General features: G+C 38.3%; 43 protein-coding genes and 1 riboswitch (1 of these 44 only partly in view). Of the genes, 20 read left to right on the top strand and 23 right to left on the bottom strand.

The window, feature by feature from the left end:
* A partial coding sequence (locus CWD91_RS22900) for a hypothetical protein (protein ID WP_205164654.1) occupies positions 1-280 on the top strand: 280 nt, incomplete at its 5' end.
* A 344-nt stretch (positions 281-624) separates the two neighbouring features.
* On the opposite strand, the gene CWD91_RS17115 is transcribed toward CWD91_RS22900, so the two are convergent.
* A complete protein-coding gene (locus tag CWD91_RS17115; protein WP_103442181.1) occupies positions 625-1,311 on the bottom strand; it encodes a DUF4294 domain-containing protein in 687 nt (228 codons plus the stop codon).
* 108 nt (positions 1,312-1,419) lie between these two features.
* Between CWD91_RS17115 and CWD91_RS17110 the strand changes: the two genes are divergently transcribed.
* Together CWD91_RS17110 and CWD91_RS17105 are read left to right on the top strand one after the other, a co-directional pair.
* Positions 1,420-2,508: a M42 family metallopeptidase gene (locus CWD91_RS17110; RefSeq protein ID WP_103442180.1), complete on the top strand. Its 1,089-nt coding sequence runs from the start codon at positions 1,420-1,422 to the stop codon at positions 2,506-2,508.
* Between the two features lie 78 nt (positions 2,509-2,586).
* Positions 2,587-3,135, top strand: a complete 549-nt coding sequence (locus tag CWD91_RS17105) for an NUDIX hydrolase (protein ID WP_103442179.1) — start codon at positions 2,587-2,589, stop codon at positions 3,133-3,135.
* Here the strand turns inward: CWD91_RS17105 and hisS are convergent.
* The 6 genes from hisS to rpsF form a co-directional block, all read right to left on the bottom strand.
* A complete protein-coding gene (hisS, locus tag CWD91_RS17100; protein ID WP_103442178.1) occupies positions 3,130-4,797 on the bottom strand; it encodes a histidine--tRNA ligase in 1,668 nt (555 codons plus the stop codon). The genes CWD91_RS17105 and hisS overlap by 6 nt on opposite strands.
* 65 nt (positions 4,798-4,862) lie before the next feature.
* A complete protein-coding gene (locus CWD91_RS17095; RefSeq protein ID WP_103442177.1) occupies positions 4,863-5,333 on the bottom strand; it encodes a DUF6495 family protein in 471 nt (156 codons plus the stop codon).
* Positions 5,334-5,463: 130 nt separating this feature from the next.
* The gene (locus tag CWD91_RS17090; protein ID WP_103442176.1) at positions 5,464-8,625 is read right to left on the bottom strand and encodes a TonB-dependent receptor; all 3,162 of its coding nucleotides are present in this window, start codon (positions 8,623-8,625) and stop codon (positions 5,464-5,466) included.
* Positions 8,626-8,726: 101 nt separating this feature from the next.
* Positions 8,727-9,182, bottom strand: a complete 456-nt coding sequence (rplI, locus tag CWD91_RS17085) for a 50S ribosomal protein L9 (protein ID WP_103442175.1) — start codon at positions 9,180-9,182, stop codon at positions 8,727-8,729.
* 13 nt (positions 9,183-9,195) lie between these two features.
* On the bottom strand, positions 9,196-9,495 hold the full coding sequence (gene rpsR, locus CWD91_RS17080) for a 30S ribosomal protein S18 (protein ID WP_192877690.1): 300 nt from the start codon (positions 9,493-9,495) through the stop codon (positions 9,196-9,198).
* A 2-nt stretch (positions 9,496-9,497) separates the two neighbouring features.
* Complete coding sequence (gene rpsF / locus CWD91_RS17075) at positions 9,498-9,836, bottom strand: 30S ribosomal protein S6 (RefSeq protein ID WP_103442173.1); 339 nt, start codon at positions 9,834-9,836, stop codon at positions 9,498-9,500.
* A 235-nt stretch (positions 9,837-10,071) separates the two neighbouring features.
* Here rpsF and CWD91_RS17070 point away from each other — a divergent pair, with 235 nt between their 5' ends.
* Entirely contained in the window at positions 10,072-10,764 is a 693-nt protein-coding gene (locus tag CWD91_RS17070; protein ID WP_031444569.1) for a LytR/AlgR family response regulator transcription factor, read from the top strand.
* Between the two features lie 3 nt (positions 10,765-10,767).
* Here the strand turns inward: CWD91_RS17070 and priA are convergent, their stop codons facing one another.
* From priA to nadC, 4 genes are read right to left on the bottom strand one after another with little or no spacing between them, the layout of a single operon-like run.
* Positions 10,768-13,224, bottom strand: coding sequence for a replication restart helicase PriA (gene priA, locus CWD91_RS17065; RefSeq protein ID WP_103442172.1), 2,457 nt, complete (start codon positions 13,222-13,224; stop codon positions 10,768-10,770).
* Between the two features lie 13 nt (positions 13,225-13,237).
* On the bottom strand, positions 13,238-13,687 hold the full coding sequence (locus CWD91_RS17060; protein WP_317045621.1) for a DUF2147 domain-containing protein: 450 nt from the start codon (positions 13,685-13,687) through the stop codon (positions 13,238-13,240).
* Entirely contained in the window at positions 13,662-14,648 is a 987-nt protein-coding gene (locus CWD91_RS17055) for a YihY/virulence factor BrkB family protein (protein WP_103442171.1), read from the bottom strand. The genes CWD91_RS17060 and CWD91_RS17055 overlap by 26 nt, the downstream gene beginning before the upstream one ends.
* Complete coding sequence (gene nadC, locus CWD91_RS17050; RefSeq protein WP_103442170.1) at positions 14,649-15,506, bottom strand: carboxylating nicotinate-nucleotide diphosphorylase; 858 nt, start codon at positions 15,504-15,506, stop codon at positions 14,649-14,651.
* Positions 15,507-15,718: 212 nt separating this feature from the next.
* Here nadC and rlmH point away from each other — a divergent pair, with 212 nt between their 5' ends.
* Positions 15,719-16,192: a 23S rRNA (pseudouridine(1915)-N(3))-methyltransferase RlmH gene (rlmH, locus tag CWD91_RS17045; RefSeq protein WP_103442169.1), complete on the top strand. Its 474-nt coding sequence runs from the start codon at positions 15,719-15,721 to the stop codon at positions 16,190-16,192.
* 102 nt (positions 16,193-16,294) lie between these two features.
* Here the strand turns inward: rlmH and serA are convergent, their stop codons facing one another.
* The 4 genes from serA to CWD91_RS17025 all read right to left on the bottom strand — a co-directional run bounded on the left by serA (position 16,295) and on the right by CWD91_RS17025 (position 20,300).
* Positions 16,295-18,187: a phosphoglycerate dehydrogenase gene (gene serA / locus CWD91_RS17040; RefSeq protein WP_103442168.1), complete on the bottom strand. Its 1,893-nt coding sequence runs from the start codon at positions 18,185-18,187 to the stop codon at positions 16,295-16,297.
* 267 nt (positions 18,188-18,454) lie between these two features.
* Entirely contained in the window at positions 18,455-19,153 is a 699-nt protein-coding gene (locus CWD91_RS17035) for a DUF3307 domain-containing protein (RefSeq protein WP_103442167.1), read from the bottom strand.
* On the bottom strand, positions 19,150-19,761 hold the full coding sequence (locus CWD91_RS17030) for a SatD family protein (RefSeq protein WP_103442166.1): 612 nt from the start codon (positions 19,759-19,761) through the stop codon (positions 19,150-19,152). Before CWD91_RS17030 ends, CWD91_RS17035 begins: the two co-directional genes overlap by 4 nt.
* An 86-nt stretch (positions 19,762-19,847) precedes the next feature.
* A complete protein-coding gene (locus CWD91_RS17025) occupies positions 19,848-20,300 on the bottom strand; it encodes a methyltransferase family protein (RefSeq protein ID WP_103442165.1) in 453 nt (150 codons plus the stop codon).
* A gap of 109 nt (positions 20,301-20,409) precedes the next feature.
* Here CWD91_RS17025 and CWD91_RS17020 point away from each other — a divergent pair, with 109 nt between their 5' ends.
* The 6 genes from CWD91_RS17020 to CWD91_RS16995 all read left to right on the top strand — a co-directional run bounded on the left by CWD91_RS17020 (position 20,410) and on the right by CWD91_RS16995 (position 27,249).
* Positions 20,410-21,000: a non-canonical purine NTP diphosphatase gene (locus tag CWD91_RS17020; RefSeq protein WP_103442164.1), complete on the top strand. Its 591-nt coding sequence runs from the start codon at positions 20,410-20,412 to the stop codon at positions 20,998-21,000.
* Positions 20,987-21,631 carry a DUF4337 domain-containing protein gene (locus tag CWD91_RS17015; protein ID WP_103442198.1) on the top strand — a complete coding sequence of 215 codons (645 nt, stop codon included), beginning with the start codon at positions 20,987-20,989 and terminating at the stop codon, positions 21,629-21,631. Before CWD91_RS17020 ends, CWD91_RS17015 begins: the two co-directional genes overlap by 14 nt.
* A 169-nt stretch (positions 21,632-21,800) precedes the next feature.
* Complete coding sequence (locus CWD91_RS17010; RefSeq protein ID WP_103442163.1) at positions 21,801-23,609, top strand: DEAD/DEAH box helicase; 1,809 nt, start codon at positions 21,801-21,803, stop codon at positions 23,607-23,609.
* Between the two features lie 77 nt (positions 23,610-23,686).
* Positions 23,687-24,466 carry a carboxypeptidase-like regulatory domain-containing protein gene (locus CWD91_RS17005; RefSeq protein WP_103442162.1) on the top strand — a complete coding sequence of 260 codons (780 nt, stop codon included), beginning with the start codon at positions 23,687-23,689 and terminating at the stop codon, positions 24,464-24,466.
* Positions 24,467-24,605: 139 nt separating this feature from the next.
* Entirely contained in the window at positions 24,606-26,300 is a 1,695-nt protein-coding gene (locus tag CWD91_RS17000) for an alpha-amylase family glycosyl hydrolase (RefSeq protein ID WP_103442161.1), read from the top strand.
* 133 nt (positions 26,301-26,433) lie between these two features.
* Positions 26,434-27,249, top strand: a complete 816-nt coding sequence (locus CWD91_RS16995) for a metallophosphoesterase (RefSeq protein WP_103442160.1) — start codon at positions 26,434-26,436, stop codon at positions 27,247-27,249.
* Positions 27,250-27,293: 44 nt separating this feature from the next.
* On the opposite strand, the gene CWD91_RS16990 is transcribed toward CWD91_RS16995, so the two are convergent.
* Both CWD91_RS16990 and CWD91_RS16985 read right to left on the bottom strand, forming a co-directional pair.
* Positions 27,294-27,824, bottom strand: a complete 531-nt coding sequence (locus CWD91_RS16990) for an SRPBCC family protein (RefSeq protein WP_103442159.1) — start codon at positions 27,822-27,824, stop codon at positions 27,294-27,296.
* A 41-nt stretch (positions 27,825-27,865) separates the two neighbouring features.
* Positions 27,866-28,522 (bottom strand): TrmH family RNA methyltransferase, encoded by a 657-nt coding sequence (locus tag CWD91_RS16985; RefSeq protein ID WP_103442158.1) that lies wholly within the window; start codon positions 28,520-28,522, stop codon positions 27,866-27,868.
* Between the two features lie 60 nt (positions 28,523-28,582).
* Between CWD91_RS16985 and CWD91_RS16980 the strand changes: the two genes are divergently transcribed.
* The 3 genes from CWD91_RS16980 (at position 28,583) to purB (ending at position 31,483) form a co-directional block, all read left to right on the top strand.
* On the top strand, positions 28,583-29,275 hold the full coding sequence (locus CWD91_RS16980) for an SIR2 family NAD-dependent protein deacylase (RefSeq protein ID WP_103442197.1): 693 nt from the start codon (positions 28,583-28,585) through the stop codon (positions 29,273-29,275).
* 264 nt (positions 29,276-29,539) lie between these two features.
* Positions 29,540-30,052: an adenylosuccinate lyase gene (locus tag CWD91_RS16975; RefSeq protein ID WP_262923157.1), complete on the top strand. Its 513-nt coding sequence runs from the start codon at positions 29,540-29,542 to the stop codon at positions 30,050-30,052.
* Between the two features lie 87 nt (positions 30,053-30,139).
* Positions 30,140-31,483 (top strand): adenylosuccinate lyase, encoded by a 1,344-nt coding sequence (gene purB / locus CWD91_RS16970; protein WP_103442156.1) that lies wholly within the window; start codon positions 30,140-30,142, stop codon positions 31,481-31,483.
* Positions 31,484-31,634: 151 nt separating this feature from the next.
* On the opposite strand, the gene CWD91_RS16965 is transcribed toward purB, so the two are convergent.
* The 4 genes from CWD91_RS16965 to CWD91_RS16950 all read right to left on the bottom strand — a co-directional run bounded on the left by CWD91_RS16965 (position 31,635) and on the right by CWD91_RS16950 (position 33,731).
* Complete coding sequence (locus CWD91_RS16965) at positions 31,635-32,180, bottom strand: DUF4252 domain-containing protein (RefSeq protein WP_103442155.1); 546 nt, start codon at positions 32,178-32,180, stop codon at positions 31,635-31,637.
* A 73-nt stretch (positions 32,181-32,253) separates the two neighbouring features.
* On the bottom strand, positions 32,254-32,802 hold the full coding sequence (locus CWD91_RS16960) for a DUF4252 domain-containing protein (protein WP_103442196.1): 549 nt from the start codon (positions 32,800-32,802) through the stop codon (positions 32,254-32,256).
* Positions 32,803-32,812: 10 nt separating this feature from the next.
* Positions 32,813-33,235 carry a hypothetical protein gene (locus CWD91_RS16955; protein WP_103442154.1) on the bottom strand — a complete coding sequence of 141 codons (423 nt, stop codon included), beginning with the start codon at positions 33,233-33,235 and terminating at the stop codon, positions 32,813-32,815.
* The gene (locus CWD91_RS16950) at positions 33,222-33,731 is read right to left on the bottom strand and encodes an RNA polymerase sigma factor (protein ID WP_103442153.1); all 510 of its coding nucleotides are present in this window, start codon (positions 33,729-33,731) and stop codon (positions 33,222-33,224) included. Before CWD91_RS16950 ends, CWD91_RS16955 begins: the two co-directional genes overlap by 14 nt.
* A gap of 241 nt (positions 33,732-33,972) precedes the next feature.
* Here CWD91_RS16950 and CWD91_RS16945 point away from each other — a divergent pair, with 241 nt between their 5' ends.
* Positions 33,973-35,457, top strand: coding sequence for a S41 family peptidase (locus tag CWD91_RS16945; RefSeq protein WP_103442195.1), 1,485 nt, complete (start codon positions 33,973-33,975; stop codon positions 35,455-35,457).
* A 96-nt stretch (positions 35,458-35,553) separates the two neighbouring features.
* Entirely contained in the window at positions 35,554-37,026 is a 1,473-nt protein-coding gene (locus tag CWD91_RS16940; protein ID WP_103442152.1) for a S41 family peptidase, read from the top strand.
* 130 nt (positions 37,027-37,156) lie between these two features.
* Here the strand turns inward: CWD91_RS16940 and CWD91_RS16935 are convergent, their stop codons facing one another.
* Both CWD91_RS16935 and CWD91_RS16930 read right to left on the bottom strand, forming a co-directional pair.
* A complete protein-coding gene (locus CWD91_RS16935) occupies positions 37,157-38,212 on the bottom strand; it encodes a YncE family protein (RefSeq protein ID WP_103442151.1) in 1,056 nt (351 codons plus the stop codon).
* 14 nt (positions 38,213-38,226) lie between these two features.
* Complete coding sequence (locus CWD91_RS16930; RefSeq protein ID WP_103442150.1) at positions 38,227-40,071, bottom strand: TonB-dependent receptor; 1,845 nt, start codon at positions 40,069-40,071, stop codon at positions 38,227-38,229.
* Between the two features lie 33 nt (positions 40,072-40,104).
* A riboswitch (cobalamin riboswitch) is annotated at positions 40,105-40,321 on the bottom strand.
* 258 nt (positions 40,322-40,579) lie between these two features.
* On the opposite strand from CWD91_RS16930, the gene CWD91_RS16925 reads away from it, so the two are divergent.
* The 4 genes from CWD91_RS16925 to rmuC all read left to right on the top strand — a co-directional run.
* Positions 40,580-41,725, top strand: a complete 1,146-nt coding sequence (locus tag CWD91_RS16925; RefSeq protein WP_103442149.1) for an ABC transporter substrate-binding protein — start codon at positions 40,580-40,582, stop codon at positions 41,723-41,725.
* On the top strand, positions 41,726-42,757 hold the full coding sequence (locus CWD91_RS16920) for a FecCD family ABC transporter permease (RefSeq protein ID WP_103442148.1): 1,032 nt from the start codon (positions 41,726-41,728) through the stop codon (positions 42,755-42,757).
* A gap of 99 nt (positions 42,758-42,856) precedes the next feature.
* Positions 42,857-43,651, top strand: coding sequence for an ABC transporter ATP-binding protein (locus tag CWD91_RS16915; protein WP_103442147.1), 795 nt, complete (start codon positions 42,857-42,859; stop codon positions 43,649-43,651).
* Positions 43,652-43,715: 64 nt separating this feature from the next.
* Positions 43,716-44,512, top strand: partial view of a DNA recombination protein RmuC gene (rmuC, locus tag CWD91_RS16910; protein ID WP_103442146.1) — the 5' portion only. 556 nt of this gene lie beyond the right edge of the window; the window shows 797 of its 1,353 coding nt (coding positions 1-797); it begins with the start codon at positions 43,716-43,718; its stop codon lies beyond the right edge, outside the window.

Raw genomic sequence — 44,512 nt, 5'->3', positions numbered from 1 at the left:
GATATCTTCCCGGCCCGTTCTTTCGATTTCTTTTTCTGCACCATATCCCTGTTCCCAAAAATATGGCGCGCTGTCTTTACAATATATCAATGAACTTAATTCTCTCTGTTCGTTCGCCCTGTCTCCCAAAGCGGCTGCAAATGTACAGCCTTTTTTTAATCCGCCAAGCTTTTTTCGAAAAAAATCATCTTTCTTTCTTCAGGGCGGCCAGGGAAACAAAAAACATATGAACGTGGCGCTCCAAACACCATTCCCGCGGACTCCGACTTTGCTTCGTTAGCGGGGTGCAAATCTACCACCCTTTTTTAAATCCACAAGGATTTTTCAAAACTTTTTTCGCCTTTTTCGAACCGCCGCGCACAACCCGCTGTCAACAAGCATTTTGCGCACCGAAACCCGGCACAAAAAGGGAAAACAATTTAACGCTTTTTTCCCGGACCGCAAAACGGCCGACCGTTAAAAATGCCCCGGGGGCGCATTAGGCCTGCCCGAGGGCAGGCAGGGGCGGAGAGGCTTCCCCCAACCAGCGAAAGGGACAAAGCAGAGCACCCGGACCGACATAGGGAGGGAACGCGCAATACATTACATTAAAATTGTTCTTGAAATATAGGGAACTCTTAACCCCTACTCCTTAGACCTATTCTGGTCTTTCCAAATATTGGTGAGTGTAGCATAATCGTATTCCAAAACGGAAGGCTGCCGTTCCAAACTGAAATCCGCAAAGGCCCGTTGCAGAATATCCTCTATAAGGTAATCCTCATGCACCATGTCCGGATGAAACTCTTCCTTAATACTAATGCTGAACATTTTGGCAGTGGTATTGTACCAAAAGGCACGCCAGCCACTTCGCAACTCTTTTACCAGATCAAAAGCCGTAATCCCCGTCTGCCTATAAATCAACTTTACCAAAATTTGCCCTTCGGTACGTGTCAGTTTTTTTAATTCCTCTGAAAATTCGTCCTCAATAAATTTTTGAACCTTGCGGGTAAACCTTCTTTTATGTGAATTCCTCTTAATATGCTCCAAACTGTCATTAAGTTCCACCAACCGCTCAGCAGCCAATTTGGCATAAGGATACACCTTCATGGTCTTCCTTCTTAATATATAATACCTTAACTTATCGTTATAAGAGGAGAATTTGAGCCTACCAAATACATAAACCTCATTTAAGGCTATTGAGCTTTGGAGAACGGAGTCGCCCTCCATTATAATATATTGCTGGGCCAAGGAATCCAATGTTTCTTCCGGCACCTGTGCCATACCTACAAATCCCAATATCCCATAAAGTATTACCAATAATCTTTTTCTCATTGAACCCTAAAATACAAAAGCCTTGCCAAAATTAATGATAAAGAAAGCAGCTTGCTATTAAATAAAAGTGAATATTGTTAAGTTTGTATTCAAAACACATATACGTAAATGAGCGCAAAAAAGATTCTTACCAAAAAATCCATAGATTTTTTAGAAAAATATTTAAACAATGCCTCCCCCACAGGTTACGAATGGGAAGGGCAAAAATTATGGATGGAGTATCTGAAACCATATGTGGATACCTTTATTACCGACACCTACGGTACTGCAGTGGGAGTTATAAATCCCGATGCCAAATACAAGGTGGTCATTGAGGGGCATTCCGATGAAATATCGTGGTATGTGAACTACATTACCGATGAAGGATTAATATATGTAATCCGCAATGGTGGTAGCGACCATCAAATTGCGCCTTCCAAATGGGTCAACATACACACCAAAAAAGGGGTCGTAAAGGGAATATTTGGATGGCCAGCCATACATACTAGGGACAGTTCCAAGGAAGAATCCCCTAAATTGGACAACATTTTTATTGATGTAGGTGCTAAAGACAAAGCGGAAGTAGAAAAACTTGGCGTACACGTTGGATGTGTTATTACCTATCCAGATACCTTTCAAATCCTCAACAAGAATAAATTTGTCTGTAGGGCCATAGACAACCGCGTTGGAGGTTTTATGATTGCCGAAGTAGCTAGACTACTTAAGGAAAACAAAAAGTCACTTCCTTTTGGACTTTATATTACCAATGCCGTACAAGAAGAAATTGGATTAAGAGGTGCCGAAATGATTACTCAGACCATAAAACCGAACATTGCCATAGTGACCGACGTTTGTCACGATACCACCACGCCCATGATCGAGAAAAAGAAACAAGGACATACCCTAATTGGTGCTGGCCCTGTTATTTCTTACGCCCCTGCGGTACAAAACAAACTTCGGGAGCGGATTATTGAAACTGCTGAAGCCAATAAGATTCCTTTTCAGCGTATGGCGGCCTCAAGATATACTGGTACGGATACCGATGCCTTTGCCTACAGCAATGGTGGGGTTGCTTCCGTTTTAATATCGCTACCCCTTAGATATATGCATACCACAGTAGAAACGGTTCATAGGGATGATGTTGAAAATGTTATTCGATTGATTTACGAATCTTTATTGAACATAAAAGAAGGGGAAACTTTTAGCTATTTTGAATAGTCCTTTGACAAATCCTCCCCAAACGGGAGGATTTTTTATTTTAAATCTATTAGCCCTAATTAAAAATATAGCTTTGTTATGGACGAATTGATAGACATATTGGATGCTAATGGAAATTATACTGGTAAATCCATCATGAAATCCGAAGCACATAAAAAGGGGCTTTACCACCCCAGTATACATGTTTGGCTATTTACCAAAAATGGGGAAGTCCTAATTCAGCAACGGGCCAAAAAAAAGGATACCCATCCAGCACTTTGGGATGTTTCGGTAGCCGGACATATAGGTGCCGGTGAGGATGTAGTGGTCTCCGCCATTAGGGAAGTAAGGGAGGAGATCGGACTTGATATTTCAGAAAAAGAACTGCAAAAAATAGGCGTGTTTAAATACAGCTACCAACATCATAAGGATTTATTGGACTGCGAATTCCACCATACTTTTTTAAGCGAACTCAAATTACCAATAGCAATGCTTAAAATGCAGGACACAGAGGTGGACGATCTTACCCTAATTTCAATCCCTGAATTCCGTAAAGAATTAGAAAGCAATGTGATTTCCAAGAAGTACGTGCCTTACGAAATGGAATACTATGAAACTGTATTAAATGCGATAAAAAAACGACTATAAATTATTCAAAAAATCCTCCGGTTTATCCAAACTATAGGTTTCCTGTCCGCCTTTGACCATGTCCTTTACCACAAAGGAATTGCTGGCCAATTCCTGTTCCCCGATCAAGACAACAAAAGGAACATTCCTATTATTGGCATATTTCATCTGTTTCTGCATCTTGGCATTGGAAGGATATAGATCACATTTCACACCTGCTTTCCTAAGACGATTAACAAGTTTTAAGGAGGTCAACGCTTCCCTGTCCCCAAAATTAACACAGAGCACCTGTAAGGATTGATCAATGGCTTCCGGAAAAAGCCCCAGCTCCTCCAATACCAGATAAATGCGATCCAGGCCAAAGGATATGCCTACCCCACTAACATCTTTTAGACCGAAGATTCCGGTAAGGTCATCATAACGACCACCTCCACCTATAGACCCCATGCTTACCCCTTCAGGAGCTGCAACCTCAAATATAGCCCCTGTGTAGTAATTAAGCCCCCTGGCCAAAGTAACATCTATTTTTAGATTTGCAGATTGCAGTCCAAGTTCTTCCATAGTGGTGATGATGAAGCTAAGCTCTCCCACCCCTTTGGCCCCCTCCTCGGAATCCTTTAACAAATCACTTAAAACCGATAGCTGCTCCAGGTTACTTCCTCTTAATGCGAATAAAGGAGCGGCTTTTTCAATGGCAGCATCAGAAATGCCCTTTTCCCTCATTTCTTTGGATATTCCTTCAATCCCTATCTTATCCAATTTATCCAAGGCCACTGTGAAGTCGATCAACTTATCACGTTCTCCGATTACCTCGGCAATTCCTGCCAATATCTTTCTGTTATTAAGTTTGATTGTTACTCCTTCCAATTTCAAGTCTGTGAATACGGCATCGTACAATTGCACCAGTTCCACTTCCTGTAAAAGGGAATCCGAACCCACTACATCTGCATCACACTGGAAAAATTCACGAAAACGACCTTTTTGAGGTCTATCGGCACGCCATACGGGCTGGATTTGATATCTTTTAAAAGGAAAATCCAATTCGTTTTGATGCATTACCACATAACGGGCAAAGGGCACGGTGAGGTCATAGCGCAGCGCCTTCTCGGAAATCGAAAATGAAATTTTTGAAGTTTGATGTTTCAAGAAATTTCCAAAAGCTTCCTTTAATATTGGCAATAAACCAAACGTCTCTATATCTTCATTATCCCCAAAATTAGAATGAACATATAGGTTTAATAATCTCTCAATATAATAACTGTAATCCCCTGGTGAGAAGGAGGCCAATCTATCTTTATATTCCGGTATCAAAAAATCCTTGGTTTCCTGTGTGAAATTTCGATTACTATAATCGTCTAATTCCTTAAATGATTCTGCTCTTAATTTAATTTCCGAATAAATATCCTTTAATATTATTTCAACTTGAACATATTCTTTGAAAAAACCAGGATCCACTTTATTCAAAAAATCCCCGGAATTAAGAATTTTAAATATCAATCGATCGCCTTCATCCCCATATTTCCCCATTAAGGTTTCGGAGTTTTCAAAGGACGGCGTCTCAATAGGCTGAAACCCGTAGGTCTGAAAATGCTTTTTTACCACATCGAAAATATAATTTCTCTTATTGACTTCGGATGGGGAAAAATCCCTGGTTCCTTTGGGTATGGATGGTTTCTGTGCCATTGTTTTTTAAATCTGATGTAAATATAGTGGATTGTGAAACTTTGCTTATTAGGGAATAAGTTTAATTAACCTATTAAATCCTCGAACCATTGGTAAAGTTCTCCTTTGGTAATAACGGCGCCCTGTTTAATTAAATTAAACTTATCCAGGTTTTTATCTTCCGTATACGCCTTGGAGGCGGTTAGGTATTCCACAAAATCGGATTGGTAATTTTTTCTGAACCAGGAAAAGCCCTCTTTGGTACTTAGATCTATATCAGGGTTCATCACCTTTACCGAGATAAGCTTCATTTCCTTTTCTTCTGTACTGAAAAAATGCATCTGCTGGGCAGAGATATTTTCCAAGTACTTTACTTTGGCCAAAACACCTTCCCAAATTAAATCGCTAAAAATATCAAGTTCCTCCTCCGCTACTTCCGGTTTTTCTTTCTTCAGTGTATCCCATTCGTCACCTGTGATGGATTGGGTAGCCAAAAAATTAATGAATTCCTGATGCAACTCCTCCAACTGCTCTCTTGTTAGTCTAGTATATTTCATTTTTAATAATTGAATGGCCCTTTAAACATTCACTGATCATACAATGAATTTTAACAAAGCTCTAAAGAACTGCAAAAATAAAAAGGCTGTGGGATTTGCACAGCCTTTTAAATATTAAATTATAATTATTTTAGAATATATAGCGTAAGCCAAATTGTGCTTGCCATCTGGACAATAATCCACTATCATATCCATAGGTTTTGGTAACGCTGGAATCAAAAGTATAAGTGGGGGTGTTGGTGTTGGGATCAACATTCACCCCAATTGGGCTAATATTATTGGCCTGTTGAACCAAACCCCAATCCGAGCTTATTAAGTTTCCAACATTCAATACATCTATACTAAACTGGATGGTGTTAGTTTTATCACCTGCCACCTGAAAATTATAATCCTGCAATAATTTCATATCCCAACGCCCCCTCCAAGGTGCCGTAGCTCCATAACGTTCCATATATTCACCCCTGTGGTCCCTTAGATAATCATCTTGACGAATGTAAGCCTCAAAAGCTTCTGCCTGTCCAGCTCCCGAAAACTGCATCTGCCCCAATTCTGCAGCGGTAGGAATATATAATAGATCGTTATTCTGGAAAGAACTATCATTATTAATATTGCCAGCATAAGTATAATTATACCTTCCCCCTTGGGCATATTCAAAAAAAGTAGATATGGTGGTAGCCCATGTGTCCCCGCCATATTTAAACTGCTTGGACAATACACCAATAAAGCGATGTGCATCACCATATTTTGAATAGGCAAGAACGTCGTTATTGGCATTTCCCAAGTTTGGATTAAAATCGAAGGCATCACCGGTAATCTCGGCCTCGATGGAATTCACATCTTTTGCATTCAAATAACTATATGCTATACTAGTGTACAATCCGTTGGAAAAGGTTTTTTGCCCCTTTAAGGCAACACTCCAAATTCTCCCTTTATCCGAATTTGTAAATACATATGCATTATTGCCCTTGTCCGATGCTGCATATACAGGTCTATTGTCCCCGGGGGCATTCAAAGTTCCTGTAGGATTTCGCATTCCCCAGTTCTGCACATGTGCTGCATTGATATCTTTGGTATAAGAAACGTCGACTGTTCCAATAATTCCATTTTCTAATCTTTTATCCAATCCTAAATTGGTTCTCCACACTTGGGGGAATTTAAAATCCGGATCAACCAATTGTAAAAAACCGTCATCGGCCCCGCTTACCTGATTTCCTATCCAAACAAATGGCAACCTCCCGGTAAATATTCCGGTACCCCCCCGAACCTGAGTTGCACTTTCACCGTCCACTTCCCAATTAAACCCCAGTCTGGGAGAAATCAACCAATCATTGGTAGGCATTTTTGTAGAATTAAGAAACACCTCTTCCCCTTTATTGGGATTATAATAGGAAATGGAATTATCTCTAGTGGCCCCGTTATCCGTATCAATAAATTTCTGAATCAGGTTCCCAGTATTAAAATAAAGTGGCTTATCGAACCGAATCCCGTAAGTTAATTTGAAATTATTGGTAGTATTCCATTCGTCCTGAACATAAAATGCCAACTGACCTACATTGAGTTCGGACAATTTCCAACCCCCGTCGTTTCCTATACCTGAAGCTGTTCGTGAATTAAAAACATTTTGGGCATATGCTAAATTAGTAGCCAGTACTCCATTAGCATTGTTGGCATCTGCCAAAAAAGTTGCCACATCCGGATAAGCACCAAATGTTCCGTAATACGAAGATGCCCCAAAATTATCGTATGCCGTTAAATTAAAAGAGTTTTGAAATTCGAACTTTTCAAATGAAAAACCTACTGTATAAGTGTGGTCGCCTTTAAAAAAACTAAGATTATTGGTTAATTGAAATACCTTTTGATCCAATAAGTTATTAATGGAGAAAGGTTCATGACCAGCAATAATGTAGTTACCATTGTTGCCGTCCTGAATGGTAATGATTGGAGCAGGAACAGACAGTGGTACCCTGAAATCATCAAAATGGGAATACCCAATCTGTAATTTATTAATGGCCTCGTCGGAAAGCGTTGAATTGAGCTCCAGTTGAATAGACTTTAGCTTATTATTAATTTCGTATCCTGCATTTTCAAACTGTAAAGTTGAAAAGTTAGGTCCTCTTGGCGAAAATGCTGTTGGATGTGCTGGTTTTTCCTTGGAAGCATTTAAAAAATTATAAATTATAGCCAGTCTATTGTTATCATTAATATTCCAATCCAACTTAAAGATACCCTTGGTAGATTTGGCTCCGAAAGTAAACCCCTGATAAGCGCCAGTATTATATCCCAAGACGGACAATGCAGATTGAACAGATATTAGATCGCTCTCCAAAACACGTGATTCATTTACAGCACCAGAATTTGTATTAGGTATCCAGCCATTTGTACCCAGATCATCCCTTTCCTCCTTTTCGAAGTTAACGAAAAAGAAAAGTTTATTTTTGACTATAGGACCTCCCAGGCTAAATCCATATTGATTTTGTTTTAAAGTCGGTTTTACAACATCCTCACCTTTCACCTTACTCCCGGTTAAATCCTGGTTTCTGTAAAAGCCATAAGCAGTTCCATGGAATTCATTGGTTCCACTTTTGGTAACCGCATTTACTGAAGCCCCGGTAAACCCCGATTGAGTTACATCGTAAGGAGCAGTGGAAACCTGAATTTGATCTATGGCATCCAAAGATATGGGTTGGGCATCAGTTTGTCCACCAGGTGTTGGCGCATCCAAACCAAAAGGGTTATTAAATATAGCTCCGTCCAAGGAAAAATTATTGTACTGATCATTTCGGCCCCCAAACGAATTTCCACTGGCCGTAGGTTCCAGTCTAGTAAAATCTGAAGCCGATCTGGAAATTGTAGGAAGCCTAGTCAATTCCCTGCGGCCAACACTGGTCTCAGATCCCGTCCTATCGCTCCCAAAAGTACCGGTCCCCCGATCGGAAACCACGATTACTTCGTCCAAAGCCTGGTCGTCAGACATTAATTTAACCTCTATATTCTGGGTTTTCCCCAAGGTCAGAAAAATGTCGTTATCTGTTTGGGTTTTAAAACCAATAAAGGATATGGTAACTTCATAGGGCCCGCCAACCCTAAGGTTAAGCAAATTAAACCTACCGTCCTCATTGGTAATGGCTCCATACTTGGTACCTGTTGGGGTATGTATTGCCACAATGTTGGCCCCCAGCAATGGAACATCTTCATCATCAAGAACAACCCCCCTAATATTGGAGGTGGTTACCTGTGCAGAGAGCATAAGGCCACAGCAAACAAAAGATATGACTAGAAGAATCTTTTTCATGATATTTTCTGTTTTGAGTTAGTAATCAAGTTATTACCTATAAAAATAGCACAAAAAAAGGCCACATTTCTGTGGCCTTTTAAATAATTATGTAAAAGCTATTAACTTTTTGCCTCTGCAACTACTTCAAATGGAAAATCGACTACCACATCTCTGTGCAATCTTATTTGAGCATTGTAAGGACCAGTCCTTTTAACTGCACCGCCTTGTATAGAAATATATTTTCTATCCAAAGAATGTCCAGCTTTTTCCAAAGCATCGGCCAAATCTATATTGGTAATAGATCCAAACAATTTATCTCCTGCACCAGCTTTAGCGGCAATCTTGATTTCCAATTGCTTAATTGCTTCTGCAGTCTTATTGGCAGCATCAACAATTTTCTTCTCTTTGTGAGCTCTTTGTTTTAAATTTTCGGCCAATACTTTCTTGGCAGATGGTGTAGCTAACGAGGCCAATCCTCTAGGTATAAGGTAATTTCTACCAAAACCATTCTTTACTTTCACCAAATCATCTTTAAAACCTAAGTTCTGTACGTCTTCCTTTAATATAAGTTCCATCGTCCGTTTCTTTTTATTTTAATAAATCGCCAACATATGGCATTAAAGCTAAATGACGCGCTCTTTTTACAGCAACGGCCACTTTACGCTGATATTTCAAGGAAGTTCCAGTAAGTCTTCTTGGAAGCAATTTACCTTGCTCATTTACTAACTTTATTAAAAAATCAGGATCTTTGTAATCTATATATTTAATACCTGATTTTTTGAAACGACAATATTTCTTTTGAGTATTGGTCTCTATATTAAGAGGAGTAAGATATCTGATCTCTCCATCTTTTTTACCTTTTGCTTGTTGTTCTATTGATGCCATAATCCTTACGCTTTAGCTTTTAACTTTGTTCTTCTTCTCTCTGCCCATGATACGGCATGCTTGTCTAATTTCACAGTCAGACAACGCATAATTCGCTCGTCCCTTCTGAATTCCAATTCATAAGGGGCAACGACGTCGCCTTCAGCTGTAAACTCGAACAAATGGTAAAAACCACTTTTCTTGTGTTGGATAGGGTAGGCCAATTTCTTTAGCCCCCAGTTTTCTTTGGCTACCATTTTGGCACCTTTGTTAATTAAGAAATCCTCAAATTTCTTAACTGTTTCCTCTATCTGAACATCAGATAGAACGGGATTTAAAATGAAAACAGTTTCGTAATTGTTCATATGTTTAAAATTTTTTAAGTGTGCAAAAGTAATTATTTTTTATTCATATCACAAGAAAATGGGAAAATCTTCGTTATACCTAGAACAAACATAATATTGAACTTAACCAAAAACAATTAAAACTATGGTCATTGCCATTTACACAACAATTACTGCAATGTTTACAACTTTTGTTGTACATCAGCATGATTTTTAAGTACTTTGTCGATGATTTAACCCCACAAATCAACCATTTATGAAATTAAGAAGCATTATCGTGGACGACTCGTCCATGCAGCGGATGGCAGTTGCCAAACTGGTGAACAACCATCCGAATCTGGCTTTGGTAGCTGAGTACAGTAATGCCATTGAAGCCAAGAACGGCATCAAAAACAATGAAATCGATTTAATTTTCCTAGATGTAGAGATGCCAATTATCACAGGATTCGACCTATTGGAGTCCCTAGATAACAGCCCTCAGGTGATTTTGATTACTGGTAAACCTGATTATGCCCTAAAGGCATTTGATTACGATGTAACGGATTACCTTCACAAGCCTATTACCTTATCGCGTTTTGACGCCTCTGTTAAGAGAGCCGTTGCAAAATACGAACAAATCAATAAGGTAACGGAAGATGAAGAACATATCTTTGTTAAGAGTAACCTAAAGAAAAGAAAGGTTATATTAAACGAGATAAAATGGATTGAAGCCTTGGGCGACTATATAAAATTAGTTACGGATGAGGCCAATATCGTAATTTTATCAACAATGAAATCTTTTGAAAAACAGTTGCCGGAAGACAAGTTTTTAAGAATTCACAAATCCTATATTGTTAACTTGGAGAAAGTGGAGAAGTTTAACAGCAAAAATGTAGAAGTTAGCGGAAAACAAATACCTCTAAGTAGAAATAAGAAGACGGAATTGGCAGAGGCCCTAAATAATTTTTAGGTATTAAATGTGATCTACGTTGTAGATTACCCGAACACCTCTGTAATATGAGATAGCATTAAAGGATTTTTCAATTCTTTTAATGCTATTTTTTGTTTTGACCAAAGAGAATTTACCTCCGATCTTGATGATAATGTTTTTGATATACTGATTGCGAATTCTTGCCACTGGAGGATATTCGGGGCCCAATACATTTTCGCCGAAAATATTTCTTAACGACTTGGCAAACCACTCCGCTGCATCATTGAGTTTATTGTAGTCCTTGTGCTTAAAAGTAATTTTAATGATTCTGTTTATAGGGGGATACTTGTACTGTTCCCTTTCATAAACCTGTTCCATAAACATGCCATCGTAATCACTAGTGGTCACTTGCTGCAAAATCCTGTGATTTGGATTATAACTCTGGATTATCACCTTGCCTCTTTTCTTGGTCCTCCCTGCCCTACCGGCCACTTGTGTCAGTAATTGAAAACTTCTTTCGTGGGCCCTAAAATCGGGAAAGTTCAACAATGAATCCGCATTCATGATTCCTACTAGATTTACATTCCTAAAATCCAAGCCCTTGGTCAGCATTTGCGTTCCGACCAAAATGTCAATTTCCTGCTGCTCAAAAGATGTGATGATCTTCTCATAACCATGTTTCCCCCGAGTGGTGTCCAAATCCATTCTTCCAACATTGGCTTTCGGGAACAAGTCGTTTAGTTCCTGTTCCACTTGTTCGGTTCCGAATCCTTTGGTATCCAAAGTAGCATTCCCACAGGCTTGGCAGCTTGTCTGCAGGGCAATGTGATAGCTACAATAGTGACAGCGCAATTGTTTTTTAAATTGATGGTAGGTTAAGCTTACGTCACAATTTGGACATTGCGGAGCATGACCACATGTGGTACACTCCATTATGGGGGCAAATCCCCTTCGGTTTTGGAATAGAATAACCTGCTCCCCGTTTTCCAAGGTTTCCGCAATTTCTTCCAGTAGCCGCTCAGAAAAATGTCCTTTCATCCTTTTTTTTCGGGACTGTTCCTTAATATCTACCAATTCCATTTCCGGCATAAGCACATTGCCATATCTTCGATCTATACGGGCGTAGCCAAATTTGGTGGTCTTTACATTATAAAAACTTTCTACACTGGGAGTGGCCGAACCCAATAAAATATCGCTACCATGCAAATTACCCAAAACTATGGCGGCGTCCCGTGCATGATATCTGGGTGCTGGGTCATACTGTTTAAAAGAACTTTCATGTTCCTCATCCACGATCACCAATCCCAACTCTTTAAAAGGTAAAAACAAAGCTGATCTTGCCCCTATTACAATCTGTGCTTTTGGTTTATTTTCAAGTACATTATTCCAAACCTCTACCCTCTCCTGCACATTATATTTAGAATGATAAACGGCCACTTTTTCACCAAAATAGGCCTGCAATCTAGAGATCAACTGGGTAGTAAGTGCTATTTCAGGTAGTAGGTAGAGCGCTTGCTTACCTTTACTTAAATACTCCTCTATTAACTTAACGTATACCTCAGTTTTCCCCGAAGAGGTTACTCCATGTAAAAGCACCACCTTGTTATCTTTGAAGTATGCCTTTATATTCCCTAAAGCCGCAAGCTGATGATCATTTAAGGATTTCAAAGTATTGTTCCCATCTTCCCCCTCATAAACCACCCTATCCGTTTGAACAAAATGCTCCTCTAAAATACCCTTATCTATCAAAGTTTTAATGATCGCACTGGAACTATTGCTCGCCTTTTCCAAATCGCCCACTTTTACAGGCTTCTTTGTCGTGGCCTGTAATTGGAACAGTGAGAGAACAACTTGACTTTGTTTAGGTGCCCTGGTTAAGCTATTCAACAATACTTCCAAATTTTCTTCGGACCTGTGGTTTATCCCCAATTGAACATATCGGACCAATTTGGGCTTATACTGCTCAAACATTTCTTCCTTGAGAAGGATAATATTCTTTTTGAGCAATCTGTTTAATACTGGGATGATATTCTTTTTGTCCAGAATATCACTTATTTCCTGGACTCTTAGTATGGATTGATGCTGCAATGCCTCAAATACCAGAAATTCGTCATCCAACAAGTCGTTTTCCTCTATTATTGCCCCATCGTTCTTAAGTATTAAAGTTTCACTTTCCAGCAACAATGCACTTGGTACTGCAGAGCGGAAAACTTCCCCAATGGAGCACATATAATATTGGGCCAACCATTGCCAAAATTTAAGTTGAATACTAGTAACCAAAGGGTATTCGTCCAGGACTTGATCTATCCCCTTAGCTTCGTACACGGTGGGAGCGGTGTTGTGAATTTCGAACACCAAGGCAGTATATATTTTTGACTTCCCAAAAGGAACGGCCACCCTCATTCCCGGTTTTAAAATTTTCACCTCTTCCTCGGTAACCTTATAGGTGAAGAGTTTTTCTATTGGAATGGGTAAAATAACATTGATAAAATCCTGCATATTCCCTTAACTTCTATCCTTCCACCCTTATCCAGGTCTGGGTACGATAAATGAATGCCAGATACCCTCTTACCTTTAATTCGTCCGGATTATCCGGGTTTAACCACAACTTGCACCTAAAGGTCATTGCCTGTTCCGGATCGAACAGTGTTTTTCCTTTCCATTCCCCATTGCCTATGTGTTCCACATCTTCAATAATTTTCATACCTACAATTGGCTGATCTTTTCTATCACCTTCACATTTCACACATACCTCATTTTCTCTGCCTTCCTCCAAAATCTCCACCACATGGCCGTACATAAGTCCGTCTTGCTCATAAATACTGATAATAGCTTTGGGAAAACCGGTTCTATCGTCGATCGTCTTCCATTTTCCAAATATGCTCTGTGCCGAACAGCACATTGAAAAAAGTACAAAAACACCACACATTGCCCACCTATTCACTTCCATCATGTTTTTCATATTTTTTCCTTAACGAGTTTAATGAGGCATTTAATTCGAACCCCAGTAGCAAGATATTGGAATTTAACCAGATAAAGACCAATAATATCAACAAACCACCCAAAGCCCCATACAATTCATTATATCTGGCAAATTTCTCAACATAAACCCCGAATAGGTAAGACGTCAATATAAAAAGTAAGGTAGTCATTAAAGCCCCAGAGGAAAAAAACTTGGCTTGCCTTCCCTCTTTTGTTCCAAAATAATATAAAATCGCGGTAATAAAATAGGCCAGCAGCCCTAAAAACAGAAACTTACCCCATTGCACCAAAACAAATTCGCTTTGATCCACCTCCAATTCCATTCCCCTATGGGTTATATCGTGTAAGCCTATAAGCACATAGGCCTCGAAATAAACAAATATGACAGCCCCAAACAAAAGCAGGATAGACAACATTAACCCTACCAATAAGGCATAACCATACTGCTTAAAAATATTGCGGTTGAGACTTACGTGATAAGAATTTTCAAATCCCCCAAAAATGGCATTCACCCCATTGGCCATTAAAAAAATTGAAGTAATAAAAGCGATAGCCGATGACAATACGTCCCCTCTTTCCTGTTGACTTATCTGCACGTAAATTTCACTAAAATATTCGCCAGTTGCCGAAGGTAGAAATGATTCCAAAAAAATTAAGAATTCTGTATCGAAATCTGAATTTCCCACAGAAACATAGGGAATAATGAACGGAATCAGAGTAACTAAGAAAATAAGCAATGGAAATAGGGCCAAAAACAAACTAAAGGCTATGGAACTGGCTCGTGTAGACAAAGCTCCCTTCACAATCCCCATTATATACATCTCAATCAGGTCATAAAAGGAAAGCCCCTCAAACGCTGGCAACTTAACCTTTTTCATTAAACCCACTATCCAATTTACTAAGGGAATCTTCTCTAGTTTACTTTCAATTTCCAAGGACATCTATACTGCTTTAAGACTAAGGTCCATATTGTAGATAGAATGGGTCAAGGCACCCGATGAGATAAAATCTACCCCACACTCAGCATATTTTCTAATAGTTTCCTCATTTATTCCGCCTGAAGATTCCGTTAGACATTGATCACCTATCATTTTTACCGCTTTCCTGGTATCCTCAAAGCTAAAATTATCCAATAGAATTCTATAAATTCCGTCGGACTTCAAAATAATTTCTACCTCGCTTAGGTTCCTAGCTTCCACAATTATCTCTAAATCCAGATTCTTGTCCTTAAGATATTTCCGTGTTTTTTCAATGGCTTTGGTTATACCCCCGGCAAAATCAATATGATTATCCTTTAACATAACCATATCATACAGGGCAAATCTATGATTTTCACCTCCGCCAATTTTAACGGCCCATTTTTCAAGTGCCCTTATACCCGGTGTGGTCTTTCGCGTATCCAATATTTTGGTGTCCGTTCCCTGCAAAAGTTTTACAAAATAGTTGGTCTTGGTGGCAATAGCACTCATTCTTTGCATAGCATTTAAAACCAATCTTTCCGCTTTAAGAATACTTTGTGAACTTCCAGATACATAAAAAGCAATATCTCCAAATTTCACCGATGCCCCATCATTAATAAGCACCTCCACCTCTAAATTCTTATCAACATATTGAAAGACCAGTTTAGCAAAATCTACCCCCGCAATAATCCCCTTGTCCTTGACCAATAGCTTTGCTTTACCCGTTGCTGAGGCAGGAATGCACGCTAGCGAGCTATGGTCCCCGTCACCCACATCTTCCCTAACGGCATTTTTTATAATAAGACCAAGCTCTGTTTTAAATTGTTCCTCTGAAATCATGCAATTCTTTTTCCTTGCTAATTTACTAAAATGTTTGTCCAATTCCTCCCTTGTTTTTTCATTGAAAGACGAAATGTTTTAAATGTAATAGACCAAATAGACTATTTACATTGTATACTATTCCCAATTAAAAAAAGAGATCTTCCAAGAATTGTAGTTCTAAACCCTGAAGCTTCTTTTTGGAATTAGAAAATTGCATATTACATTTGCTTATGACCATAAAACTTCTAGTACTGGGAAAAACGGATAGTGCTCAATTAAGTCAATTAATTGAAGAATATCAAAATAGGCTAAAACACTATATAAAGTTTGAACTGGAAATAATCCCAGATATCAAGAATACCAAAAATCTGTCAGAAAAGCAACAAAAGGAAAAAGAGGGGGACGCCATTTTAAATAAGCTGAACCCAACCGATCTGCTGGTGCTTCTAGATGAAAACGGAAAACAAAGGACCTCATTGGAATTCTCTGAATACCTCCAAAAAAACATGAATTCCGGCATAAGGCAACTCGTATTTGTTGTTGGTGGTCCTTATGGTTTTAGTGAAGCCGTATATCAAAAATCCCGCAGTAAAATAAGTTTATCAAAAATGACATTTTCACATCAAATGGTGCGGTTGTTTATAGTGGAGCAATTGTACAGAGCCTTCACCATATTAAGAAATGAACCCTACCACCACCAATAGTTCAGGGCAATTGAACAAGAAAATTTTAAATAAATAAGTACAAAAAAAACTGCCTAAAAGTGAATTTCAGGCAGTTCTTCATGTATGATTACTAATTATAATCTAATATAGGACCCTAAATTTAATAGTATTATCTATTTTTTTAAGGGCCTTTAATACATCCTTGTTATACTCTTTGTCCAAATCCGAAATTACATATCCTACTTCATTATCTGTGGAAAGATACTGTCCAGATATGTTCATATCGTAACGTGCCAAAACTTCGTTGATTTTCGCCATAACCCCAGGAACATTCTTGTGAATATGTAAAAAACGATGCGCATTGACCTGTTTAGGCAGTCTAATATTTGGAAAATTGACAGCATCGACAGTATTCCCAGAATTTATATAATCCATTATTTTGTTAGGAACAAAATCAGCAATATCGCGCTGTGCTTCCTCGGTACTGCCACCAATATGGGGAGTTAGAATAACGTTCTCCAAACCTTTAAGTTCGGTTAGAAACTCACCATTACTTCGTGGCTCCTCTGGAAAAACATCTATTGCCGCACCAGCAATTTTACCACTTTTAAGCGCGTTGGCCAAGGCCTCAATATCTACCACAAATCCTCTTGAAAGATTTACAAATAATGCGCCATCCTTCATTTGGTTAATTTCCCTTTCCCCTATAAAATTCTTATTGGCCTTGTTATCATCAATATGTAAGGTGACTACATCCGATACATTTAACAAATCCTCCAAAGTACTGCACTTAGTGGCGTTACCCAAAGCCAATTGATCGCCCACGTCATAGTAATAAACGCGCATTCCCAAGGCTTCGGCCAATACCGACAATTGCTTTCCAATATTACCGTAGCCCACAATTCCAAGGTTTTTACCCCTAACCTCTTTTGAATTGGCTGCAGTTTTATTCCATTGGCCACCATGAATTTCAGTACTTCGTGGAAATATGCTCCTCATCAACATGATGATCTCACCAATAGCCAATTCAACAACAGACCTTGTATTGCTATATGGGGCGTTAAATACAACGACTCCTTTTCTCTTACAGGCATCCAAGTCTATTTGGGTAGTACCTATACAGAAAGCACCGACTACCATTAACTTGTCCGCAGCAGCCAAAACATTTTTGGTAACCTGGGTCTTGGAGCGTATTCCCAAGACATGCACTCCTTTTATTTTTTCGATCAGCTCTTCTTCCGTTAAACTATGTTTTAACAGTTCTACGGAAAACCCTTCCTCAGAAAGGGTATCGAAGGCATTTTGATGGACATTTTCCAACAATAAAATCTTAATTCTATTCTTTGGGTAGGAAATTTTTCTTGGCAACTTGTTCACAAATAAAAATTCATCTAAATTAGGTGTAATATAGTCTGCGTTTCTCGCAGCCTTTTCTCTATGCACATTCTCGGTATATGCGAAAAATTTATCCGCAATACCTGCTTCGCGCATTACATAATCACTATAACCGTCTCCAATTACCTGTACTTCCCCTTGTAGATCCAAGTTTTTTAAACAGGCAATTTTACCGTTGTGCAAGGCTAAAACATTATCCTCGTCAAATCCAATTATCTTCCCGTTTTCGTCAAATCTAAAAGTATTTGCATAAACTCGATCGGCAGGAATATTGTATTCAGCAACTATGGGGTCTATAAACTCTTTAAAACCGCAGGAAATAACATAAATATCATCTGAATAATTATGAAAAAATTCCTTATTGGATTCTATTGACTTGGATATCTTCTGGCGTAGTAGCTGGACCAAATTGTCCAAATCGTCTTTATGGGCGTTTAATAACTTAATTCTTTTTTCCAAAGATTGGGTAAAGGAAATATCCCCATCTATACCCAAATTAGTTATTTTCTGAATTTCCCGAATAATTTCATCCTTATCCGACCTTCCATTTAGCGTAATTTCCGCTAAAACATCCAGCGCCTCTACCCTAGTTAGGGTACTATCAAAATCAAACACATATTTTCTGCCTGCCGCAACCATTGAATCTGAATTTTAAGGGGCAAAAGTATGAATAATTTTTGTCCAACTTCCTATACTTGTTAAGAAAAGTAATCGACCCTTGGATTTTCACCTTAATATGTGAGAAATTGATTTTTTTACATCCTTAAAATTGAGGAATTAATAAAATCTGCCTTCCCTACATCTCACAGGATATTTTTCAAATGGACAATTATTAGTGGTGGGCATAAATTTATATTACGGCTATTGGCAGATATGATAGTCCTTGTTTAGGCATTCAGCCTTATCCTAGGTGCTTAAAAAAATTAAACCCGCTAAAATTGCAAGTCCAAAACTCAATAAGGTACCGATCAATATATATTCGGTGAGCTTTCTTGAGTTACTTTCCTTAAGATCATTAAACCTAAAAACCGATTTGGCTGTTATCAATAAACCTATGGCCTCCCATCTTCCCAAAATAATAAAGACCAATACAAACAATCGTTCAATTATGCCAATGTACTTTCCTGCATTGGGAAGGGATTTATGATCCAACTCTATTCTGTCCGACATACCTTCCAGTAATTTTGCCATGATGATGGAAGCTGGATAACTTACAAATACCACTGCTGTAACCAATGGCCAATTTATTTCTTTTATAAGACCTATGGTATTACCTAATAGATCAGAATTAAACGCACAGCAATAAAGTACAACAAGATGTAATGTCTGGTCTATAAAAAATGGAATGGATTTATTTTTAAAGTAAGGATTGGCATATATTTTTGATAGGTCTATAATATAATGTGACATTGCTATTATTACTGCCCACCACCATAGTTTTATGTCCCACAAGAGCAGCATGGTAACAACTAAATGAATCAAAATATGCAGGTATAGGTATATGGAGGCAATTTTGTTGGCCTCTTTATGCACTACCCATTTGGTGGGTTGAAATAGAAAATCGCCCAGAAGATGGGCCAACAAGAGTTTAGTGAACAATATCATTCGTTAATATGTTTTAGATTTTCTTGGTAATATGCCAAAATATCCAACACCAAATCCATCCTAGCCCGCTTTAAGCGCTGGCTTACCGCCGATTGCCTTATCTTTAATTGATCCGCAACCTCTTGTTGGGAAACGTTCGGTTTTTCCAGTGACAAACTTACCATCTGTGCAGAAACGGTAGACCAATCGTCCATAAAATTCAAGGCTAGCTTCAACATTAGGTTCAAGGTATTATCCCTATCTTCATTACCGGTTACTATGGCCAAATTAAGCTTTTGCTCTTTTAAGGTTTCAAAAATTCTTCCGGAACGTTGATAGGCCTTTCCGTTGGATTGGCTCACACTACTACCTACAAAGGTTTCAGACCCCAGGCCTATGCCCATTCTTACATCCAGCTTATTGATGGTTTTAATAAGAGCCTTAATCCGTATCGCCATTTGCAAGGCTCTTTCTGGAGTTGTCCTTATTTGAAATTCATCGCCTCTATAAATTTCCCAATCCGTCGGTGTTTCCCCTTGTAGCCCAAGATATGGTTTTAGAATACCCATCCATTCCGAGGCCTCATAGCGGTCAGAATTAATAATATCCCCTGTAATTATTGCAATCATATATAAGTTAAAACGCTAATATATAAAAATATAAGTTAAAACGCTAATATTATTAATTATAAGTTAAATAGCTTATGTTGTAATCATTAAAACCAACGGCGAACCATTACACAATACTTTTGAAACTCTTTACCAAATTTCTTTGTCAATACCTCCTCCTCGGGAATAATCTGAAAGGTATTCATATAAAATACAAAACCGGCCGCCAAAAGAGTATTAAAGGCATTGCCCAAATACAAACCCCAGGCCAAAAGAAGAAGCAATAAAGCCAAATACATTGGATTTCTGGAATACTGATAAAGGCCACCAGTAACCAATTTGGATACCTTTGACGGCGCAAGGGGGTCTATACTGGTTTTAGACCTAAAAAACTGAAGCAATGAAACAATCCCAATTAAAAGTGCAAGAAAACAAAGCAAATACATTAAGTAATTTCGACCAAAAAAATCAAAATAACCCACTGGTAAATAATTGGCCAATAGATACATAAACAATCCGAACAGGAAAGTGACTACAATGGGTGGTATTTTTAACTTCATAAAATATAAAAAGATAAGGCAATAAAATTACTACTTTTAGACATTCTAAATTAATTTGCCCCAAAAGATAATCAGCCCAAAAATGAAACAACAATAAAAATCATATTGAATGCAATTGGTATTTGCAACACATAATAGCAACAAACTAAAAGAGGTTCAAGTCCTATTTCCCAAGGAGATAGAGCTGCTGTCTTTGGAAGACATTGGCTGTTTGGATGAAATTCCGGAAACCGCAACCAATTTGGAAGGCAATGCAATCATCAAGGCCAATTTTGTCACTGAAAATTATGGCTACCCGTGTTTTGCAGACGACACCGGACTTTTAGTGGATGCTTTGGATGGGGAGCCAGGGGTATATTCAGCACGGTATGCAGGTGAACAAAAAAACGCCGATGACAACATGGACAAGTTAATGCTCCTATTGCAAGACCAACCCAACCGATCGGCGCATTTCAAAACTGTAATCGCCCTAAATCTAAACAATGAAACGTTACTTTTCAAAGGAATTGTGAATGGTGAAATAACCACTACAAAAAAAGGTGAAAAAGGTTTCGGATACGACCCTATTTTTAAACCCAAAGGATATGACCAAACTTTTGCAGAATTACCTTTGTCCGTAAAAAACGAAATAAGTCACCGGGCAAAAGCAATACAACAATTACTTGCATTTTTCAAAAACTACAATGATGGCAAAAAATAATTCCGTGGAAAGATCCAAATCTATCCCTAAAATACTACAACGTACGGAAACCGTTGGAGGAATACTTATTGCTGTTTTTGCAGCATTCATGGCCATAGCGGAACTTGTAAACAACAATTTGGAGGAAGAGATGATGATTTCCCACAACAAATTAGTAAACTATTCCAATTGGTACCAGTCCAAAAGTATTAAACAAAGCCTAAAGGAAAGCGAGCTGGATTATTTGAATGTACTCATGGAAACCGGAATAATACCCGATGATCGAATAAAAAATGTTCAAGCAAAAATAGTGCAGACCAAATCCTTGGTATTAAAATACGAGGCAGAAAAAACAGAGATACTAGTAGGCTCATCCAATGTTCCAAGAGAACATTGGTCACAAGACCTTGACGGGGAAATGGGGAAGATCATAGGAATAAATGAATGGGAAAAGCTGACCCAGGATTATGATTCTGCCACCCAGAAATTTGACCTGGGAAAATTATTTTTTCAAATCTGTATTGTATTGGGCGCCGTTTGTATCATAATCCATGACAACAAAAAATTACAAAAAAACTTCATTGCCCTAATGTTGGTATTTGGTGCCATTGGAATTGTAATCTCCATATACGGATTTACCTTGGCCCCATAAAACCTTAAAAAACCACTTCTAAAATAAAATATTTTAATTGAAAAATAAACAGTACCTTTGCCGCTTCAATTAACGCCGCTGGTATAGCATGTGTTGCGCTGAGTCTAAATAGGTTATAAAAATAATCGCTCTATGCAACATACATATTTGCGATTATTTAAAACATATTATGACAAAATTTGAAGCATTAGGGCTAAAACAGTCCCTATTAAATGCTATTTCTGATTTAGGATTTGAATCGCCTTCAGAAGTACAAGAAAAAGCTATTCCTATCTTATTGGAAAGCGAAACCGATTTAGTGGCATTGGCCCAAACAGGAACAGGTAAAACTGCCGCCTTTGGATTCCCACTAATTCAAAAAATCGATAGTGCAAGTAGGACTACCCAAGGGTTGATCCTATCCCCTACTAGGGAACTTTGCTTGCAAATCACCAATGAGCTTACATTGTATTCCAAATATGAAAAAGGGGTCAATGTTGTTGCAATCTATGGTGGCGCAAGTATTACCGATCAGGCCAGACAAATTAAAAGGGGTGCCCAAATAGTTGTGGCTACTCCAGGTAGAATGAAGGACATGATTGGTCGTGGCTTGGTGGATATTTCCAAAATTGACTATTGTATTCTTGATGAGGCCGATGAAATGTTGAATATGGGCTTTATGGAGGATATCAAAGATATTCTTTCCAATACCCCAAAAGAAAAGTCAACTTGGTTGTTTTCTGCTACTATGCCAAGAGAAGTCTCGGTGATTGCCAAGAAGTTCATGCACAGTCCGCAAGAAATTACAGTAGGAACAAAAAATTCAGGTGCAAGTACGGTACAGCACGAATACTACGTTGTTGGTGGTCGAGATCGTTATCCAGCTCTAAAAAGATTGGCAGATACCAATCCTGACATATTCTCCGTTATTTTCTGTAGAACCAAAAGGGACACTCAAAAAGTGGCCGAAAAGTTGATAGAGGATGGTTACAACGCAGGTGCTCTTCACGGGGATTTAAGTCAAAACCAAAGAGACTTGGTAATGAATTCCTTCCGTAAGAAGCAAATACAAATGTTGGTTGCAACTGACGTAGCAGCTCGTGGTATTGATGTTGATGATATAACGCATGTAATCAATTACCAATTACCTGATGAAATAGAAACCTATACCCACCGTAGTGGACGTACAGGAAGAGCTGGTAAATCTGGGATTTCCATGGTAATCATCACCAAAAGTGAACTTAGGAAAATCAAGGCTATCGAAAACAAGGTTCAACAATCTTTTATTTCCAAAAAAATTCCTACTGGAATGGAAATCTGTGAGATACAGCTTTACCATTTGGCCAATAAAATTAAGGATACAAAAATTAACGAAGAGGTAGATAACTACTTACCAGCCATTAATGATGTACTTCAAGGTATAGACCGAGAAGAACTTATCAAAAAAATAATCTCGGTAGAATTTACCCGCTTCTTTAATTATTACAACAAAACCAAAGATTTAAATACCTCTGATTCCGGAGAACGTGGCGATCGTGGGGAAAGAGGACGATCAAGAGACGGTGATAGCCGAATCCCAGCGGATGGCAATGTTAGATATTTCATCAATGTTGGCGAAAAGGATGGCTATGATTGGATGACTTTAAAGGATTTCTTAAGGGACACGGTTAATTTAGATAAGGATGATATCTTTAAAGTTGACGTAAAGGACAGTTTTTCGTTCTTTAACACAGATGCATCCGCTACCGAAGCGATTTTAAAAACGTTTACCGAATTTAAGGTAGACGGAAGGTTTGTCAACGTAGAAGTATCCAAAAGCCCAGGCGGAGGCGGCGGAGGCGGCCGAGGAAGACGAGACAGAAGCCGAAGTGGTGGTGGAAGTTATTCCAGAGACAATGATAGAAACAAAGGAAGAAGAAGGGATAGAAGTGACTCCAAAGGAGGCTCCTCCAGTAGTTCAGGAAACAGAAGAAGTAAACGAAAAAGTGATTCCTATTAGTTAATTCTATATTAAAAAAATACGCTTCGGCGTATTTTTTTAGTTAGTTTACCAATTATAATCATCGAAATTATTTAATGAAAAATTATTTATTGGCCCTATCCCTCTTACTTATCTCCTATGGATATTCGCAAGTGGACAAAAATGAAGAAGAGGTAAAGCAGTTAAAGGCGGTAATTCTAAATGCCCAAACCGACCAGCCTATGGAAAGTGTTCATGTGGTAAACCTGAATCAGGTATTGGGAACAATTTCCAATGAAAAGGGAGAATTCGAAATTCCTGCGAAAGTCAACGATACACTTTACTTTTCTTTTTTAGGTTTTAAATCCCAAAAAGTTAGGGTTACCAATGATATGTTCAAATTTAAGGGAACCAAAATATCCCTTACAGAATTGGCCTATGCACTGGAAGAGGTAATTGTTAGGCCGTACTCCCTAACCGGTTATTTAGAAATAGATGTAAAGAACTTACCCCTAAACAATGCTTTCCAATATAGCATTTCCGGATTATCCGTTGGGTATGAAGGCGGTAATAAGAATCCAAGTGCCGTCACCAAAGTTTTGGGGGCCATACTTAATCCCGCCGATTTGTTGCGAAATTTGTTTGGAAAGAAGCCCAATCAAATGCGCAAGCTAAGGCAGATGAAGGAAGACGATAAAATCAGGGATCTTTTGGCCTCGAAATTTGACCGGGAAACCTTAATGGAGTTGCTTCAATTGGAAAAGTTAGATATTGAGGATATTCTCAATAATTGTAATTATTCCAGATCCTTCATAACTACGGCCAATGACCTTCAAATACTGGATGCTATTAGCAGTTGCTACGAAGAATACAAAGTCTTGAACAGAAAAAAATAGCTTTTCTGAGTTTTTTTATATTATCAATGGCTTCTTGATCAACCTAAAACATTTTCAATTCTTTGCAACCCTATGTTTGACTTAAAATAAATTTTATATTCCCATCATCATTTTATAGCTTTAAACAAAAATGGCGTTAATGAAAAAGGGGCTTCTACTTGTCGTATTTCTTTCGATCATTTTATCCTGTAAAAAGAGTAAAAATAAAGTTGTAAAGGAAAGCGAAACGACTATTGAACTTTCCCAAAAACCGCAGTTGAAATCGCACTTTGACTGGGATGCAGCCAATATATATTTTCTACTCACCGATCGTTTCAATAACGGTGACACCTTGAATGATATAACATTAAATAGAACAAAGGAAACTGCCGTACTTAGGGGTTTTATGGGAGGCGATATACAAGGAATTACCAAAAAAATAAATGAAGGATATTTTACCGATCTGGGCATTAATGCCATTTGGTTTACTCCGGTAGTGGAGCAAATCCATGATAATGTTGACGAAGGAACTGGAAGTACATACGGATATCATGGATATTGGGCAAAGGATTGGACAGCCCTAGACCCTAATTTTGGAACTAAAAAAGACTTGGAAAACCTGGTCAGAACGGCACATGAAAAGGGTATAAGAATATTGATGGATATCGTTCTTAACCACACCGGACCAGTTACGCAAACGGACCCGATATGGCCAAAAGAATGGGTGCGAAATGGACCAGTTTGTGAATATACCAATTACGAAACAACAACCCATTGCACATTGGTTAAGAACCTTCCTGATATTATTACGGAATCGGACAATGCCATTGAACTTCCCGATGCCCTTTTGGCAAAATGGAAGGAAGAGGGGCGATTAAGTAACGAACTGGATGAACTACAACTTTTTTTTAATCGCACAAATTACCCTAGGGCTCCCCGCTTTTATATTATTAAATGGCTCACAGACTATGTAAATGACCTTGGAATAGATGGCTTTAGGGTAGATACAGCCAAGCACGTGGACGAAAAATCCTGGAAAGAACTATACAGTGAAGCCACCTATGCCTTTAATACATGGAAAAAAAAGCATCCTGAGGAGGTGATGGACGACAATCCTTTTTATATGGTCGGGGAGGTATATGGTTATGGCTTATCTGGCGGTCGCGAATACGATTTTGGAGACAAAACAGTGGATTATTTCGATTATGGATTCCACAGTTTGATCAATTTCGAATTAAAAGATGATGCTAAAAAGAATTATGAGGCCGTATTTACCAAATATAGCGACTTGCTGCATACTAAGCTGGAGGGAAAAAGTGTTGTTAACTACCTTACTTCGCATGATGATAGCACGCCTTATGACAAAGAAAGAAAAAACCCCTATCGCTCTGCAAATATACTTTTACTTACTCCTGGTGCCTCCCAAATTTATTACGGGGATGAGTCCAACAGAAACTTGACCATTGCAGGGGCCCAAGGCGATGCAACCCTTCGATCATTTATGAATTGGGGAGAGTTGGACAGTATTCCCTATAACAAAAAAATACTCGCATATTGGCAAAAACTGGGGAAATTCAGAAACGATCATCCCGCAATAGGGGCTGGCAGGCATCAGCGGCTTTCCAAGCAACCCTATGTTTTCAGCAGGACCTATATTAAGGGCGATTTTAAGGATAAGGTGGTAGTTGGACTTGAGTTGCCAAAAGGTAAAAAATCACTATGGGTAAAAGGCTTTTTCGGAGATGGAACCAATCTTTACGATACTTTTTCGGAAACCTACATCACCGTAGATAAGGGTGTAGCAGTTCTGGATAATGACTTTGATATCGCATTATTGGAATTGGCCGAAAAATAACCAAATTGGTTTGGATTAATTGCTTTTCCACCTTTTCAAGTCATTTTAACTTTTTCACAGTATTATTTCTAAATATGTTTCCTAATTTCGTCCACTTCCTTTTAGTGTTAATAATGATTGTAATAGAAATTAAATGAAGTTAAATAGAAGGCAATTTATCCTAAAGCTATTTTTAGGTTCCATTAGTTTTCTTGTTCTTGATTCCTTCTGGTTGGAGACCTATTTTATTGAATGGACAGAGCACGATATTTCCGAAACTGAATCCAATAAAATCAAGGCAATTCACTTAACTGACCTACATTTGCGCAGTATAAAATCGGTTCATGAGTCCATTGCCGAGCGAATTAATGAGGAAAAACCCGATGTTATTTTTTTTACAGGGGATTCTTTGGAAAGGAACAAATACCTATCTGTTCTACAAGATTTTTTGAGCTTAATTGATATCGATATTCCCAAAATAGCCATTTTGGGAAATAAAGAATACTCTGGACGTATAGATTTGGAAAGATTAAAAGGGGTCTACGAGAGCTATAATGGTAAATTATTGGTGAACGAATCACTCCTTTTTGAAACCGAGGATAGAAAAATCAACATATTGGGAATTGATGATTTTGTCTGTGGATACCCCAACTTTACCAAAACTATCCAAGGTATTGATACATCATTGAGCACAGTGATACTTAATCATTGTCCTGTTTATAGAGAAGAAATAGATCGTTTATGTGTACCATTAAATATTAAACCAAAACTTATCTTGGCTGGGCATACCCATGGGGGGCAGATTACCTTCTTTGGAAAGCCCTTCTTTACACCTTTTGGAAGTGGAAATTATGTAAAAGGTTGGTACAACAACGAAATTTCTAAAATGTATGTATCCAAAGGCATTGGGACAACCGTTTATCCAATACGATTTGGAGCTAGGGCCGAAGCTAGTATTTTCTATATCTAATTGATGAGTTTGGAATGGAGTGCTCTTTTATTCCTTTCCATATCTTATTTATTCTCCAAAATAGATTTCAGACTTTGAAGCCCCTCTTCAAAATCCTTTCCAACCGCCTTATCCATACTCATAAACAACATCATAATGGACATAGGAAATTTATTATTCCCTTTAAAACCCCAGGTTACTTTTGTTTTTCCTTTAGCGGATTCGGCAACATCCAGATAACAATCCGAGGTAGATTTAAAAGGTTTAAGAAACCGAAGCTCCCCTTCTACCCTTTCACCTTCAATTATTTTTGTGATTTCCTGTTCACCTTCACCAACATCCTTATTTCCGTTCCAATAACTTATAGCCCCTACCTCGCCGTCGACTCCAGTAAATTTTTTGTCCATCATGGGGTCTTTCTTGCCCCAAGGGGACCACTCTTGCTGCTTTTTCAAATACTTGATATATTCAAAGACATCGGCTTTTGGCCTGCTTATTTCAATAGATCGAGAAACATCATAATTCTTAGGTGCCAAAAGGGCCAGTATGGCAATTAAAACAATCAGCCCCAATACAATATAGAGTAAAGTCGTCATTAAATGATATGTGTTGGTTTACTCTAAATATAATGAAAAAATCATTTTGTTCCATTAAATCTGGCCAAAACATCATTCAAACTCCTAATTGATTTCTTGGTCCAATCCAATTTTTTTTCCAGCACCTCTTCTTCCGTTAACCTCCAATCAATTTCGGTTCTCCTTAGATTATTGGTTAGGGCATGCAAGATAATAGCTGCAGAAACCGAAATATTTAAACTTTCCGTAAAGCCTACCATAGGTATTTTAAGAAAAGAATCGGCCTTTTCCAATACTTCCCTACTCAATCCATCCCGTTCCGTGCCAAAAAATAGTGCTGTCTTGGCCGTAAACTCAAAATTAGTAAGTAAATAGTTATTTTCATGGGGCGTTGTGGCTACAATTTTATATCCTTGTCTCCTCAAAGTGTCTATACAGTCCGTAGTGTTTTTATATCTTTTTATATCAACCCATTGCTGTGCTCCCATGGCAATATCCTTGTCCAATCGCTTGCCAAACTTGCTTTCTATAAGATGTGCTTTCTGCACGCCAAAAACATCGCAGCTTCTTACCACGGCACTGGTATTGTGCATTTGGTATACATCCTCTATGGCCACGGTTATATAATTCGTACGTTCTTTTAAAATATCCGCAAAACGGGATTTTCGCTGCGGGGTAATAAACCCCTCAAGATATGCTAGCAACTTATGATCAACCATAATCCTAAGATATTAAAAAAGAAATCGTTTAATTTTACAAAAATTGCTTATTCTTCAAAAATGAAAAAAATAATAGTTCTTACGGGTGCAGGGGTAAGTGCCGAAAGCGGAATAAACACCTTTAGGGATGCGGATGGACTATGGGAAGGTCATGATGTTATGGAAGTTGCCACACCACAAGGTTTTCAAAAAAATCCCGAATTGGTACTCAATTTTTACAATGAGAGAAGAAGACAATTATTTAGTGTATTCCCAAATGAGGCACATAAAGCTTTGGCGCGTTTGGAAGAGTATTTTGATGTAAGTATCATTACCCAAAATGTAGATGATTTGCATGAACGGGCAGGAAGTACTAAGGTAATACATCTGCATGGAGAGTTGTTAAAGGCCAGGAGTATTCATAACCCCAATACAATAATTGATTGGAAAACCGATATAAAAATTGGTAACCTTTCAGAGGATGGGGAACAATTACGCCCCCATATTGTATGGTTTGGTGAGGAAGTACCATTGTTGGAAAAAGCGGCCGAAATAACCCAAGCAGCCAACATTTTAATTATCATAGGCACCTCCATGCAGGTTTATCCAGCTGCCAGTTTAATACATTATGTATCACGTAATACTCCCATATACTTTATAGACCCAAAACCTAATATAAGTCAGACCAATTTTAAGGGACTAACCATAATACAGGCCAGTGCAGTAAACGGTGTGCCTATATTGGTATCGGACTTAATTGGAAGGGAAGGTTAAGTTTTATTTCAAACTCAGTATTTCCCTTCTATTTATGGGTAGATCACATTTTTGTAGTGGTCTACAACAGGACAGTTAATATCATTTCCTTTTCTATTTGTCTTCAGTTCTTATTATATTTATTCATTATATCAACTGATGATAATTAAATTTAAACATCAAATCCTTTAGAAGGCAGCCTTTATCATTGCATGTATTGTGACATATTTAGAACTCTATAACGCCTTGGATTACGTTGACCATTCCCGGCTTAAAAGGAAGGAAATGTCCCGCGTCATCCTGAATAATCCCTCAAACATTTCTACCATTATGGAAATAGCCTTTCAGGTAGATGACCCTGTTTCCTGCAAGGCGTGTTGGGTTTTGGAATATACTGCCAAGGAACATTTGTCCCATCTTTTTCCGCATATGGATCATTTTGTCAAAAACATTGGTAAGGTGCACCTGGATCCTGCGGTGAGACCAATCGCAAAAATATGCGAGTGTTTAATGAAATCCTACTTTCAATCCAAGGACAAAAAGACTTGCGAGACCCTTACAGACCAACATTTGGAAGGTATTACATCCGTTTGTTTCGATTGGCTCATAGGTGATCATAAGGTAGCTGCCCAAGCATATTCCATGACTAGCCTTTTATTATTGGGAAGAACATTCGACTGGATCCATCCTGAATTGCGTATGATTTTGGAACAGAAGTACCAAAATGGCAGTGCCGCATACAAGGCAAGGGCCAGGATGACCCTTGCTAAAATAAAGTGCGATACAACTCCTAAATAAATAAAGGAACAATCTATCGCTTAACTTTTAAACTCTTTAACTTATAGCTATCTTTGCCCTTTTCCAAAATCAATATATCATTACAAAATGTCATTAAACAAATTAAACGCCATATCTCCCATTGATGGTAGATACAGAAATAAAGTAGATTCCCTAGCTTCATATTTTTCTGAGGAGGCGCTTATAAAATATAGGGTGCGGGTAGAAATTGAATATTTTATTGCACTTTGTGAAGTTCCACTACCTCAACTTTCAAATTTCGATAATTCAAAATTTAACGTTTTAAGAAAAATCTATATTGATTTTGACTCCGAGGATGCCATTGCCATTAAGGAAATTGAAAAGGTAACCAACCATGATGTCAAGGCGGTTGAGTATTTTATTAAGAAGGAGTTCGACAAATTAGGTTTGGAGGCCCATAAGGAGTTTATCCATTTTGGGCTTACTTCCCAAGATATCAACAATACAGCTATTCCACTTTCCATTAAAGACGCAATGAACGAGGTTTACGTACCCCAATATTTGGAGGTATTGAACAAATTAACGGCTTTAGTAAAGGAATGGGAAGCTATACCTATGTTGGCGAGGACACATGGTCAGCCTGCCTCCCCTACTCGCTTGGGAAAGGAAATTGAGGTATTTACCGTGCGATTGGAAGAACAGTTCAATTTACTTAACGACATTCCAAGCGCTGCCAAATTTGGTGGTGCCACAGGGAATTATAATGCCCATAAAGTAGCCTATCCACAAATTGATTGGAGAGAATTTGGTCAAAAATTTGTTCAGGAAAAACTTGGCCTACACCACTCCTTTCCTACTACGCAGATAGAGCATTACGATCATATGGCTGCATTATTCGATTGCCTAAAGCGGATCAATACCATTGTAATAGATTTGGACAGGGACTTTTGGACCTATGTTTCCATGGACTATTTTAAACAGAAAATAAAAGCTGGGGAAGTGGGGTCTTCAGCAATGCCACATAAGGTAAACCCCATCGATTTTGAAAACTCTGAAGGAAATTTAGGCATAGCCAATGCCATTTTTGAGCATTTGTCCGCCAAACTGCCTATTTCAAGACTGCAAAGGGATTTAACAGATAGCACGGTATTAAGAAATGTTGGAGTGCCATTTGGACATACCTTAATAGCGTTTCAATCTACCTTAAAAGGATTAAATAAATTGCTCCTTAACAAGGAAAAATTTGAGCAAGACCTGGAAAATAACTGGGCTGTAGTTGCAGAAGCCATTCAAACCATTCTAAGACGTGAGGCCTACCCCAATCCGTATGAAGCATTGAAAGGATTGACCAGGACCAATGAAAAGATTACACAACAGTCAATTTCCAATTTTATAGATACCTTGGAAACAAGCGATGCCATAAAAACAGAATTGAAACAAATTACACCTAGTAACTATACGGGTATTTAGTATAATTCAAAGCCCAAAATAGCACAACAAACACTTTGTTGAATATGGCATTTCCTTTTTATAATAGGGCCGAAATAACATATCCTGATTTGATGCATGATCAAATCAGGATATGTTTATTTAAATGAAGTTGTATTAGATCTATTATTTTCTATCCTTTTAGTAAATTTCCAATCTCTCCCAATCCTTCTCCCTTGTAATCGGATTTTTCCACAGCTTTCATAAATTGGACCAATTTGGCAGGGTTCATATTTTTGCCCAAAACCCGCACCAACATAAAACCCTTATCATCACTATCGCCATAGATAATGACTTCATCGATGGCTTCATCATCCCCTAAATATCTTACCGAAGCTTTGCCGAAACTGGTGTTCATTTTCATCAACTCCGTAAATTTGCTATTTTTTAAAATGGCCTTGATATTCGATTTTTCTTTTTGAAACTCCGCAAGGTTATCTGCAGTAATCTTAAACGCCAAAATATTAAGTTTTTTCAATGACCCCAGTGCCTCCCTTTGTTCCTCCGTAAGATCCGCCTTATCCACATTTAATAAGCTTACCGGAAGATCAACGGATAAAAAATTAGGATTACCCTCATTTTCCACATAGTATTCTTGCAAGGTTTGCGTAGACGAACATGCCGTCATAAGAATGACCGACAACATTAACAAACCCAATTTTCCAACTATTTTTTTCATTTCACGTAGTTTTAAGTTTTTAACCAGAATAATGGGAAGTGGATTGCCAATCAACCCAACTCCCTTTATCCTATTACTTTTTATTTTTACCCGCCTTACTGAGTTCCGAAGGTAAATTCATCTTCTGGGTGAGCGACCCGATCTTGTTTAAATCTATATCACCAGTAAGCGAAAGAAGTACCGTTTCTATTTTTCTGTCATTGATTTCTACATTCACATTCTTAACCCCTGTCACAAACATTAATAGTTCGCTCACATGGTCTTCATCCTTCCCACTCTTGATATAAAATTTTACATTCGCATCCTTATCCTTGACCCGCATCAATTCTTGCAACGATGAGGATTTCAAATACTTATCCATAGTTGTTTGCATATCCGCGGAAACCTTTTTGTCCTCGGTTATAAAAACCTTTAGATTTTTTAGGTTTTGGGCTATATCCATAAAATCCTGTGCCTCTTTGTCATCGACTTCCACGTTTATCTTACTCAATAACTTAAACATGCTTTCATTGACCACTACGGCACTTACATTGTCCAAATCCTCGTACTTATCGAACATGGATTGCGAAAAACCCATTAATGGCAATACTGCTACCAAGGCTATTATAATATTCTTTTTCATCTTTTTAAATTTAATTTCTGTTGTAAATTTTTTGTTTTGTTTCTTCAAATTCCCTTAAATAAGCTACTTTTTCGGTTCCCCTGCCAAGATTGGTCGCCAAAAGGCTCAATGCCTTCCTGGTTTCCTGATAGGCATATTCCGCTTCTCTCTGTTCTTGATAGTTTCTTCCAAAATATATACCAAATACCAATACGCTTACGGCTGCAATGGAAATCCACTTTATATAACTTTTTTTTCTAGGTTTTAATGGAACCTGCTTGGTAAACCGTTCTTCTTTGGCAACGGAAAAATACTGAAACATTGGAGCGTGCCTTTTTAAGTGCAGAGGAATATCCTCCCTTAAAAAATACTCCCTCAACATTTCTTCCTCAGCAACCGTAGTAGTCGCCTCAAAATACCTTTCCAATAATTTCTCTATGTTATTGAATTCCATAATTGTGCTTTTGTACTAATTTTTCCCTCACAGTTTTTCTTGCTCTGGATAAGGCTACTCTTACCGCAGTGGCACTCATACCCAATAATTCTGCTATTTCTTCAAATTCATATTGCTCCACATCCCGCAATTGAAGTACCATTTTTTGCTGCTGGGGCAATTCTTCCATAATTTTTTCTATCCAACTTAGGCTATCACTGACCTCTAATTGGTTCTGCAATGAAACATTTTCGTCCTTATAATTGCTATGAACCAATTTTAAGTTACCGGCCTGTTTGGATTTAAGTCGGTCCAAGCAAAAATTCTTGGTCATCATCATGGCATAAGCCTCCACATTATTATAGCCAGTGATCATTTTTTTCTTGGACCAAAGCTTCATTAAGATTTCTTGTGTGGCATCCTCAGCTTCTTCTTTAGAGACCAATAAGCGCTTGGCCAGCCTATAAAGTTTATCCTTAAATGGTAAAACCACATTTAAAAACTCAGTTTGTTGCATTTTGGTTTAGTTGTTTTATAATCCTCCATAACAGGCTTACATAGGGAAGACGACATACATCGAATTTTGTTACAATTAGTTTCTATTTCCTTACAATGTAAGTAATTTAGCCCTATGGAAACCAAATAGGTAATATATCCGTATATAAATAAAATCGTTCCCCAAAACTGATAAATGCTTTTTTAATGGAATGATATTTGCACGCCAAACCATAATCTATTTTGGCAATTATTATAAAATTATGAAGAAGTATTTATTTGCATTTTTGGGATTGAGTTTGTTTCTCAACAGTTGTAGTAAGAATGATGACGCACTGGTTAACGAGGAAATTGAAGAAATAATTCCTGCGCCAGAAATAGATATAACGGTCCAGGATTTTATGTGGCAGACTATGAATGCCTATTATTTTTGGCAAAGTGATGTCACGGATTTGGGCGATGACCGCTTTGGAACCAATAAGGAGTATGTGTCCTTTTTGGAATCTGAGCAAGAACCGGGAAAATTTTTCGATGACAAATTACTTTTCAGTGAAGACCGCTTTAGTTTTTACGCGGATGATTATAAGGAATTGACCCAATCCTTTGCTGGAATTTCCAAGAGCAACGGTGTGGAATTTGGTTTGAGTTTATTTGCCGATAGTGATGATGTTTATGGTTATGTGCGTTACATCGTCCCTAATTCCAATGCCTCTGCAAAGGATATTAAAAGGGGGGATATTTTCACCGGTGTTAATGGCACTACCCTTAACTTGAATAATTATGTAGATCTTTTGTTTGGTGAAAGTGATACCTATACTTTAAATATGGCGGATATCTCCAATAATACCATTACAAACACAGACAGGGAAGTTACTTTAACCAAAGAGGCCAATTTAACCGAGAACCCGATATTTATCAGCAATGTATTGGAAACTGGAGGTAAGAAAATAGGCTATCTAATGTACAATGGCTTTACCAACGAATTTGATGAACAGTTGAATGATGCCTTTGGAGAGTTCAAGTCTGCTGCCGTAACAGATTTGGTGTTGGATTTAAGGTACAATCCAGGTGGATCGGTTAATTCGGCCAGATTATTGTCCAGTATGATTTATGGTACATTTACCAATAGTGTTTTTCTTAAGGCACGATATAACCAAAAGCTGCAATTGGAATTTAAGGATACCGACCTTATTGAGTATTTTGCAGATAAGACGGGCAACAATACCCCTCTAAATACCTTGGGACTAAACAAGGTTTATATATTGGCTACCGGGAGTACTGCATCGGCAAGTGAATTGGTAATGAATGGCCTGGAACCGTATATTGATGTTATCCATATAGGAACCACAACAACAGGCAAAAATGAATTTTCGGTTACCTTTGTTGACGATTTCGAGAATGGAAATGTATACAGCCCAAACAGGGAAGATAAGATCAATCCGGAGAATCAGTGGGCCATACAACCCTTAATTGGAAGAAACGAAAATGCCGATGGCTTTTCCGAATACACGAACGGACTAATGCCAAATATTACTTTGAAGGAGGATTTATCCAATTTAGGTGTATTGGGGAATATCAATGAACCTCTTTTAGCCAAGGCTATTGGAGAGATTACAGGAACTTCCGCCAAAATGGATTTTACGGTTGATATTCCAGTTAATTTGATCAGTAGTTCCAAAATGTTCACAAAAATCAGGGATAATATGTTTATGGATATTAAAAATCCATTAAACTTGACAAAAAAATAATAGCTAAAACACAACAATTGGTGTCTGTACAGCATAAAACTGTCCAACCAGACAAGTTAAAATAGTGTGCAAAGCAATTAACATTACAATACCATCATGAAAAAAATTCTAGGTTTTCTTTTAATTGCCGTAATTCTTTCCTGTTCGGACAAGGATGATGATGCATTCACCTATCCAAAGGAGACAACTGTACAGAACTTTATGTGGCAAGGTCTAAACCAATGGTATTTTTGGCAGGCAGATGCGCCCAATCTAGGTGACAATAGATTTAACACCAATGAGGATTATGTTGCCTATCTCGAAAAATATCCCGATCCCGAAGAGTTCTTCTACCAAACCTGTTACAAGCACTCAAATATTGTTGGGAGCAGTACGGCTATTGATAGGTTTAGCTTTGTAGAAGACGATTACAAAACCTTGGTAAATGCCTTGGAAGGTGTTACAAAAAGCAATGGATTGGAATATGGGTTGGCGCGCAATGAGGGCAGCACCAATCTTTTTGGGTACGTGCGATACATAATTCCAAATTCCGACGCTTCTACCAAAGATATTGAAAGAGGGGAAATATTTACACGTGTAAACGGCACTCAACTTACCGATTCCAATTATGTTGATCTACTTTTTGGAAATTCAGATACCTATACCCTTGGAATGGCAGATATTTCCGGCACGGTTGTTACGGATAATGATAAGGAAGTAACATTGACCAAGGAAGAGGGATTGCAAGAAAATCCCATATTGGTGGCCAAGACCGTAGAGGTCAACGGGACGAAAATTGGCTACCTAATGTACAATGGCTTTACAAGTGGGTATAATGAACAATTGAATACGGCTTTCGGACAATTTAAAACGGAAGGGGCTACGGAATTGGTAGTTGACCTACGTTATAACCCTGGTGGCTCCGTAAACAGTTCCAGATTATTGGCCAGTATGATCTATGGTACCAATACTGATGAATTATATGTAAGGCAACGATGGAACGATAAAATACAGGGGCTCCTTAAAAAGGAACAACTCGAAGATTATTTCGCCAACAAAACAGACAAAGGAACAGACTTGAACAGCCTAAACCTGAATACCGTATATGTTCTTGCTACAGGTAGCTCCGCCTCGGCCAGTGAATTGGTCATGAACGGATTGGCTCCATATTTAGATGTTGTTCATATTGGTGAGACCACAAGGGGAAAGAATGAATTTTCCGTAACTATGGTAGATGATATAGACAACGACTACATTTATAGGGCAGGTAGGGAGAACAAAATAAATCCTGGCAATTTGTGGGCAATGCAGCCGTTAATGGGTAGAAATGAGAATTCCGATGGTTTTTCAGACTACACCTCCGGTCTCGCACCTGATGTAGTTTTGAAGGAAGATCTTTCCAACCTTGGCATTCTGGGAGACATCAATGAACCACTTTTGGCAAGGGCCATTCAAGAAATTACCGGGGTAAGTGCAAAGAGGGACTTTACTGTAAAGATGCCCATAAACGAAGCGTCCAACTCTAAAATGTTTACCATCCTAAAAGACAATATGTATTTGGATAAACCTATTGATATTCCATTTCAATAGGGTTTCCAAATTCCGAAAAATACTAATGATCAGATATTTAGTTCAATTCCAATAAAGAAACCCCACTTTTACTAGTTCTCTACCTAGTAAAAGTGGGGTTTCAATTTCTGTAGATTACAGCTCTATATCCCTAATTGAAGTAAATTCCTCCAGGAATAACTCCCAATGTTAGGGTTTCTATGGCCAATTTGGTATTTAAATCATAGACCGTAAGTGTTCCATTGCTTGCGTAATCGCCAGCATCGGTACCGTATAACCTTCCCTCCTTTACTACCATAGTATAAAAACTGACGCCTTCCAATGCTACATCCAGACTCAAGCTAGTGGCGGACAAATTTTGTTCATATACCTTATCACCTAATTTATAATACAAATCCCCTCCATCTAAATTTAATCCCCCAGGATGCTGGGTAGTTTCAAATTGGAAATTGGAATCTACTACATTTGTGGCCGTATTGATCCTAGATAGTACTCCAGCCGTTTCATCGTCAGTGTACGACGGCTTACCTGATGCCAATACCCAAAGGTTTCCAGAACCATCCAATTGCATAGAATTGGGCACATCGCCGACCGTAAGCGTTTTTACTACCTCATTGGAAGTGGTATTTATTACGGAAACCTTATTATTTTGTCCCCAAGCTCCCTGATGGGCTACATAAACCGTATTGTCCTTCGCCAAAATGGCTTCAGGTCCCAATACTACAGATATGGTTCCTTCAACAGTATAATTTTGCAGATTTATAATGGCAACAAAATCATCGGAATCATCTGCCGTGTCTCCCCAATTGGTGACATAGCCCTTTCCGTTTACCGCTATGAAATACCTCGGATTGTTTAAGCCTTCGGTAATACTTGCTATTTTTTCAAATGTATATCTGTTTACAACATTTATCTTGTTGGATACATTTGCTATAATAAAGGCTTCATCGTCTGTAAAGCCGATGGACTGTACAATATTGCCTAGGTCTTCATCATTCGTCTTTTTAAAAATACTATTCTCTACCAGCGATAGATCGTCCGAAATAAAAGAGACAGTTCCCGAGCCGTTGCTAAAGGGACCTTCGTTGGAAACCAATATTCCATTTTCGTAATCACCCAAAGGTTCTTGAACCTCGTCATCATCATTGGTACATGACCATGAAAGGCCGATAATCAATAGGGATAAAAATACATTTCTAATCTTCATTTGTTTAAGCTGATTTAAAATTTAGTAAATAATTGTAGTTGAAAATTTCTATTGGGCATAGGCCTATATGCCACATTCTGATAATTTTTATTAAATATGTTGTTCACTTTTAGACCAAAAACAAAGTTGATTTTGGCTATTTTCGGCAAATGATAATCCAACCCCATATTGGCCACTATATAACCTGCCAAACTTTCACTGTTATCTGTAGTAGTATAGACCGAACCGTTGTACAGGAGTTGATAAAAGACTACCAGCTTCTTGTATTGATAGGCCATGTTTGACCTTATCAAATGCTCAGGGACATAAAGCAATTGATTATTGGTGGTGTTATCGGTAGATTTGGTAAAGCTATATTCACTTTCCCAAGCTACGTTGTGGTTTCCCCATTTCTTTTTCCAATCAAAACCGAATTCAAATCCGTATTGGGAAACATCCTGAACATTCATCGCCATCCAAGTGCCCTGATTATTGGGTCGCCACTGGATTAAATTATCGGTTGCAATGGCATACACATTTGCCGAAAGGGCATACCTTTTACCTTTTAGGGATTGACCCATTTCCAGCTGCCATGAGCTTTCGGGCATGACCTCCAAATTACCGCTAGCCCCGGCGCCTGTCCAATAAAGGTCATTGAAGGTCGGAATCCTATGGTTTTTGGAAGCATTAATAGCTAAAGTGTAGTTTTTGGCTACCTCATAACTACTGTTCAACGAAAAAAGAAATGGACTATCAAAATCACTGACAACTTCCTTTCTAAAGTTTACTCCATAATCAAATCTGTCGGAAACGGCATGTAAAAACATAAAAGTACCTGCCATAAAATTTCTATCCGCGTTTTCAATAGAGGTCCCTTTGGCCCTAATCGAAGAAAAATCGATTATTCCATTTAAGGCAATCTTGTTTAATTGATATTTATAGTCGTAGTTGGCAAGAAAGGTATTGGCCTGCCCAAAACTAAACTCCTCTCTTTGCTTATTGGGAAAATAACGATAACGTTCGTACAAATGCCCAACCTTTAATCTGGCTACCTTCCGTTCATTGAAACTGCCCAGCTCCAAAAGCGACCTGTGATTTACATCCTTATAATTTTCATCAGCAGGGGCCGTCAATGTCCCGGAAAAATCCCTGTCTCCAAAAAATGTGTTATGGTATACTTTTAATATTTGGGTTTCGGACAAAATAAAGCCAAAGTTGGCATTTAAATTAATGTGGTCATAGGCTCCATTCTCATTTTTCCTATTCGTTCCCAAATATTTATAATCGTTTTCCGAAGCAAGGTGATTAATACCAAAATGAAACGATATTTTTTCTTTTCCAAGTGAAGTGTTAAAGGCCAATTTACTGGTATTAAAACTTCCGTAACTTGTTAGTAAATTATTTTTCCAGCCTTCATTGAACTTGAAATCATCGTTCAACAAAATGGTTCCGCCCACGGCCCCACTTCCGTATTGCACACTACCTCCCCCACTCCTGACTACTACATTGTCGTAATTTCCAGGAATCAAAGTGTTAAAATCTGTCTGGCCTGTAAGTTGTGAATTTATATTTATCCCGTTCCAAACTACCGCGGTCTGTTGGGCGTTGGTTCCTCGAAAAGAAGCAGAGGACACCATTCCATAACCATTTTCCTTAAAATAGATATTGGAGTTATACCGCAATAAATCGGTTAGGGAAGCACCACTTTTTTGTTGGATGGAATCCTTAAAAACCCCTATTTTGGCACCCTTGGAGAAATGAAGAAGTTTGGCATCACTCAAAACCACCTCGTCCAAAACAATAATACTGTCCCTTTGCCCAAAAACCTGCGCCAAGGTCAAAAGTCCCAATAAAAATAAAAATATTTGTTTTTTTTCCATATTCAAGAAGACCCTTTGCCCGAAGATCTATTCTATTTAGTGATGAATATGGCAGGTCTCCTGACTTGCGTACTATCATTTACCTTCCCACCCTCAAACATAGGGCAGTGGTATTAGAAGAAATGATAGCCATCCATTTTACACGGACTGAGCTCACAGTTGCGGGAACAGTTTCGGAATCTCACCGAATTCCCTTTTAATCCTATCCTCCTATATTAAGAGAATAAAAACCAAAATTCGCAGCGAAACTACTACTTTTTTTTGGAATTATCACTGTACTTTTTTCTATTTAGTTTATAGGCCAGCCAAAGAAAACCAACAATAAAATGTAAGACAATTACAGCGGCAACTATATAAATTAATGTATTGGAATCTCCTCTCATAGGTTTGGATTTGTCCAAAAATAAATACTATCCCTACAATAAATTATGACCTTTGTTAGGCTTGGATAAATTTTGATTCAAGAAATTAATACTACTTTTGAACTCTCTAATAAACCCTTAAGCTCTTGAACAAAACATTCCTTTTTTTAATATTTCTTTCCATTTGGTCCTGCAAACAGCCTAAGAAAACTACTATTCCCCCTTCCGACTTGTCGCAAAGTATCAGCATAGATCATGCCCAAGGTTTTACTATCGAGCACACCTCCACAGATATAACGTTGATCAAAGTATCTTCTCCTTGGCCGGGATCGGAAGCTACATTTACCTACGCCTTGGTACCCAAAGAAAAATTGGCCATCATTACCTTGGACAAGGATGCCTATACCGCCATAATAGGTGTTCCGGTTGAAAAAATGGTAGTTACCTCCACTACCCATATTCCTGCTCTGGAGGCTTTGGGAGAAGCTGATAAATTGATAGGATTTCCAGATACGGAATACGTTTCGTCTCCCCTGACAAGAAAAAGGATAAATGAAGGATTGGTAAAGGATTTGGGCAATAACGAGGCTTTAAATTCAGAAATGGTCATTGCAATAAATCCCGAAGTTGTGGTTGGATTTAGCATAAACAATAAAAATAAGGCCTATGAGACCATAACAAGGTCCAATATTCCAGTTGTTTATAATGGAGATTGGACGGAAGAGACACCTTTGGGCAAAGCTGAATGGATTAAATTTTTTGCACCATTTTTTCAAAAGGAAAAAAAGGCAGATAGCATATTCCGCGCCATTGAAGATAGCTATAATAGTGCAAAGGTCCTGGCTAAACAGGCAAACAACAGGCCTACGGTACTAAGTGGAGCTCTTTATAAAGATATCTGGTACTTGCCAGGCGGTAAGAGCTGGGCATCCAGGTTTATAGAAGATGCCAATGCAGATTATCTGTGGAACAACGATGCCACCAATGGAAGTATTTCCCTTAGTTTGGAGAGTGTTATTGAACGTGCAAAGGATGCAGATTTTTGGGTCTCACCATCACAATTTGGCAATTATTTGGAATTAAAAGAGGCCAACCGACATTATTCCCAATTTGCTGCTTTTAGAAATAATAAGGTGTATACTTATGCTAATTCCAAAGGAGAAACTGGAGGATTGCTTTATTTTGAGTTGGCTCCCAACAGACCGGATTTGGTCCTTAAAGACCTTATAAAAATCTTTCACCCAGGACTTTTAACTGATTATAAGCCCACCTTTTTTAAACCTTTGGACTAAGTGCAGAAATCAATATCATATAGGGCATATTTTATACTTCTTTTACTGGTATTAATTGTGTGCTTTCTGGTGAATATCAGCTTAGGCTCCGTCTCCATTCCCTTACAGGAAACATTGAATGCTGTACTGGGCAAATCTACAGAAGTGGATTCATGGAGCTACATCATATGGAACTACAGAATTCCCAAGGCTTTTACCGCCATACTTGTTGGTAGTGGATTGGCATTGAGCGGCTTATTGATGCAGACCTTGTTCAGAAATCCATTGGCAGGGCCTTTTGTACTCGGCATTAGCGCTGGCGCAAGCTTAGGGGCCGCCCTTTTAATTTTGGGGTCTTCCCTTTTCACTGGATTTTTTGCCTTTACCATGGTAAATGATATTTCCTTGGCGTTGGCTGCAAGTGTAGGTAGTTTTCTTGTACTATTGGCCGTAATGGTAGTTGCATCCAAGGTAAAGGATACTATGGCCCTACTTATCATTGGTCTAATGTTCGGTAGCATAACCACAGCAGTGGTAAGTGTGCTGTCCTATTTCTCAACCGCCGAAAAACTACAGCAATATGTCTATTGGTCTTTTGGTAGTATTGGTAATTTATCGTGGAACCAATTATTGCTGTTATTTACAATTATAGCGATTGGAATCTTAATGAGTATTTTTTCTATAAAATCGTTGAACGCATTGCTATTGGGGGAAAGTTACGCCAAGAGTTTGGGCGTAAACATGAAGCAATCCCGATATTTCATAATAATTGCCACCGGATTACTGGCTGGCGGGGTAACCGCTTTCGCAGGTCCCATTGCCTTTATAGGCTTGGCCGTACCCCATTTAACACGACAAATTTTCAATACCACCGATCATAAAATTTTGGTTCCCGCAGTTTTGATTTACGGTGCCATTTTAATGTTGATCTGCGATACTATTGCCCAAATGCCCAATTCGGCCAATGTTCTTCCAATCAACGCCATAACCTCCATCATTGGGGCACCGGTTGTAATTTGGTTGCTAATAAGGAAAAGAAAAATGATTTTCTGATTTAAACCAAAAACTAAAACAGCAACAATCAATTACCATGTTAAAACCAATAACAAACCTCAAAAACCAATAACTTAGCAAAGATTAAATCTACCTAAAATAGAAAATAGCACGCCACATATCGCCCTTAAAGTAGAAAACCTAAGCATAGGTTATACTACTAAAAAGCAACAAACCTACATTGCCCAGGATATTTATTTTTCTTTGTCTGAAGGGGAAGTAGCTGCTATCGTAGGTATTAATGGTATTGGAAAATCTACGTTATTACGTACACTTGGTAACGTTCAGCCAAAATTATCTGGCAATATAACCCTCAACAAAATTCCTTTGGAAAATTATTCCATCCAGGAGTTGGCATCGGAAATTAGTGTGGTATTAACAGAACCCATCGCCACCAAAAATTTAACGGTACTGGAACTGATCAGTCTGGGGCGGCAGCCATATACCAATTGGATTGGAACCCTTACTGAGGAAGATAGGGAAAAGATTTCTCTAGCAGTTGAAATGCTTCAGATTGAGGAGTTAAAGTCTAAAAAATGTTATGAATTGAGTGACGGCCAATTACAGCGCGTTATGATCGCCAGGGCTTTGGCACAGGACACCCAACTAATATTACTGGACGAACCAACTACACATTTGGATCTGTACCATAAGGTGAAGATTTTGAAATTACTAAAATCCATTGCCCATAAAACAAACAAGACTATTCTTTTTACAACCCACGAAATTGAAATTGCGATTCAGCTATGCGATAAAATGCTAATATTGGAAAGCAGGCAGAGCACATTTGGATCGCCATGTGAATTGATACAAAAGAAGAGTTTTGAAAATTTGTTCCCTTCGGACACCATTACTTTCGATTCCCAAACGGGTTCTTTCAGAGTTAATAAGTAATGTAAATCAATCCCACTTTTTTTTAACACAATCCACTATCTTTACTGCATAGAACCTTAATTACATGAATGAATTGCTCCTATATGTAATCCTTGTCCTAGTTGGTTTGGCGATCGGCTATTTCTTGGGGAATTACATCCAAAATCTAAAAACAAAATCCAGTCAAAGTGCGCTTTTGGAGCGCGAACAGCAATTGAGAACCAACCTTAGTGCTTTGGAACAGAGGCTTAATGATGCCGAGGAGTACAAAACCCTGTTGCAATCTGAAAAAGAACAATTGGGCAATAGAATAGTCCGATATCAGGCAGAAATGGAAAATTTGGATCTAAAAAACCGGGAACAAAAAGGGGAAGTAGAAAAACTGCAAGAAAAATTCACCAAGGAGTTCGAGAATTTGGCCAATAAAATTTTGGATGAAAAAAGCACCAAATTTACAGAACAGAACAGGGAGAACATTAAAAATATATTGACCCCATTACAAGAGAAAATAATTCTTTTTGAAAAAAAGGTAGATGACAGTCAGAAAGAAAGTGTGGGCATGCATTCGGCCCTCAAGGAACAATTGGCCAATTTGCAAACGCAAAATCTAAAAATAACCCAGGAAGCCGAAAACCTCACCAAAGCCCTTAAAGGCGATAGTAAAATGCAAGGGAACTGGGGGGAACTGGTCTTGGAACGTGTCCTTGAAAAGTCGGGCTTGGAAAAAGATCGGGAATATACGGTGCAGCAAAGTTTTACCTTAGAGGATGGCAGCCGTGTTTTACCGGATGTAATCATCCATTTGCCGGATGGAAAAAAGATGATCGTGGATTCCAAAGTCTCCCTTACCGATTACGAACGTTATGTGAATTCCGAGGATGA

This window comes from Arenibacter hampyeongensis, from assembly GCF_002909255.1.
Taxonomy (GTDB): Bacteria; Bacteroidota; Bacteroidia; order Flavobacteriales; family Flavobacteriaceae; genus Arenibacter; species Arenibacter hampyeongensis.
The sequence above is the reverse complement of the archived record's forward strand: the minus strand, read 5'-3'. Positions and strand labels throughout refer to the sequence as shown.

Bases quoted from the DNA above. Each gene is read 5' to 3' on its own strand.
- CWD91_RS16940 (WP_103442152.1), top strand. From the start codon at position 35,554: ATGAAAAAAATTCTAGGTTTTCTTTTAATTGCCGTAATTCTTTCCTGT.
- rpsF (WP_103442173.1), bottom strand. From the start codon at position 9,836: ATGAACAATTACGAAACTGTTTTCATTTTAAATCCCGTTCTATCTGAT.
- CWD91_RS17020 (WP_103442164.1), top strand. From the start codon at position 20,410: ATGCAATTGGTATTTGCAACACATAATAGCAACAAACTAAAAGAGGTT.
- CWD91_RS16955 (WP_103442154.1), bottom strand. From the start codon at position 33,235: ATGGAATTCAATAACATAGAGAAATTATTGGAAAGGTATTTTGAGGCG.
- CWD91_RS17070 (WP_031444569.1), top strand. From the start codon at position 10,072: ATGAAATTAAGAAGCATTATCGTGGACGACTCGTCCATGCAGCGGATG.
- CWD91_RS16985 (WP_103442158.1), bottom strand. From the start codon at position 28,522: ATGGTTGATCATAAGTTGCTAGCATATCTTGAGGGGTTTATTACCCCG.
- rplI (WP_103442175.1), bottom strand. From the start codon at position 9,182: ATGGAACTTATATTAAAGGAAGACGTACAGAACTTAGGTTTTAAAGAT.
- CWD91_RS16960 (WP_103442196.1), bottom strand. From the start codon at position 32,802: ATGAAAAAGAATATTATAATAGCCTTGGTAGCAGTATTGCCATTAATG.
- CWD91_RS16995 (WP_103442160.1), top strand. From the start codon at position 26,434: ATGAAGTTAAATAGAAGGCAATTTATCCTAAAGCTATTTTTAGGTTCC.
- CWD91_RS17000 (WP_103442161.1), top strand. From the start codon at position 24,606: ATGAAAAAGGGGCTTCTACTTGTCGTATTTCTTTCGATCATTTTATCC.
- CWD91_RS16990 (WP_103442159.1), bottom strand. From the start codon at position 27,824: ATGACGACTTTACTCTATATTGTATTGGGGCTGATTGTTTTAATTGCC.
- CWD91_RS17010 (WP_103442163.1), top strand. From the start codon at position 21,801: ATGACAAAATTTGAAGCATTAGGGCTAAAACAGTCCCTATTAAATGCT.
- CWD91_RS16975 (WP_262923157.1), top strand. From the start codon at position 29,540: ATGTCCCGCGTCATCCTGAATAATCCCTCAAACATTTCTACCATTATG.
- rlmH (WP_103442169.1), top strand. From the start codon at position 15,719: ATGACCATAAAACTTCTAGTACTGGGAAAAACGGATAGTGCTCAATTA.
- CWD91_RS17025 (WP_103442165.1), bottom strand. From the start codon at position 20,300: ATGAAGTTAAAAATACCACCCATTGTAGTCACTTTCCTGTTCGGATTG.
- CWD91_RS16945 (WP_103442195.1), top strand. From the start codon at position 33,973: ATGAAGAAGTATTTATTTGCATTTTTGGGATTGAGTTTGTTTCTCAAC.
- CWD91_RS16950 (WP_103442153.1), bottom strand. From the start codon at position 33,731: ATGCAACAAACTGAGTTTTTAAATGTGGTTTTACCATTTAAGGATAAA.
- CWD91_RS17035 (WP_103442167.1), bottom strand. From the start codon at position 19,153: ATGATATTGTTCACTAAACTCTTGTTGGCCCATCTTCTGGGCGATTTT.
- serA (WP_103442168.1), bottom strand. From the start codon at position 18,187: ATGGTTGCGGCAGGCAGAAAATATGTGTTTGATTTTGATAGTACCCTA.
- CWD91_RS17110 (WP_103442180.1), top strand. From the start codon at position 1,420: ATGAGCGCAAAAAAGATTCTTACCAAAAAATCCATAGATTTTTTAGAA.
- CWD91_RS17060 (WP_317045621.1), bottom strand. From the start codon at position 13,687: ATGAAAAACATGATGGAAGTGAATAGGTGGGCAATGTGTGGTGTTTTT.
- priA (WP_103442172.1), bottom strand. From the start codon at position 13,224: ATGCAGGATTTTATCAATGTTATTTTACCCATTCCAATAGAAAAACTC.
- CWD91_RS17115 (WP_103442181.1), bottom strand. From the start codon at position 1,311: ATGAGAAAAAGATTATTGGTAATACTTTATGGGATATTGGGATTTGTA.
- purB (WP_103442156.1), top strand. From the start codon at position 30,140: ATGTCATTAAACAAATTAAACGCCATATCTCCCATTGATGGTAGATAC.
- CWD91_RS16965 (WP_103442155.1), bottom strand. From the start codon at position 32,180: ATGAAAAAAATAGTTGGAAAATTGGGTTTGTTAATGTTGTCGGTCATT.
- CWD91_RS17030 (WP_103442166.1), bottom strand. From the start codon at position 19,761: ATGATTGCAATAATTACAGGGGATATTATTAATTCTGACCGCTATGAG.
- CWD91_RS17055 (WP_103442171.1), bottom strand. From the start codon at position 14,648: ATGTCCTTGGAAATTGAAAGTAAACTAGAGAAGATTCCCTTAGTAAAT.
- CWD91_RS17015 (WP_103442198.1), top strand. From the start codon at position 20,987: ATGGCAAAAAATAATTCCGTGGAAAGATCCAAATCTATCCCTAAAATA.
- nadC (WP_103442170.1), bottom strand. From the start codon at position 15,506: ATGATTTCAGAGGAACAATTTAAAACAGAGCTTGGTCTTATTATAAAA.
- CWD91_RS17005 (WP_103442162.1), top strand. From the start codon at position 23,687: ATGAAAAATTATTTATTGGCCCTATCCCTCTTACTTATCTCCTATGGA.
- CWD91_RS17095 (WP_103442177.1), bottom strand. From the start codon at position 5,333: ATGAAATATACTAGACTAACAAGAGAGCAGTTGGAGGAGTTGCATCAG.
- CWD91_RS17105 (WP_103442179.1), top strand. From the start codon at position 2,587: ATGGACGAATTGATAGACATATTGGATGCTAATGGAAATTATACTGGT.
- hisS (WP_103442178.1), bottom strand. From the start codon at position 4,797: ATGGCACAGAAACCATCCATACCCAAAGGAACCAGGGATTTTTCCCCA.
- CWD91_RS16980 (WP_103442197.1), top strand. From the start codon at position 28,583: ATGAAAAAAATAATAGTTCTTACGGGTGCAGGGGTAAGTGCCGAAAGC.
- CWD91_RS16935 (WP_103442151.1), bottom strand. From the start codon at position 38,212: ATGAAGATTAGAAATGTATTTTTATCCCTATTGATTATCGGCCTTTCA.
- CWD91_RS16930 (WP_103442150.1), bottom strand. From the start codon at position 40,071: ATGGAAAAAAAACAAATATTTTTATTTTTATTGGGACTTTTGACCTTG.
- CWD91_RS17090 (WP_103442176.1), bottom strand. From the start codon at position 8,625: ATGAAAAAGATTCTTCTAGTCATATCTTTTGTTTGCTGTGGCCTTATG.